This is a genomic window from Hydrogenophaga sp., assembly GCF_025699295.1.
Classification (GTDB): Bacteria; Pseudomonadota; Gammaproteobacteria; order Burkholderiales; family Burkholderiaceae_C; genus Hydrogenophaga.
The window spans coordinates 1-56,518 of sequence record NZ_JAILWB010000020.1; the positions used below are offsets into that span (position 1 = coordinate 1).

Below are 56,518 nucleotides of genomic sequence, written 5' to 3' on the forward strand. Positions count from 1 at the left end.
TCCCGCGCTGTCGTCGGGTTTTCGGGCTCCTCTGTTAGGGTGGTTGCCGGCATGGGCCTGCAACGACGGGCGAATTCGGCGGGTGTCGCCCAGTCTAGCGCGGAGTGGGGACGACTCTCGTTGTAGTACTGCCGCCATGCCTCGATCTTGCCCCGAGCGTCGTCGAGGGACATGAACCAGGTGGCATTGAGGCACTCCTGACGCAGCCGTCCGTTGAAGCTCTCCACATTGGCGTTGTCGGTCGGTTTGCCCGGGCGGCTGAAGTCAAGCTCCACCCCGCGCTCGTACGCCCACTTGTCCATCACCTTGGAGATGAACTCGCTGCCATTATCAGACTTGATCGTGCGCGGCAGCCCTCGCTCTTGTGTGATCGCCGTGAGCACACGAACGACGTCCTCGCCTTTGAGGCTTTGACCAACGTCGATGGCCAGCCTCTCTCGCGTGAACAAATCGACCACCGTGAGCATGCGCAGCTTTCGACCGTCGAAGAGTGCATCGGCCACGAAATCCATGCTCCAGATCTCGTTGATCGCGTGGGCAAGCTGCTTCGGTTGCCTGAGCTTGGCGGCCTTGTTGCGCCGAGGGCGCTTCAGGCGCAGCGACAGTCCTTCCTCACGGTAGAGGCGATATACCCGTTTGACATTGTCCATGTGGCCCTCCCTGCGCAGCATCACATGCACCCGACGATAGCCGTAGTGCACTCGCGTGTCGGTGATTTCCTTGATGCGCGCCTTGAGCAATCCCTCGTCCTTGCATTGCGAGACGTAAAGGTAGGTCGAGGCTGACATCTTCACCACGCGCAAAGCATTGCGTTGGCTGCAGCCAACGCGTTGCATCAACTCAGGTACCAACTCCCGGCGCTGGGAGGGCCTCAAAGCTTTTTTGCGACCACCGCCTGCAACATTGCCTTGTCCAGGCTCAGGTCGGCGACGATCTGCTTGAGCTTGCGATTCTCTTCTTCGAGCTGGCGCAATCGACGCAGCTCGGACGGGCCGACACCGCCGTAGCGCTTCTTCCATACGTAAAAGGTCGCATCGCTGATACCCATCTTGCGACAGACCTCTTCAACACGCGTACCCAGCTCGGCTTGCTTGAGGGCAAATGCGATTTGCTCCTCGGTGAACTCGCTCTTCTTCACGACATGCTCCTGCCCACTTGGGGCCTTCATCATGCCGGCTCTCTCTGTAACCGAACGGTTCGAAATCCGGGTACAGGGTCAGTCATTAAGCCCACGATATCTGCTCGACATCGTGAAAAAAGGCCGCGCCTCGCTTCTAACAGTATTCATCGCGCCCACGCTCTCGTACTCCACTCCCGTAAAGTACGTGAGAGCCCTAGCAGCTCAGGTCGTCCACACAATCGGCAGCAGCAACCCCATGGGAGACTGGTCGCAGACTGGAAACTCTCTTTCAGAGATCCACCGATGCGAGGCAGCTGGGGTCGAGCGACTCTCACCGCGGTGCTATGCTGTTTTTGGCCCGTTCGACGCTGCAGGAATATAAACCTTAGTTCAGGTGCTGATGATGCGAGATTTAAAGTTGTGTGCAACAGGGCTGATTCGGCGAAATTCTCTTTCCTACGTCGAACATTTTTTTTCGCTCAATGAGGAACGACGACTCTTGGTCAGTTTTTCTGACGAGGAGGCCGCCAAAGAGCCGCTCGGCATAACTATTGATACTTGCATCGTGCCTGACGAGGGCGGTGGCTGGTTCAATGACCATCACGCGCTGATTCGCGATGATCTCCCTGCACAGGTGTCGTTTACTTCAGGGACAGAAGGTAAGCCGAAGGGAATTATCCTCAGTCACACGAATCTTTCCGATGCCGCAGAACGCATCATCGCCGAGATGGCTCTGACATCGGATGTGCGCGAATACATCGGCGTCCCGGTTACGCACAGCTTCGGAATGGCACGCATTCGAGCAATTAGTGCGGTGGGTGGGCGCTCGTACTTGCCCCCACGTGGCTTTGACCCACTTGAGTTCTCACGAATGCTCGGAGCTGGCGACGTCAACTCGCTTTCTGCGGTGCCTACACTCCTGCGAATCTTGTTGCAGAGGCCGGAAGCAATCAGAGAGACAGGGGGGAAGTTGATCTGGATGGAAATCGGCTCGCAGTACATGACGGCCGCCGAGAAACGAGCGATCCGCGACCTGTTTCCCAATGCGCGAATCGTGCAGCATTACGGCCTGACAGAAGCCTCCCGCAGCACATTCCTGCAGATTTCCAGCGCCCCGGACGAACTGCTGGAGTCAGTGGGTCAAGCCGTAGGCAAAACCGAGGTGGGAATCTCGCCAGATGGGTGCATCCGGATCAGAGGCCCGCACGTTGCCCAGCATCGTCTTGAGGGCGGCCATCTGCAGGGTTTGCCGGGACCTGATGGCTGGTTGCTCACCAACGACTTGGGCCATCTGAAGGATGGCTATCTATATTTTGATGGCAGGGCCGACGATCTAATCAACACCGGTGGCGTGAAGATCAATCCAGACACGTTGCAGGCGCAGATCAGCAAGCTTCTGCATCAAAGCGGGGGAGTGGTCGTGACCAAGGTGCCTGACGCTCTTCGCGGCGAAGGCATTTTGGTGGTGGCGGAGGCCATGGATGAAGCTCGACTCAGGCAGGCTTCCGCTGAAGCGCTGAAGCTGCTTGGTCTCGACGTGGGGGACGCCTTGCACATCAAGGTCGTGTCGGCGATTCCGCAAACGGCGACTGGTAAGCCACTGCGCCGGCTCTTGACGGAGGAATTCGTTCTTGCTGAGAAAGCTGTTCGTGTTGCTACCGAGGGCATAGGCAAGTCAGCTGAACCGAGAACTGGGAACGTGATGGAGTTCTTCCAGGACTTCTTTCCCGGGCGCAAGATCGATGCAGATGCCAGCTTTGAAGCCTTGGGAGGCGACTCGCTTGGCTATATTCAGTTCTCGATGGAATTCGAGAGCCGTTTTGGGGCGTTGCCGAGCAGATGGGAGTCATTGACCGTCGCACAATTGCAGAGCCATGTCGCAGTTGCCCGTGCGAAATCCTTCCCTCGCCTGGAGTCTGCAACCCTGACGCGGGCCTTTTTTATGGTCTGTATCGTAGCTCTGCATCTCGATACATTCGTGTATAGCAACAACTGGGGCGCCGCGTACTTTTTGTTCATGCTGGCCGGCTACAGTCTCATGCGCTTCCAGTGGCCAGAGATCAGTCGTACCGGCAAAGTGGGGACGATCTTCGGAACCATTTCAAAAATTGCCATCCCGACGATGTTGGTTATTTCAGCAGTGCAGCTATGGGCTCATAAATTTGAATTAAAGCCGTTGCTGCTTATTTCGAATCTGTTCGATCCACGCGAATACGAAGTTGTATACTTCTATTTTGCTGAAATCTACATGCAATTGCTGCTTTTGGTGGCAGGATTGTTCTCTTTCCGTGCAATGAGGGACGCATTCCGAGACAGTCCATTGATCAGCGGGGCGGTATTCATAGTCTTTTCAATCGTGCTAAGTTATTTGGTCGAGCTGGTATGGGATACGAACTATATATTCCATCGCACGCCGACTTGGTACTTGTGGACGGTGGCATGTGGAATGCTTATCGCCAGCGCAGCCACACGTGATTTGCCGAGTCGCTTGATGGCGATGGCGATTGTGGCAATCGCGGTGTTTGTGCACCACGGATTTACATCCGCCACCTACTATATATGTGGCGGGTGCGCGCTATTGCTGTTCTGGTCAGAGATCTCTGTTCCGACGCCGGTGAAAAGGGTTGTTGGCGAGATCGCCGGGGCGTCGATGTTCATGTATCTCAGTCACTATCATGTCAAGGCGCTCGTAACCCGGCTATTCCATGCGCCGATGCCGTGGGTCGCCCTGATCGCCGCTATGGTGGTGGGCATAGTTTTCGCGCGGACCTATCACTGGGGTGAAAGCCAAGCGTTGGCCTTTGGCAGAAGGCATGCGTGGTGGGGCCAGAAGTAGCGCCATTTTTCAGTTGCAACTCGTCGGTGCAGCAAGCCTGGCGCTTAGGCACCGCTGAAGGTGGTGCAAACCGCCTTGTCCCTGTGCACCCCTTGAGAGCCCAGCGCCTCATCGAGCGCTCTACCGCAAGGCGAGCAATGGCGTTGCCCTGACGTAGAACTGCTCCCAAGCCTGCTCGTTGTCTTTGTGCAGTCCCTTGCTCCCACGTTCGAATTCCTGCAGCCGCTGCAGGTCGGTCGTCGTGAGGCCAGTCCTTTCGCCGGTGCCAGCCCGATTTCATCGCGTTTGACCCATCCATTGAGGGCTGTGGGTGGCATGCGTGTGGCCAATCTCGGGTGCGGTGGCATCAATGGCACTCCACTACGAGGGTGCTCGAAGCGCTCTTGTGAATGGCGCGCTCGCGAGCTTGCTTGACTTCAGGCCATGACTCCATCCTTGGAGCGAGAGAAGCCTTCTCCAAGTTCGGGGCGGTTCATCGCCAGCCGCCGTTGTGAAAACCACCGGCGCGTTAGCGGTCCAGTGCGTACGAACGGGTTGACCCGGCCACATGCAATGGAGAATATGTCACGGAATCTCCGTCGCCCTGCACAGCACCCAGTGAATGCGCTCTGTTTCAGGAAGGGCCGGACACCAGTGATGACGTAAGATGCCAAGTTGGAAGTAAGCATATGAAACTGGGCGAGCATCGACGTCGAAGCTGCCTCGCTGCAGGCTTGCCCCGGCTGCAAGATTGCCTGCAGGCTTGCGTCCACGCAGCAACTCCCATGACGTTTTCCTCTTTGTCTTCTCTTTATCTACTGGCTTACCCGGAGACAGATCATGCAACTTCTTGCTCGCTTCCTCATGTCGATCATGCTTGTCCTGGTTGGCGCAAGCGCCTTGGCGCAATCGAATGGCCCCTACAAGTTGAGGCATGGTGACGCCTTGATGGTGTCGGTGTGGCGGGACGAAGCTCTGCGCATGGAAGTCCGGGTGCTGCCAGACGGTAGTATCACGTTCCCGCTGGCCGGCCGCATAGAAGTGTTGGGGTTGAGCACCGCTGAGGCGGAAACACGAATAGCAGAGAGGCTTAAAAAGTTTATTCCGGAGGCTGTGGTCACCGTGGCCATCACCGCGGCTGAGGGAAATCGTGTATTTGTGATCGGCAAAGTCGTCAATCCGGGGGCGGTGGTCATCACATCGCCTGACACCACTGTGCTGCAGATGCTCAGCCAAGTGGGAGGCCTGGATCGCTTCGCGGATGGAAATGCGATCCGGGTGTTGCGCAACACTGCGCAAGGGCCTCAAGTCCTGCCGGTGCGCTACAACGATCTCGTCAAAGGTTCCCAACTCGAAACCAATGTGGTTCTGATGCCGGGTGACACCATCCTTGTTCCATAGGACTGGTCACCATGAGTTTTCGTATCGTTTCCCATCTGCTGCCGATCTGCCTTGGTTGTGCTTCGCTGCCCGTGTGGGCACAGAACACTTTGACGGTGCCCATGGAGGTCGTGCACGTCAGCAATCCCAATCTGGTTCCGGATGGATTGGGAGATGACTCGCGGCGTGGCAGCGCGACACTTTATCGTCTTCACCCACAGTACACACTGCAGTTCGCAGACGAGGCAACGCGCACGGAGTTGTCGCTGGGCGGTCTGATCGAGCGCTCCAGCAATACGGCGCTGAGCGCACACCGCAGTCTTCCCAGTCTGGGTGTGCTGTGGGAAAGTCGCAGGCCCACCAGCCTTATCGGATTGCGCGCTTCGTTGGCGGAGGCGTCAACCCGCGAAACCGAGTTTGCTGAGTTCGGACGTGTCGCGACTGACAGTACACAGCGTACTGGTTCGATCGGGGCAACCTGGGCAACGGAGCTGACATCGAACACCGGTGTGGAACTTGCAGCGTTTCACTCCAGAGTGAATTACGACACATCTGCGGCGCGCGACTACCAAGAGACCGGGGGCAGCGCGAGCTACCGCAGGCAGATTGACGAAAACAACCGGTATTCACTGACCGTAAGCACAGCGCGCCAGCAGCAGGAAAGCGATCGTAGTGGAGGAGTAGCACGCAATCGCGTGTCACGCACCGGACTCATTTTCGGTTTTGAATCGAATTTGAGTGAAAGACAGACCCTTGTCGCGAACGTCGGGGTCGTGCGCGCCGGATCGTTCGACAAGGAAACACATTCGATTGGAGGGGTCAGGCTGGCAGGAGAAGGCGAGCGGCTGACGTACTCTTTGGAATGGTCAGTGGATGTCAGTGCGGACGGGACCTCGCGAGGCTATACGCGAGCCAGCACGGTCGGTCTGTCGCTTGGCTATTCACTCACCGCGCAAACATCATTCACGGCGGGGGGAAGCCGCGCTCGCGCGTTGAGTGGTGAACGGAGCGAAGGCTTCCTGTTGTATGCACAGATCCGTTCAGAATTGTCGCCGTTCTGGGCGGTCACGGCGGGCTTGGAGCATCGGCGTGCCCGAACGGCCGACGCCCCCTTTGCCCGGGGTCACACCGTGACGCTGGGGTTGGTGTACACGCACCCGGATTTCTAGTTTTTTCATCACGATGTCGACCGAATACCAATTGAGTTTCCAGGACTACCTGGCCATCGCGCGGCGCTGGGCGGTGGCCGGCATACTTGTTTTTGGCGTGGTCCTCGCGGGTTCTGTGGTGGTGGCGCTTCTACTCCCCAGGATATATGAATCCACCGGGACGCTGTTGACGGAAGCGCCACAGGTGTCCGGTGAGATCGTCCGATCAACCATCCCGTCGGGCAACGCAGAGCAGCGCATACAGGCCATCAGCCAGCGCATCATGACGCGTGAGAACTTGTTGCGCATCGCGGCCGACCATCAAGTGTTCGAGTCGAAAGATGGTACTGCCATAAAGGACACGGATATTGTGAACGCCATGCGCAGCAGCATCGCCGTTAAGGTGCGCACGGCCGTCAACCAGCCGCCGTGGGAACGCACCGGAAGCAACTTTGTTTTCGACGTTTCGTTCCAGCACGGCAAGCCAGAAAAGGCGCTAGAGATCACAAATGCGCTCGTGCAATTGTTCCTGGAGGCAAGTACCCAGGATCGCGTCAAGCGGGCATCTCAAACGAACGAGTTCCTCACGCAGGAGGCCGAGCGGGTCCGGGCGAATTTGGAAGACCTCGAACGCCGTATCGCCGCCTACAAGCGAACTCATGGGGGCGGCGCGGCCGATCAGGCCGTGGCTCTGGCGAACATCCAGACTCTGGAAAGTGATTTGAGGGCTGTTGAGCGCGAGCACCGCGTGGCTCTCGACGAGCTGCGGGCCGTCGAAGTGGAGTTGGCCGGTGCGCGCTCCGGCGTCATGTTGCCCGGAACAGTCGCCTCACCGGGCGCGACGGCCGCCGAGCAGGAACTGGACCGTGCGCATTCGGAACTAGCACGCTTGCGTGGTCTCTATACCGACGACCATCCGGACGTGCGAGCACAACGGCGCCAGATCGAGATGCTGCAGCGGGCCACGCGTTCGGATGCCGGTGCCAGCACTCCGGCGCGTGAGGCGGCAGTGGCACAGATGCAGTTGGTGATCTCCCGCCTGGAGGCCAGGGTTGCCACCGCTCGTGCGCGCGTCGACCTGCTCGCCGATCAGCAGCGCAACCTGCGAGGCACCATCGGTCAGCTACGCACCCAAGTGAGCCGAGCTCCGCAAGTTGAGCGCGATCTGGCCGTGCTAGAGCGCGACCACGATGCTGCACGGATTCAGTACCAAGACTTGCGTTCCAAGCAACTGTCCGCGCAAGTGGTAGAAAACCTGGAGGACGGGCAGCAGGGGGAGCGATTCTCCCTGCTTGAACCGGCCTTGATGCCGGAGTATCCAGTCAAGCCAATTCGCAAGAAGATTGTTGCACAAGGCTTCATTGCAGCTTTGGCCGCTGGTGCCGGCGTGATGGCGCTGTTGGAGTTTCTGTTCGCCCGTGTGCGTGGCATCAATGCGGTGACGGCCCTCACGGGCCAACGGCCGATGGTGGTGATTCCATACATTGAGACCCGCAGCGAGGTAGCCCAGGCATGGACACCGCGCAAGCGCGCCTTCATTGCAGCCGTGACGTTGGTGGGTGTATTGGTTCTCGCCGCTGTGCATGTTCTGGTCACGCCGCTACACACACTGCTTGTCTCATTAGTTTCGCACTCGGGTTGAAAGTAGCTGCTACATGGAACGCATCAAGCTTGCGATTGAAAAGGCCAAAACGGGGGGGGGCCGGGAAGCCGGAGCTTTGGCGCCACCTTCGCAGAACGCCCGATGGGCGCCTCCGCCGGTCGCTCTGGCTGCAGTCGCCCCCGATCGACCAGTTTCCGCGTCTGCGCAGTACAGTCATACGACTGTGGTGGATCTCGATCCGGCGCACCTGGAGCGCAACCGAGTGATTGCCCACCAAAAGACGCATCTGGCCAGTTGGGCATTCGATGTTTTGCGCACCCAGGTACTGCAGAAAATGGACGAAAATGGGTGGCGCACCATCGCCATCACGTCTCCCAGCCTGGAGTCCGGCAAGACGCTGGTGTCGATCAACCTCGCGATGAGCATTGCTCAGCAGTCCCAACGCACCGCACTGCTTGTTGATTTTGATCTGCGTCGTCCCTCCGTCGCCGGCGTGCTCAGGCTTGTTCAGCCTGTGTCGTTGAATGAAGTGCTGACCGGCGATGTTGATGTGGGCATGGCGATGGTCAACCCGGGCATTGAGCACCTTGTGGTGCTGCCGACCAATCGTGGCATGTCTCGTGCTGCCGAGCTCTTGTCTTCGCCCAAGGTGTCCAATCTGATCGGCGAATTGCGCCAGCGCTACGACGACCGTATTGTGTTGTTTGACCTTCCCCCCGTTCTGGTGGCGGACGACGTCATGGCCGTTCTGCCGCACATCGACTGTGTCCTGATGGTCGTGGGCAATGGCGTATCCAGCAAGGCCGAGGTGGAAGAGGCCATGAACAGGGTGGGCAAGGCGAATCTGATTGGAGTCGTGCTGAACAAGGACGTGGCACCAGCTCAACAGGACTACTACTGATGTCGCGGGCCTGACGCGTGCGCAGCAATCATGCCTGAGCATATCCGTGCACTGGTGGTGGTGCTCGTTTTCAGTATTGGCGTCTTCACCATTGCGCGACGTGCCGTGGTTCAGCAGTTGGTGCCAGAGGCCACATATAGGCGGTGGCGCAATCTCTGGCTGCTGGCGACGCTTGTGCTATTCCTTTCGCACAACATCTGGCTTTGCTTGTTGCTGCTTGCAGCAATGCTGATGATCAATCGTCGCCAGGAAGCCCATGTTATGGGTTTGTATTTTGTCATGCTGTTTGTGGCGCCGCCCATTTCAGTGACGATTCCCGGCTTTGGCATCATCGACCATTTCTGGGTGTTGAATCACTATCGCCTGCTGGCGTTGACCTTGCTCTTGCCGACAGCACTGTCGCTGGCCCGGCTGAACACCACCTTGCGCCTGGGTAGCACGAGGGTGGATTGGATGGTCCTGGGGTATCTTTTCCTGGTGTCGCTTCTGTCATTTCGTGATACCAGCTTCACGAGTGGCTTGCGCGCGGTGTTTTCACTCTGGATCGACGTTTTTTTGCTCTACTACGTGGCCAGTCGAAGCATCCGCGACATGAATGGGTTGCGTCATGCGATGACGGGGTACGTTTTGGGTGCCATGGTGTTGTCTCTTGTGGCAGTTTTTGAAGCAGTACGTGGTTGGCAGCTGTACCTGGCGGTCAAGGATGCGCTGGGTCTGGAGGGAAATTTGTTTGGGCTTTACTTGTTTCGGTCTGGGCTTTTGCGCCCTGCCGGAACGGCCGGCCAGTCAATCATCCTGGGGTACGCCGTGCTGGTTGCGCTCGGATTCTTTCTGTATCTCAAAGAGTCGTTGCACCGACCACTGCATCGATGGCTTGGACTGTTCTTGCTCGGGGCGGGTATCCTCGCGTCGCTGTCGCGTGGGCCGTGGCTGGCCGCGGCATTTCTCATGCTCGTGTACGTGATGTTGGGCCCCCGGCCGGTGGGAAGCCTGATGAAGCTGACGTACGTCAGCTTGTTTGCCGTGCTAATTGTTGGGCAACTGCCCTATGGGCAGAAACTGATTGATCTGCTCCCCGTGATTGGCAGTCAGGAACAATTCAATGTGGAGTACCGGGCCGATCTTCTGACGAATGCCTTGCCTGTTATCGGGCGCAATCTGTGGTTCGGCTCCACGGATTATCTGCAAGCCCCGGAATTGCAAGTCATGATCCAAGGTGAAGGGATCATCGATATCGTCAACAGCTATGTCGGTGTAGCCCTGAGTTTTGGCGTAATCGGCTTGTTTCTGTTTGTAGGCGCATTTGTAAGTGCGTTTGCCCAATTGTTGCGGGGCAGACGTTTGGCTCGTAGGGTTGATCCAGATGCCTTTATGCTGGGACGCGCCCTTGGCGCCACGCTGGCCGCGATCATGCTGATCATCTATACCCTCAGCAGCATATTTGCCATACCCTTTGTGTATTGGGCCTTCATTGGTCTTTGTGTCGCCTACGCGAGCGTCATGAAAACCGGGGGAAGCAAGCTCAAGGTGAGCGCATCATGACCGCTACAGCCCTCGCGGAGGCTGAGCAGGAAAAGACCACCTTGAACGCCAAAGCGCGATCTGGATCGATCTGGATCGTGGGGGCGTTCGGCGCCTCCCAGGTTTTGCGTCTCGGTTTGAACATTGCGCTCGCCGCGCTGTTGTTCGAGGAGGCGTTTGCCCTGATGGCGATCGTCACAGCCGTCATGATCGGCTTGAGCATGTTCTCCGACATCGGGCTGCAGCAAAACGTCGTCCAGAGTCCACGAGGCGATGATCCTGCCTTCCTGAATACCGCGTGGACCATGCAGGTCATTCGAGGAATAGGTCTGACATTTGTCGCCGCGGTATTGGCCTGGCCCCTGGCCACGTTTTATGGGGCAAACGATCCGTCTGCGCTGGAGTTGCGATGGCTAGTACCGTTGGTGGCACTGACGGCTGCCATTGATGGACTGCGGTCTCCAGGTGCGTTGTCGGCAGCGCGTCACATGCAAGTGGCTCGGTTGACACACATCGAGGTCATCGTGCAGATCTGCAATGCCGGGATCACGTTGGTGCTGGTCTGGTTTACGCGCTCGGTCTATGGAATCGCGTTGGCTGGCGTGCTGTCCTCCATGCTGTATATGGCGCTGACATATTGGGTGCTGCCCGGCCCACGCCCGCGCTTCATGCTGGAAAGCGATGCCATGCGGGCGATCATCTCTTTCGGAAAATGGATTTTTCTCGCCACATTGCTGTCCTTCATGGCGATGCAGATTGACCGGCTGGCGTTTGCAGCAATGTACCCGTTGGCTGAGGTGGGTGTGTACTCGATTGCCATGAGCTTGGCCATGGTCGTGACGGCGCTCATTGGTCGGCTCCAGATCGCCATCATGTTTCCCTGGTATGCACGAATGCTTGAAAGCGGAATGGCTCTTGAGCAGGCCTACTACAAAGCAAAGATGCCGATGCTCATCATGTCCACCTACTTCGTCACGCTCCTGATTGTGGGCGCCGGAAGCTTCTTCGAGTTGGCCTATGACGAACGGTATGCACAGGCGGCCGTGTTTCTTCCGATCCTCTCGATCGGCATCTGGTTCAGCAGCATTGGCGGGATGTACGGTGCCGCATTTCTCGCTGCGGGGCATTCGAAATGGATCGCCTTGGTCAGTGCGGTGAAAGTTGGATCGTTCGCGCTGTTGCTGGTGGTGCTGTCCAGCACGGACGGCACCCTGGCCATGGCGACAGGCGCCGTGCTGGTCAGCGAACTGGCCACCTTTGCAATGAGTCGTTACCTGGGATGGCGTCTCGGGTTGAGGAGCCTGCGCCCGGAGACGACCATGTTGATCATGCTTGCGGTCTGTTCGGCTGCGGGGGTCTCGCTGGTCCAACGCTTCGGACCGGTAGCAGGGCTGCACCCCGCCACTCAGTTGCTCGTGTTGGGCGCACTGACGACCCTGGCTTTTGCTCCGTTCTTTTTTAAACTGGTCTATCCGTTGCTGCGGCAGCGTGACATTTGACATGGTGCTGGGACGATGCAACGCTGGGTGATCAAACTTCGGTCCTATCTGGCATGGCAGACAGGTCGGATGGTCCGAGCACCTGCAGTGTTGATGAATGTGTTGTTCGGAACGCTGTGGTACGACCTCGTCGTGGCGCGGGGGAAGCGGATACACCGAGGTAAAACGGGTGATACGACGCGAGTGGTTGTCTACCTGATTTTTCCGAAGGATGGCCTGTCCGAATCCCACTTCCGGGCGCTGGAGCATTTTCTCGAGCACGGTTACGCGCCGGTAGTGGTTTCCAATGTGTCGCTGAGTCCGGAGGATCGCAGGCGCTTGCTGGTCTACGCGAACCATCTGATTGAGCGTCCCAACTACGGTTACGACTTCGGTGGTTATCGCGACGGCATCCTGTTTCTGCGCGACCGCCTGGATTCGCTGGATCGCTTGTCGCTGATGAACGACTCAGTTTGGTTTCCCTTGGCGACGATGCAAGACTGGCTGCCGGCTGCTGAATCTCAGGGGAAAGATGTAGTGGGAGCTGCGTCCAACTACTTCGTCGACCCCGAAGAGGTAAGCAGAGGTGACGGTGTGCCGGGATCCTGGCAATACGACACCCACCATCCGAGCTTTCACTATTGCTCCTTTGCACTGTCCTTTGGTCCAGCCGTGCTGCGCGACGTGAGGTTTCTGAAGTTTTGGGAGCGGTTCAAGCTCAGCAATGACAAGATCGATACGGTTCACCGTGGTGAGGTGGGGCTCGGGCAGTGGGTGGTTCATAGTGGACACAGCCACGGTTGTACGCTGGACCTGTCTCGCTTCGACATCGATCTGGACCAGCTGGACGATGCGCGGTTGAGGGAAGTTGCTGGAAATCTCATCATTCCCGAGAACCCTGCCTTGCGTGCGAAAAAGGCGCTTGTATTGGTGCAGACTGTTGGTGCGCCCGACGAGAGACGTCGCCTGAAGGACTTCATTCTTCAAGCGACGGCTTGTACAGGGCCAGCTTACGCATTGTTGGACTTTGCCTTGCGGGAAAAGAAGCATGGATTTGTGAAGAAGTCGCCTCTGTGGTTGGACCCGGAAAGCGCAGGCATCACGCTGAGAGTGCTGTCAGAGCAGGGTGAACACGTGTTCTACGAGGAAGCGCTTCAGTTGCTCCGGCAGCGAGGTCTGGCTGACGCGACGACACCGCACTGAAAGGCACCAGATTGCGAGCTCTGGGCCTGGATGCTCCCTCCTGCTCAGATGTGCGATGCCACTTTTCCCCACGCAGCCGTTTCACACCAGCGTGTGCAAGGGAATGTCCCTGTCCGAGGCGAGCCGGTCGAGCTCCCGACGTGTCTGCCCGCTCAGGAAGGCCGCGATCGCGGCGTGCGTTTGAGGCTCGAACAGAGTGCGCGGCCCGGTCACCGGTACCCCGGCTGCCGCGCACAGCGCCGCCGCGAAGTGCGGCTCCAGTGCCGCCACCGCCACGCGACCGTCCTTGCAGGGGTAGACGCGGTAACCAGCGTGCGCACCACCCACGGCACCGCCGGACTGGGTCAGGCCCCAGCCGCGCGGCAGGGCGAGCCAGGCGGCTGCGTCCGACAGTGCCACTTCCTGAAACGAGCCCTTACCTGCGGCCTTCTGTGCCAGCACCGCCTTGAGCACCGCTTCACTCGCCATGAGGGCGCCACCCATGTCGGCGAACAGTGTCGCGGGCAGGTCGAGGCCCGTGACCAGCCCCGCGTCCGCGAGGTAGGTCAGGTCGTGCCCGGGTTCCTCGGCGCGTTGGCCGGGCGCGCCCACGATCGCCACCACCGACAGGGCCGGGTGGCGCTTGTGCAGTGCCTTCCAGCCCAACTGCAGCTTTGCCAGCGCGGACGGGCGGAACGAGGTCAGCAGCACGTCGGTGCGATCGAGTGCCTTGTGCAGCGCGGTCTGGCCCTTGTCGGACTTCAGATCGAGCGTGATCACCTTGATGCCCTGGTGCAGCGTGGCGTACGCGGTGGCGTTGTACTGGCCCATGGGGTCGCCCGATGTGCCGGCAGGCGAGCCTCTGGGTCCCGGAGGTTCGGCCTTGATGCAGGTGGCCCCCATGGCTTTGAGGCGCATGAAGGCGGCGGGCCCCGGCAGATTGAGTGCGAGGCTGAGCACGCGCACCCCGCGCAGGGGCTTGAGGGCGGGGGCAGGGCGGGGGGCTGGTGTCATGTCGTGTGCGGCGCTTGTGAATGTCGCCGCAATGTACCCGCAAGACGCGCCGCGGCAACGCCAACGGGCGACAGTGTCGCCCATTGCGTTGCCCATGGAGGGATTCAGCGTTCGCCGAAATTGAGCGGCAGTCCCACGTAGTTTTCGGCCAGCGAGCGCGACAGCGACTCGGAGTTCACCAGGTAGTCGAGCTCGGCTTCCTGGATCTTCTGGCCGAAGCCGGCGGTGTCGGGGAAGCGGTGCATCAGCGAAGTGAGCCACCAGGAGAATCGCTCGGCCTTCCAGACGCGGCGCAGGCAGCGCTCGGAATAGCTGTCGATGCCGGCGGGCGACTTCTCCTTGTAGTACTCGATGAACGCGCCCGAGAGGTACTTGACGTCGCTCGCGGCCAGGTTCAGGCCCTTGGCACCCGTGGGGGGCACGATGTGCGCGGCGTCACCGGCGAGGAACATGCGGCCGAAGCGCATCGGCTCGGCCACGAAGCTGCGCAGGGGCGCAATGCTTTTCTCGATGCTGGACCCGGTGACCACACGCGAGGCCATTTCCGGATCCAGGCGCAGGCGCAGTTCGTCCCAGAAGCGCTGATCGCTCCAGTCCTCGACCTTGTCGTCCAGCGGGCATTGCACGTAGTAGCGGCTGCGCGTGAGGCTGCGCATGGAGCACAGGGCAAAGCCGCGTTCGCTGTTGGCGTAGACGATGGCGTGGGGCGAGACCGGTGGCACGTCGGCCAGCACGCCCAGCCAGCCGAAGGGATAGACCTTCTCGAACTCGGTGATGGCGCCCTTGGGGACGCTGGCGCGGCACACGCCGTGAAAGCCGTCGCAACCGGCGATGAAGTCGCACTCGATCTCGTGCGTCTGGCCGTCTTTCTGGTAGCGCACCCGGGGGTGTTCGCCGTCGTAGTCGAGCACTTCCACGTCCCTGGCTTCGTACACCGTGGGCAGGCTGACCTCACTGCGCGCTTCCATCAGGTCGCGCGTCATCTCGGTCTGGCCATAGGCGGTGACCACCTTGCCACCGGTGAGGCCATGCACATCGATCGCATGGCGCGTGCCGGAAAACACCAGCTCGATGCTGTGGTGAACGGTGCCTTCTGCGTCGAGTCTCTGACCCACGCCGACCTCGCGCAGCAGGTCGGTAGTGACCTGTTCCAGGATGCCCGCGCGGATGCGGCCCAGAACGTACTCGCCGCTCTGGCGTTCGACGATGATGTTGTCAATGCCGGCCTTGTGCAGCAATTGACCAAGCAGCAGGCCGGAAGGGCCGGCGCCGATGATGGCGACCTGGGTTCGCATGGGGTGTCTCCTGGGTTCTGGCGATCTCCGAGCATAGGAACCGGCTCCGCCCCTCGCAACTGCCGCTACCGTCGCTTGCGCGATCATCGGATGCGTTGTGCGATCATCGCGCATAATCGGCGCATGGCCACGACCACACTCGCCATCGCCAGGGCAGATTTCATCGAGGGCATGGCCAAGGGAATGGCCGTGCTGGAGAGTTTCGACACCGAGCGCCAGCGACTCAACGCCACGCAGGCGGCCGAGCGGGCGGGCCTCACGCGCGCTGCGGCCCGGCGACATCTGTTGACCCTGGCTCATCTGGGCTACCTGGAGTCCGATGGCAGTCACTACTGGCTCTCGCCAAAGGTGTTGCGGTTCTCGGGCAGCTACCTGGCCACGGCCCGTCTGCCGCGCCTGTTGCAGCCCACACTCAATCGCCTCGCAGCACTGACCCGGGAGTCGTTTTCTGCTGCGGTGCTCGATGGCGATCAGGTGGTGATCGTTGCGCGAAACGTCTCCCTGGGTGGTCAGCGTCTCATGGCCTACGGGCTGCACCTGGGTGCTCGCCTGCCCGCGCACGCCACCTCAACCGGCCGGGTGTTGCTCGCGGCTTTGCCGCGCGCAGTGTTCAGTGCATGGCTCAAGGGGCGGGAACTACCCCGGCTGACGCCGCGCACCACGGTGGACCACAAGGCGTTCAGGGCACTGATCGCGAACGTGCGCAGCGAGGACATGGCGATCGCGCGCGAAGAGCATGAGTTGGGGGTGTTCGCGCTGGCAGTGCCACTGCGCAACATGCAGGGCCGCACCGTGGCGGCCCTCAACGTGGTGGCCGCACCCGACCGTTTCGATGCGCCGGATTTCCAGAAGGACCTGCTGCCGCTGCTGCTGGACGCGGCGCGCGAACTGCGGCCGCTGCTTTAGGCCGCTTCAGACTCCGAGGTACTGTTCCAGCAGCTCGGGCTGCGCGTGCAACTGTGCCGAGCTGCCTTCGAATACCACCTCGCCCTTGACCAGAATCACATTGCGGTCGGTGATCTGGGTGACGTGTTTCCAGTTCTTGTCGACGATGATGCTGCTGATGCCGGATTCGCGGATCAGGCCGCAGATGCGCCAGATCTCGCGCGCGATCAGGGGTGCCAGGCCTTCGGTGGCCTCGTCGAGGATCAGCAGGTCGGGGTTGGTCATGAGCGCGCGGCCGATGGTGAGCATCTGCTGCTCGCCGCCACTGAGTTGCTGGCCGCCATGGTTCAGGCGTTCGGCCAGCCGTGGGAAGGTGTCGAGCACGCGCTCGTAGGTCCAGTCGCGCTGACCTTGCGTGCCGGCGCGCGCGGACATCTGCAGGTTCTCTCGCACACTCAGGTTGCCGAAGATGCCGCGCCCTTCGGGCACGTAGGCCAGCCCCTGGCGGGCGATCTCGAAGGTGGGGGCACCCGTCATGTCGTGGCCCTTCACGCGCACCTTGCCGCCGCTGGGTTTGACAATGCCCATGAGGGACTTGAGCAGCGTGCTCTTGCCCATGCCGTTGCGGCCCATGAGACCGATGGTCTGACCCTTGCCGACGGTGAAGTCGATGCCTCGCAGGATGTGGCTGGCACCGTAGTGGGTGTGCAGCGCGCTTGCTTCGATCAAGGACGTCGTTTTCACGTGTGCTCCTCGCCAAGATACGCCGCCTGCACGGCCGCGTCCGCGCGCACTTCGGCGGGTGTGCCGCTGGCAATGACCTGGCCGTTGACCATCACCGTAAGCCGGTCGGCCAGGCTGAACACCGCGTCCATGTCATGCTCAACGAGCATCATGGCGTGGTCTTGCTTGAGCCGCTGCAGCAAGGCCACCATGCTCTCGGCCTCGGCCTGACCCATGCCGGCCAGCGGCTCGTCGAGCAGCAACACGGTGGGCTCGGTGGCCAGTGTCATGGCGATTTCGAGCTGGCGCTGTTCGCCATGGCTGGTCGCTCCGGCCACGGTATGCGCGCGCGCCGTCAGGCCTGCCAGTTCCATGGCGCGTTCGCAGCGCAGGTTGACGGCAGTGAGTGCGCTGGCTGTCGAGAGCCAGCGCAACGGGTTCCACGGCGCATGCCGCTCGCGCGACTGCGCGGCCAGGCGCACGTTGTCCCACACAGTGAAAGGCAGAAAGATGTTGGTCTTCTGGTAGCTGCGGCCCAGGCCCAGGCGCGAGATGCGTTCCGGGCTCTTGCCGGCGGTCTCGGTTCCATTGAGGGTGATGCGGCCCGCCGTGGGTGGCAGGTCGCCCGAGAGCAGGTTGGTCAGCGTGGACTTGCCCGCGCCGTTGGGGCCGATGACCGCGTGGATGCGGTCGCGGTGCAGGTCCAACGACACGTCGTTGACGGCCGCCAGACCACCAAAGCGTTTGGTGAGGTTCTTCGCCGACAGCAACGGCTCGCTCATGGCGCCTCCCGCTTCTTCGTCAGCTGCCCCACCAGGCCCAGCAGGCCACGGGGTGCGAGCACCACCACCAGCACGATGAACCCCCCCATGAGCAGTTGCCAGTGTTTGGTGAGGTCCTTGCAGAAGTGCATCACGTATTCGAACGCGAAGGCCCCGACGATGGCGCCGGCGAAGTTGCCCATGCCGCCCAGGATGACCATCATGATCGCGTGCGCGCTCATGTGAAAGCCCATGAGCTCGGGGTTCACATAGCCGGTCTGCGCGGCCCACAGGAAGCCCGCCACACCGGCCAGGGTGCCCGCCAGCGTGAAGGCCGCGAGCTTGTAGCCGAAGGTGCCGTAGCCCACCGCACGCATGCGGTGCTCGTTCACGCGAATGCCCGCGAGCACGCGACCGAAGGGCGAGAACAGCAGGCGGCGCAGAAATGCATACACCAGCACCAGCAGCAGCAGGGTGAAGTAATAGAACGTGGTCTTGTTCTCGAGATCGATGCCGGTCCAGCCGAACACGGATGCATCGGGTCGGAAGTTGACATACAGCCCGTCCGATCCGCCCAGCGCCTTGTTGTCGAAGAACAGGAAGAACACCATCTGCGCAAAGGCCATGGTGACCATGATGAAGTAGATGCCGTGGGTGCGCACCACGAAGAAGCCGATGACCAAGGCCGCCAGGCCCGCGCCCAGGGCCGAGACGGGCAGGGCCCACCACAGGCTGATGGGCATGTCCGCGGGCGTGATGAAGGCAAGTGCGTAGCCCGCCAGACCGAAGTACGCGGCGTGGCCGAGCGAGACCAGCCCTGTGACGCCTTGCAGCAGGTCCAGGCTCATGGCGAAAATCGCCAGGATCATCATCTGCGAGACCATCTGCAGGTAAAAGTCGGCGCCGGCGATCGGCACGAGCGGAAAGGCCGCCAGCGCGATGGCGCCCAGCAGCAGGATGACCTGCATGCTGCGTGGCAGTTTTTCCAGTTGGGCTTTGGGTGAACTCATTGTTTGAACAGCCCTTCAGGCTTGTAGAGCAACACGGCTGCCATAAGCATGTAGACCGCCATGCCCGCGATCTGCGGCACCAGCACCTTGCCGAACGTGTCGACCAGGCCGACGAGCAAGGCAGCCACCAGGGCACCGCGCACCGAGCCGATGCCGCCGATGACCACGACCACGAAGCACATGATCAGCACCGAGCTGCCCATGCCGGGGTACACGCTGGAGATCGGCGCGGCGATCATGCCGGCGATGGCGGCCAGCGCCACGCCTAGTGCGAACACCACGCCATGGATGAGGCGGATGTTGATACCGAGCGACTCGGTCATCTCGCGGTTGAAGGCGCCGGCACGGATCTTCATGCCCAGGCGCGTCTTCGATATCAGCAGGTAGAGGCCCAGGGCGAGCGCGATGCACACCCCGGACATCACCAGCCGGTAGATCGGGTAAGAGAGGTTCTCCGTCAGGGGGATCGACCAGTTCAGCATCTCGGGCACCTGCACCGCGTGCACGTCGTCGCCCCAGAGAATGGAGCGCACTTCTTCGAAGATGTAGATCAGGCCGAAGGTCAGCAACACCTGGTCGAGGTGGTCGCGGTGGTAGAAGTGACGGAACAGCAACCACTCCAGCAGCCAGCCCAGCGCCACCGCGAGCACCGTGCCCAGCATGATGGCCAGCACCAGGCTGTCGAACTGCGACACCAGGAACCAGGCCATGTAGGCGCCCAGCATGTAGAAACTGCCATGCGCGAGGTTGACCACGCCCATGATGCCGAATATCAGCGTCAGCCCGGCGGCCAGCATGAACAGCAACAGGCCATATTGCAGGCTGTTGAGCAACTGGATCAGGAAGTTGGCGAAATCCATGGCGCGTCAGGTAGGGGGAAGAGCGGATGGGCGAGCAAAAAGCAGACCAGCGCCTGATCGGCGCCGGTCTGTCGCGGTGAACGCGCGGGGCGTGTGGGGCCGGGAGGCGCCGGGCACTCAGGCCATGCGGCAGCCGGTGGCGGGATCGGCCACTGCCTTGGCGGCAATCCCGATCACCTTGTTTTCCTTGTTCTCGACCTTGCGCAGGTACATGTCCTGGATCGGGTTGTGTGCCTTGCTCATGGTCCATTTGCCGCGCGGGCTGTCGATCACGGCGCCTTCCATGGCGGCATACAGCGCCTTTTTGTTGCTGATGTCGCCCTTGACGGCGTTGGCGCCCTTGATCAGCAACAGGCCGGTGTCGTAGCCCTGTACGGCGTACACGTCTGGCTGGGCACGGAAGGTCTTGGCGTAATCCAGGCGGAACTGCTTGTTGCGCGGCGTGTCCAGCGAATCGCTGTAGTGCATGGTGGTGAGCACGCCGTTGGCGGCGTCGCCCGCGGCATCGAGCACACCTTCGGTGAGAAAGCCGGAGCCATAGAGTTGGATGTTCTTGTTCAGGCCGGCCGCGGCAAAGTCGCGCAGGAATTTCGCGGCACCACCGCCAGCGAAGAAGCAGGCCACCGCGTCCGGGTTGAGGGACGCGATCTCCGTCAGCAGCGCCTGGAACTCGACGTTGGGGAAGGGCAGGCCGAGCTTCTTGACGATGGTGCCGCCCGCGGCGGTGTAGCTTTTCTCGAAGCCCTCGTAGGCCTCTTCACCTGCGGCGTAGTTCCAGGTGATCCACACGGCCTTCTTGTGGCCACGGTCGACCATGGCCTTGCCCAGCGCCAGCGTGGGCTGCGAATTGGTGAAGGAAGTGCGGAATACGTTGGGTGCGCACTGCGCGCGCGTGGCGATGTGCACGCCTGCGTTGGGAATGAGGTTGAGCACGCCGGTGTCGCGCGCGACTTTGTGGATGCCCATCTGCACGCCAGAGTGCACCGTGCCCACGAGCACGTCGACGTTGTCGCGCTGGACCAGCCGCGTGGCGTTTTCGATGCCCTTGGCTGGGTTCGACTCGTCGTCCACCTTGAAGAACTCGATCTCGCGGCCGCCGAGCTTGCCACCCTGCTCGTTGAGCGCCATGCGGAAGCCGTTCTCGATCGCCACGCCGAGCTGGGCGAAGGTGCCGGTGTACGGCAGCATGAAGCCCACGCGCACCTTGTCCGACTGGGCGCGAACGATCTGGGGCAACAGCAGGCCCGTGGAGGCGGCGCCGATCACGGCGGCGCTGCGGGTCAGGACGAGTCGGCGGGATGTCATGGAGGTCTCCTGTGGGTGGGTTGCCGGAATGCGGTTCACTGTAGACGCGGGGCAGGGGCTTGGCGATCCAGAATTACCCGTACTTGAGGTCTAAAACATTTATGCATGAATTTAAAGCGTCCGCGTCAGGCGGTGGCGCGCGGCGCCAGGGCTGTGCTCAGCCATTTGCGGCACCAGACGGCGCCTTCCACGTCGGCTTCGGTGCCCGCACATGCATCGTGGCGGAACACATCGCCGATGCGGACGGCACCCAGGTCGGCGAGGCGTTCATCGAAGCGCAGCCCACCGTTGCAGAAAGTCTCGCCGTAGGAACTGTCGCCCAATGCCATCACGCCATAGTGCACGTGCCCCAGGAACCGGGGCTCGTTGCCCAGCGACTCGTAGAGAGCACGGGCGTTCTCCGGCACGTCGCCTGAACCGTGGGTGGACGAGCATATGAGATATAGTGCATCCCCTTCGAACATCCGGATGTCCAGCCCGTCCATCGGGCGAACCTGGATGCCGTCTACCAGATCGGTGCAGCTCAGTTCGATGGCGTGCGCCATGTGCATGGCCGTCTGCGTCACGCTGCCGACGAGGATGATGAGTGAAGTGGGCGTGTTCATGGATCGGAAGCTGCAATATACTTCATGAACTTGATGCCATGCACCGGGTAAACCCGATGCCTTCGCCGCCGCAGTCGCTCGCAAAGGGGGGACGGTGGGTGGCCTGCCCGGAGGGACTCGAACCCCCGACCTGCTGCTTAGAAGGCAGCTGCTCTATCCGGTTGAGCTACGGGCAGACAGGGTGATTGACGATACAAAAAAGGCCCACACTGTGGGCCTTCTTGTTTTCAACGAATGGTCGGAGCGGCGGGATTCGAACTCGCGACCCTCTGCTCCCAAAGCAGATGCGCTACCAGGCTGCGCTACGCTCCGACTAAGCGGCGAATTGTACCCGCTGGAAGAGATGGTTCCGGGCGCCTCAGCGCTTTTGATACTGCGTCTTGCCAAACAGGGCCTCGCGTGCCTTGTCATCGGTCAGTGGTTTGCGCGCGTCCGCGAGCACGGCCACGCCGCGCTGCACGGCCGGGCGCGCAGCGATGGTGTCGAACCAGATCTTCAGGCGTGGGTGGTCCGCCCAGTCGATGCCCTGGTTCTGCCAGCTGCGCAGCCAGGGGAAGATGGCGATGTCCGCAATGCTGTACTGGTTGCCCGCGATGAACTTCTGCTCGGCCAGTTGCCTGTCCATCACGCCATAGAGGCGCCTGGCTTCATTGGAATAGCGGTTGATCGCATATTCGATCTTCTCGGGCGCATACAGCCGGAAGTGGTGTGCCTGGCCGAGCATTGGTCCCACACCACCCATCTGGAACATCAGCCATTCCAGCACCTTGAATTTCGCGCGGTCGGTCTTCGGCAGGAACTTGCCCGTCTTGGCCGCAAGGTACAGCAGGATCGCGCCCGACTCGAAAAGGTGGATGGGCTTGCCATCGGGCCCATGCGGGTCCACCAGCGCCGGGATCTTGTTGTTCGGGCTGATCTTGAGGAAGGCCGGGCCGAACTGATCACCTTTGCCGATGTTGATCGGATGCACCTGCCAGTCGCGACCGAGCCGCAACCCGCACTCCTCCAGCATGATGTGGACTTTGTGGCCGTTGGGTGTGGGCCACGAATAAGCGTCGATCATGGGTCTGCCTTCCTTCTCTGAGTGTGCTGGGTACGCGTGGGGCGATTCACTCTACGGGAAAATGCATGCCCATGTTCGAGCGCCTGAAAAAAGCCTGGCTCCGCCTGCATTGGTCGTCCGCGCAGCGTGAGCCCCTGACGCGATGGGCACAGGCACGTGGCCTTGTGTTCACGCCCCAGGTACATGGGGCCTATGTCTTTTCGGGCAACTGGTCGGGGCAGCCGGTGCGCATTGAATGCACAGCCTCGTCCCGACCCTTCATCAAGGGCATGGAACTGATGGCGCGCGCCGATCTGGGCCTGCAGGGAACGGGCGGCGTGGTGCTGATGAACCGCGCTCTCAAGCTCCATCTGGAGCAGTGGGCGAGCGAGCTCTATTCGCGGTACACCGACACCCTGCAGACCACGGCGCATGCTCTGCCTGACGAGGTGCGCTGGCTGGCGATGTACCGCGACGCCGGCTGGACGGGGCCAGACCGGCGCTTCTGGGCGCGCTATGCCGTGCTTACCGACACGCCGGACATTGCTCGGCAGTGGATCGACAGCGACGGCCTGCAGCGCCTGATGGACTGGCCCGCCAACGCGGTGGCGGCGGAGACCCCGCTGATGTTGATGGTCATGCGCGGCAAGGCCTACATGCGGCTGCAGATCGACGCCCCGCGCGACACGGCCACCGCGCTGCATGCGCTCGATCTGTTCCATCACTTCAGCGAGCAGGCCCGCAAGATGCTGGCCCCGCGCTGACCTCTGGTCGCGTGTGTTCAGCTGCCGCGAGTGATCGGCATTTCAACATCTGTCTTGATCGCCATGTGCCTGGCCAGCTCCAGCTTGGCGATGGATTGGCGATGCACTTCATCCGGGCCATCGGCCAGCCGCAGCGTGCGTTGACCGGCATAGGCGTAGGCCAGCGGGAAGTCGTCGCTCACGCCACCACCGCCATGGGCCTGGATGGCCATGTCGATGATGTCGCAGGCCATGTTGGGTGCCACTACCTTGATCATCGCGATCTCGGCCTTGGCCACCTTGTTGCCCACCGTGTCCATCATGTAGGCCGCCTTGAGCGTGAGCAGGCGCGCCATCTCGATGCGGCAGCGCGCGTCGGCGATGCGCTCGTGCCAGACCGACTGCGCCGAGACCGGTTTGCCGAAGGCGACGCGACTGTTCAGGCGCTTGCACATGAGTTCGAGCGCGCGCTCGGCCGCGCCGATGGAGCGCATGCAGTGGTGGATGCGACCCGGGCCGAGGCGGCCTTGCGCGATCTCGAAGCCACGGCCTTCGCCCAGCAGGATGTTGCCCACCGGCACACGCACGTTCTTGAGCACCACTTCCATGTGACCGTGCGGCGCGTCGTCGTAGCCGAACACCGAAAGCGGGCGCACCACGGTAATGCCTGGCGCGTTGGCGGGCACCACGATCATGCTCTGCTGCGAATGGCGCGCTGCGTCGGGGTTGGTCTTGCCCATGACGATGTAGACGGCGCAACGTGGATCGCCCGCGCCGGACGACCACCACTTGCGGCCGTTGATGACGTAGTGGTCGCCATCGCGCTCGATGCGGCACTGGATGTTGGTCGCATCCGACGACGCCACCTCGGGCTCGGTCATCAGGAAGGCCGAGCGAATCTCGCCGCGCAGCAGCGGTTCGAGCCACTGGTCCTTCAGCTCTTCACTGGCGTAGCGCTCCAGGGTCTCCATGTTGCCGGTGTCGGGTGCCGAGCAGTTGAAGACTTCGGCCGCGAACGGCACGCGGCCCATGATCTCGCACAGGGGTGCGTACTCCAGGTTGGACAGGCCCTGAGGGGCGCGCGGGCTGCGCGGCAGGAACAGATTCCACAGGCCGGCCTTGAGCGCCTTGGGCTTGAGCTCCTCGATGATTGTCGTGGGAATCCAGGGGTTTCCCTTGGCGCGATTGGCCGCGATCTCGGCATAGAAGCGCGCCTCGTTCGGGTAGATGTGTTCGTCCATGAACGCCAGCAGTTGCTCGCGCATGTCCTTGACCTTGTCGGTGTAGTCGAAGTTCATCGTGTCTCCAGTGGGGTGATGCGGTGGGAATGCGTTTCAGCCGGCGCTGGCGAAACGCCAGGCCATTTCGGCCATGGGCCGGGCGCCGGCGGCGGACTTCACGGCCTGATCGCTCGATGCGGTGCCAGCTTCCACCCGCTTGGCAATGCCTTGCAGGATGGCGGCGAGGCGGAACATGTTGTAGGCGAGGTAGAAGTTCCAGTCGGCCTTGAGCTGTGCGGGCTCGGCCAGGCCGGTGCGCTGGCAGTACAGCGCGATGTACTCGTCTTCCGTGGGGATGCCCAGCGCCTTGACGTCGAGCCCGCCGATACCGCGGAACATGCCTGGCGGGATGTGCCAGGACATGCAGTGGTAGCTGAAGTCGGCCAGGGGGTGGCCCAGCGTCGAAAGCTCCCAGTCCAGCACGGCCAGCACGCGCGACTCGACCGGATGGAACATCAGGTTGTCGAGGCGGAAGTCGCCGTGCACCACGGAGAGCATGGATTCGTCGCGCGCCATGGCCGGGATGTTCCGTGGCAGCCATTCCATGAGCTGGTCCATCTCGGCAATGGGCTGGGTGATGGACGCCTGGTACTGCTTGCTCCAGCGGCCGATCTGGCGCTCGAAGTAGTTGCCGGGCTTGCCGTAGCCGTCCAGGCCGATGGCCAGTGGCTTGACGGTGTGCAGCGCGGCCATGACGCGGTTCATTTCGTCGTAGATGGCCCCGCGCTGCGCGCGGTCCATGCCGGGAAGCGACTGGTCCCACAGCACGCGGCCATCCACGCATTCCATCACGTAGAAGGCTCGGCCGATCACCGATTCGTCCTCGCACAGCACATGCATCTGCGCCACCGGCACGCCGCTGCCTTGCAGCGCACTCATCACGCGGAACTCGCGCTCGATGGCGTGCGCTGACGGCAGCAGCCTGGCCACTGGTCCGGGTTTGGCGCGCATTACATAGGCGCGTTGTGGCGTGATCAGCTTGTAGGTCGGATTGGATTGTCCGCCCTTGAACATCTCCACCGTGAGCGGGCCGGCAAAGCCCGGCAGGCGGGGCGCAAGCCAGCGTTCGAGCGCAGGAATGTCGAAAGCGTGTTGCTCGGCGACGGGGCGGGTGCCGACAAAGGTCTGTGTATCGCTCATGCAGAAGGGCTCGAGGCCTTTTGGGGTTGATGGGCCGGCACCTTCTGCAGTGATCGGGTGGACGTCAGGACTCGGATTCGGCGATGCGCATGAGCATCTCGCGGTTGCGCACGACCAGACCACCCTGTTCGATGCGGATCGCGTTCTCGCGCTCCATCGACTTGAGTTCCTGGTTCACGCGCTGCCGGGATGCCCCGAGCAGTTGCGCCAGCTCTTCCTGTGCCAGCTGCAGGCCGATGCGCATCTCGCTGCCATCCGACAGGCAGGGCACGCCATAGCTGCGCACCAGGTGAAGCAACTGTTTGGCCAGGCGCGCGCGCAGCGGCAGGGTGTTGAGATCCTCCACCAGGCCGAACAGCGTGCGGATGCGCCGGGCCTGCAGGCGCATCAGCGCTTCGTACAGCTCGACGTGCGAGGCCAGAATCTTCTGGAAGTCGCTGCGCGCCACGCACAGCAGCGTGGTCGGTCCATGCGCATAGGCGTCGTGCGTGCGCTGGTCGCCGTCGAACATTGCCACGTCGCCGAACCACACACCCGGTTCCACGTAGGTCAGCGTGATCTGCTTGCCCGAGAGCGATGTGGAGCTCACGCGCACCGCGCCCCGGGCCACGGCCGACCATTCGTTGGGCGGATCGCCGCGCGCGACGATCAGGTCGCCGTCCTTGAATCGCTTGACGTGGGCGCATCGGAGTATGTCGTGACGCAGGGAGGGTGAAAGGCTGTTGAACCAGCGACCACTGTTGATCGCCTCGCGTTCTTCCATTGTCAGAATCGGTTCGTCCATGGGCTGTCTTTTGAGTGACTGGAAAGTGATTCATTGTCGCCACTGGGACGTGGCGGGCGGCTCAGGGTATGCGCGCAGGCACGTTGCCGTTGTGCGCCGGCATGCCGACTCAGCGGTAGCTGGCAGGCCGCTTTTCCAGGAAGGCGGTGATGCCTTCACCCGCGTTGGGGTGGTGCAGGTTGCGCACGAAGTGATCGCGTTCGGCGCCGAGCTGAGCATGCAACGGAACGACGGGCGCGTCGTTGGCGAGTTCCTTGATGCTGGCGAGCGCGTTGGGCGCGCGTGCATTGAGGCGGTCGCACAACGCCTGCGCATCGGCGAGTGCGTCACCCGGCGCACACACCTGGCTGACCACGCCGAGCTGCCACAGACGCTCGGCGCTCGCGCGGTCACCACACAGCAGCAACTGGAGTGCCGTGGCACGTGGCATGGCGCGCATCAGGCTCCAGGTGGCACCGCCGTCGGGCGACAGTCCCACGCTGCTGTAGGACATGGCGAACACGCTGTTCTGGGCGGCCAGGATCAGGTCGCAGGCCAGCGCGAGCGAGAAGCCGGCACCGGCGCAGGCGCCTTCCACCGCTGCCACCACCGGTTTGGGGAAGGCGCGAATGGTCTCGATCCAGTTGTGCAGGCCCTCGATGCTCTGGGCCTGCACCTCGGGTGGCTGTTGCCGGTTGGCCATCAGTCGTTGCAGATTGCCACCGGCGCAGAAATGCGCACCTTCGCCCGTGACGATCACACTGCGCACCTCGGGATTGTTCTCGGCCACGTTGAGTGCCTCCACCCCTGCGGCATACATGTCGGGGCCGAGCGCGTTGCGGTGCTCGGGGTTGCTGATGGTCAGCACCATGGTCTGCCCATGGCTGTGGCTCTTGAGGCTGGCGGTCATTCGGGATGCGTCCGGAGGGGGAGGGGTCAGGCTTCTTCGTGCGTCAGGCTCAGGCCCAGCGCGCCTCGGCGGCGCAGCCAGGGGGAGGGGCGGTAGCGCGGATCGCCGTACACCGTCTGCAGATTGAACAGGATCTCCAGCACATTGGTGGGCCCGATGCGGTCGCCCATGGCCAGCGGGCCCATGGGATAGCCCAGGCCGAGCGTGACCGCGACGTCGAGGTCGGCCGGCGAGCAGATGCCCTGCTGGCACATGTCGGTGGCGATGTTGACGATGGTGGCCACGACACGCTGCGTGACGAAACCGCCGCTGTCCCGCACCACGCTGACTGCCTTGCCGTCGCTGGCGAAGAGCGCGTGTGCGGCGTCGCGCATGTCGGAACGGGTCGCGGGGTTGGTCGCCAGCACACGGCGTTTCGTCGAAGCGTCTTCCAGCATCATGTCGATGCCCACCGTACGCGAAGCGTCCAGCCGCTCGACCGCAGCCAGGGTGGTCACGTCCAGGCCCAGAGGCGCCACCAGGATCAGCGCGTCGGCCGATGGTGCTGCGGCGGTGTCGATGCGCGCGCCCAGGTCCTTGAGCAACTGGTAGAGCTCGGCACGGCGCGCAGCCTTGGGCGAGACCCATACGGGCGGGGGCTCCGCCACCGTGGGCACGACCGGTTCGGCGGGCACCTGTGCGGCTCCCTTGTCATAGGCGTAGAAGCCTTCACCGACCTTCTTGCCCACCACGCCGCCAGCCAGGCGCTGCGCGGTGATCACGCTCGGGCGGTAGCGCGGTTCCTCGAAGTACTGGTGGTAGATCGACTCCATCACCGGGTGCGATACATCCAGCGCGGTCAGGTCCATCAGCTCGAAGGGGCCGAGCTTGAAACCCATCTGGTCCTTGAGGATGCGGTCGATGGTGGCAAAGTCGGCCACGCGCTCGCCGACCACGCGCAGTGCTTCGGTGCCGTAGCCGCGGCCCGCATGGTTCACGATGAAGCCGGGCGTGTCCTGCGCAGAGACCGGCGTGTGGCCGAACTGGCGCGTGTAGTCGGTCAGGCGCTGGCACACCTCGGCGCGGGTCTTGAGGCCGGCGATGACCTCCACCACCTTCATCAGGGGCACCGGGTTGAAGAAATGGTAGCCGGCGAGTTGGCCCGGGCGCTTGAGGGCCGCACCGATGGACGTGACCGACAGCGACGAGGTGTTGGTGGCGAGCACGGCTTCGGGCTGGACGATGCCCTCCAGGTCGGCGAACAGGCGTTGCTTGACGTCGAGTCGTTCCACCACGGCCTCGACCACCAGGTCGCACGGCGCCAGATCGGTCAATGCCGTGGCCAGATGCAGGCGTGCGAGGCAGTCGTCCATGCGGCTCGCTTCCATGCGGTTCTTGCCCACCAGCGTCTGCCAGGTGGACTGGAGGGCGGCACGCGCCGCTTCGGCGGCACCGGGCTGCACATCGAACAGCCAGACCTCGCTGCCGGCCTGGGCTGCCATCTGGGCAATGCCGCGGCCCATGGCACCAGTTCCGACAATGCCTGCACGGAGGAATATGGGTTGCATAAGTGTGTTGTATTTGGAATGAGGGCGTCTGGAGCTATGACAAAATGATCGGACGAAAGAACGAAGGACATCCAAAGTGCGCCAGACATGGACAGGCTGTATTTTGCTATCAACTGCGCTGAGCAGTTCGGCGGCCACCTTGGGGAGGCACAGTGGAGCGGCCATCATTGGCCAACCGCTCGATGTCCGCGTACAGGTCCTGCTCGCACCGGGTGAGGACCTGGCGAACCAGTGTCTCAATGCAGACGTCTACTACGGCGACGCGCAGGTCTCACGCGCCGTGGTGCGCAGCACACCCCAGAAGACCGCGCCGGATGCCGAAGCCTCGGTGCGCATCCAGGCCGCGTTGCCTGTCAACGAGCCCATTGTCACGCTCTACGTGCGTGCGGGCTGCGACACCGCGTTCACCCGGCGGTTCGTCCTGCTCGCTGATCCGCTGAACGAGCCTCTGTCGTCGCCTGGCGGCCGTGCGCCTGCTCCCCCAATGGCGGTAGCGCCCTTGCTGCCGGTGGTGCCTGTGCCATCCCCCCCCGCAGTCGGCGATGGCTCATCCGGTCGTGCCCGCGCAGGTGCTGCGGCCACGACAGAGGCTGCAGCAGCAGGCGGCAAGGCCGTGACACCAGCGGCAGGCAGTCCGTCCCCCCGTGTTGATCGGCCGGTCCGTGATCGCGGCGCGGCGCCGGCACAAGCGAGTGAATCCCGACCGGCTGCCATCGTGCGCCGCGCGCCGGCGCCGAGACCGGCGCCCGTTGCGACCCCACGCCTCCAGTTGGACCCACTGGACCTGAGCCCTGGCGTCGAACGCGATCCGGTGCTCAGGCTGTCGCCGTCGCTGCTGAGCGAGCCCGGCACGTCGGAGGATGCGCGAGCCGCTGCGGGAAGGCTCTGGAGGGCGGTGAATGCATCGCCCGAGGACATTCTGCGCGACGCAGGCAAGGTCGCCGAACTGGAGGCCGAGACCACCCGCTTGCGCGAAGCACAGGCCCAGGCCCTGGCACGGATCACCGAGCTCGATGTCCAGGTGAATCAGGCGCGGGATCAGCGCTACCGCAACTGGCTCGTCTACCTGCTTGGTGGGCTGTTCCTGCTCGCGCTCCTGGCGCTGCTTCTGCTGTGGCGCCGCCGCCCGCTGGTTCAGGGTTCGCCGGCCTGGTGGTCATCCGAACCCGGCGACCGGAGTTCTCTCGATGCCCCTGCCGTGGCGGACGCCCGCAAGGGTCCCGGCAGCGGCGTTGCTCCGCTGGGCAACAGCGTGCGCAGCATGGATGTCGACCTGAGCCTCGATCTCGATCAGGACTCGTCTCTGGACAGCATGCCAGCCCAGATCGACGAGGAAGCGCGATCGAGCCGCAAGTCCCCGGAGACGGCTGCCCCGCTGCAGGCGCGCGACCGGCGGGATTTCTCTCCCAGCGCCCTGGGGGTGTCGCGCTCGGTTGCGGCCGAGGAACTGTTCGACGTGCAGCAGCAGGCCGACTTTTTCGTGTCCCTGGGCGAGGACGAGCAAGCCATTCAGGTCCTGCGCAGCCACCTCGCAGAGAGCCATGAACCCAGTCCGCTGGCCTATCTGGACCTGTTCAAGCTGTACCACCGGTTGGATCGCCGCGAAGACTACGACGCCTTGCGCGATGAGTTCAATCACGTCTTCAACGCCGGTGCGCCGCCGTTCAATCAGTATGCGGATGCAGGGCGCGGTCTTGATGCCTACGAGACCGCGTTCAGCCGCATCCAGTCTCTGTGGCCGCAGCCAAAGGTGCTGGACCTGATTGAAGAATCGATCTTCCGCGACGCCAACGACGATCAGGTCGAGGTCTTCGATCTGGAGGCCTACCGCGAACTGCTGCTGCTGCACGCCATTGCCAAGGAACTGATTCACCGCGACGAGGCGCCCGGTGCCTCGCATTCCGAATTCCGGCAGACGAGCATGCAGCCCCTCAAGGCCGATGGTCGGGTGAGGGGCCGCGCAGCCATGGCGGCTGGTGGCGTCGATGCAGCAGTGCGCAACACAGAGCCCATGGCGCTCGATGGCCTTGCTACTCCCTCCGCACACATGGGGTTGGACATCAACCTGAACGATCTCTCGGAGTTTTCCGCCTTCGAGGCCTCGTTGCCCGAAACCACGCCGCCGGTTGAACCCGCGGTTCGGCCACAAACGCAGGCCGGTGAGGCGGCGAGCAACCTGATCGATTTCGAGGTGCTGGATTTCATGCCGCCAGACGATGACCCTCCGGCCAAACCCGGCGGCCGCGGTTGATGGCAATCAGGTTTTGGCGGTTTCAGCGCCGGACTTGCAGGGCTCCGGGATTGACGATATGGGTGGGCGTGCCCTTGATGAAATTGACCACGTTGTCAAAGGCCGACGAGAAATACATCTCGTAGCTGTCTTGTTCGACGTAGCCAATATGGGGTGTGCAGATGCAGTTTTCCAGCCGCAGCAGTGCGTGGCCCTGCAGGATGGGCTCCGACTCGAACACGTCGATCGCCGCCATGCCCGGTCGACCGCGGTTCAGGGCGGTGATCAGGGCCTCCGGCTGGATGAGTTCGGCGCGCGAGGTGTTCACCAGCAAGGCGGTGGTCTTCATGCAGGCCAGATCTTCCGGCGTTACACATCCCGCGCTGCGCTCGCTCAGGCGCAGGTGAAGGGAGAGTACGTCGGCGGATTCGAACAGGGCAGCCTTGCTGGGCGCAACATCGAATCCATCGGCCGCGGCCCGTGATCGGCTTTCTTCGCCGCCCCAGACCATGACCCGCATGCCGAATGCGCGCCCATAGCCGGCGACCATCTGGCCGATGCGGCCGTAGCTCCAGACCCCCAGGGTCTTGCCACTCAGCACCATGCCCAGTCCGAAGTTGGCGGGCATGGCGGCCGCTTTCAATCCGGCCTGTTGCCATGCACCGTGTTTGAGGTTGGAGACGTATTGCGGGATGCGCCGCATCGCTGCAAGGATCAAACCCCAGGTGAGTTCAGCGGTGGACACCGGCGAACCCATGCCCTCCGCGACCGCGATGCCACGTTCGGTGCAAGCAGCCACATCCAGATGGCTGCCTACGCGCCCGGTCTGGGCGATCAGTTTGAGCCGGGGCAACTTCTCGATGAGCTGGCGAGTCACGACAGTGCGTTCCCGGATTAGCACAAGCACGTCGGCATCGCGCAGGCGCACGGACAACTGGCCCACGCCCTTGACTGTATTGGTGAAGACCTTGGCCGGATAGGGTTCCAGTTTTTCGGCACAGCGCAGCTTGCGCACGGCGTCCTGATAGTCATCAAGGATCACGATATTCATGAGCCCTATTGTGCCTTCACGCGGTGTCGCCACGCCCCGGGGGTGCGTGAAAGGGTTGCCTGTGCAGACGCTCCGATCACGGCATGGGCGCCGATCGGTGCGTCAGTTCATGTCGGTGACCAGGCGGGCATCAGGCTGCGCGCGAGGCCAGCTGATGTTCCTGGTCGGCCAGGCGGTCGAGTTCTGCGCACACGTCGTTGATGCGGCCCGAAATCACCAGCCTGACACCGCCCTGCTGCGCGACCGCTCGCCCCGTCTGGCGCAACACGCGCACGCGGCACGAAGGGTTTGTGGGGGAGGGCATTGTCAATCGCTCTTGCGGCGCTTGCGCCGGAGCTCGGCGTCCGAGCCAGCCAGCGCGCGCAAAGCGTTGCACGACCGCCCGAGTACCCAGGGATCCATTGGCGGCTGGGGTCTTGCGCAAGGCGGGCGCGGGCAGCCAGCAATCGATCAGTTGCAAGGGGGAACGCCAGGTGTTGGTGTTGAAAAGTATTCCCATGTGAAACTCCGGAAATGGGGTTGGACACAGGCAGGATTTCAGACAATCGCCTTCGCAGGGATGTGTCCACGGGTGCGACGTGCCCACCCGCAGACCAAACGCCCGCCACCTGCTGAGGCGACAACGACCGGATCGGTCAGAGCTGGAAACTGTTGCGGATCAGGCCCACGGCGAGGCCTTCGATTTCGAATGGCTCGCCCGGTTCGACCACGATGGTCTTGTAGTCGGGGTTTTCGGCGTGCAATTCGATCAGATGCTGGCGTCGCATGAAGCGCTTGACGGTGACGTCATCGCCCAGGCGGGCCACCACGATCTGGCCGTTCTTCGCCTCCTTGGTGGCCTGCACTGCAAGCAGGTCGCCGTCCATGATGCCGATGTCGCGCATCGACATGCCCCGCACCTTGAGCAGGTAGTCGGGCGTGCGCTGGAACAGGCTGCGCTCGACCTGGTAGGTCTGGTCCACGTGTTCCTGCGCGAGGATGGGCGAGCCTGCCGCCACGCGGCCGATCAGGGGCAGCACCAACTGGGACAGGCTGGCGAGCGGGAGTGTAAGCTGGCGCCCGCGTGAATCGTTGATGGATTGCAGGTCTTCACTGCGCAGGCGGATGCCGCGCGATGTGCCGCTGACGAGCTCGATGACACCCTTGCGCGCGAGCGCCTGCAGGTGCTCTTCGGCGGCATTGGCCGACTTGAAGCCCAGTTCGCTGGCGATCTCCGCCCGTGTCGGGGGCGCGCCGGTGCGGGCAATGGCGGTCTGGATGAGTTCCAGTATCTGCTGTTGCCGGGCGGTCAGCTTCGGTGCGGTGTGGGGCATGTCGAGCATGGAGACCTCATTGAAGACGGGAGTGCCGGGGGTGAAGCGCCGTGTGGATGAGCAACAAATGCCTGTTTGCCCATCCAGTGGCTGTATTTTTAACCAGTTTTCAAGGATTGGCAAGTGGTGGACACAAACCAGGCCCGGCGGCTCGTGATCATGGGCACCGGGGGGACGATCGCGGGGCGCGCGGCCCAGGTGGCTGACAACGTCGGCTACGTGGCGGCCCAGGTGGGGGTGGCCGATCTGGTGGCAGCGATACCCGCGCTGGCCGGACCGGGCCTCGAGGTGGAACAAGTGGCGCAGGTCGACAGCAAGGACATGGGCCTGGCGGTGTGGCAGGCACTCACGCGGCGACTGGTGTTTCATCTGGAGCGGCCTGAGGTGGCTGCCGTCGTTGTGACCCATGGCACCGACACGCTGGAGGAAACTGCCTTTGTCTTGCAGCGGGTGCTGCAGCCCGCCAAGCCGGTGGTGCTGACCTGCGCCATGCGACCCGCTTCGGCACTGGTTCCCGATGGCCCCCAGAACCTGAGTGATGCGGTGGCGGTCGCCCGCCAGACACGCGAAGGCGGGGTGTTTGTTGTCTGCGCGGGGCAGGTGCATGGCGCGCTGGAGGTGGCCAAGGTGCATACGTACCGGCTCGATGCCTTTGATTCGGGTGAAGCGGGTCCGATCGCTTGCGTGGAGGAGGGTTGGGTGCGACGCTTTCGGGTTGAAACCCCGGCGTCTGGCGGAGTGGCCCGGGACGAACCGATGCTGTCGCGCTTTCTCGCCGCGCCGGATCTGCCCCGGGTGGAGCTGGTGACCAGCCATGCCGACGCAGGTGGCGATCTGGTGCGTGCACTTGTCGCGCAGGAGGATTCGGGGGCCTCGCGTCCGCTGCGTGGCATCGTTGTGGCGGGCACGGGCAATGGATCGGTGCATGAGGCTTTGATTGCGGCGTTGAACGAGGCGCAGGCGCGGGGCGTGCAGGTGGTGCTGTCCAGCCGCTGCGCGCAGGGGCGCGTGGTGCCACACGAGGGCTTGGCGTTCGATCATTCGGCCGGGCTCGCACCCGTCAAGGCCCGACTGGCGCTGGCGCTGGAACTGCTGGGGCGCTGACGCACATGTTCGCCGCGCTCGGCGCGCACCCCTGGGCCTATCCGATGCTGGAGGTGGTCCATCTGTTCGGGGTGGCCTTGTTGCTGGGCAATCTCACGCTGCTGGAGTTGCGGGTGTTCGGCTGGGGCAAGGCTTTGCCGCTGGTACCCCTGGCCAGGTTGAGCCTGGGGCTCGTCGCGGTGGGTTTCGGGCTGGCGGTGGCATCGGGCCTGTTGATGTTCGGCACCCAGGCCGGGGAACTGCTGGCCAATCGCGTATTCACAGCCAAGGTGGCGTTGATCATGCTGGCCGGGTGCAACGCCGGCTGGTTTCACGCCCGCCGTTCGCTGCAGCGGCAGGACAGCACGGCGCGCGTCCTGATGCTGCTGTCGTCGGTGCTGTGGCTGCTGGTGCTGACCTGCGGCCGGTGGATTGGCTACGTGTGAAGGAGATGACCATGCAGCGACGCGATTTGATCCAGGCGGGAGCGGGGCTCGGTCTGGTGGGGTGGATTCCTGTGACGAGGGCCCACCACGGCTGGAGCAGCTTCGACCAGGACCGGCCGATCTACCTGGAGGGCCGCGCGGTGGAAGTGAAATGGCGCAATCCCCACGTGGAGCTGGTACTGGAGTTGCCCGAGACCTTGCAGTTGCCAGCCGATCTGGCTCGGCGCCCCCTGCCGGCGCAGACAGCCGCTGTCGATGGCCCGGCCCTGCTGGCGAAGGCCGTGTTGCCATCACGCCGTGATCGCCGCTGGGAAATCGAACTCGCACCCCTCTTTCGCCTGGGTCAGTGGCAGATGCCGGAGATCCGCGCTGGCGCGGCGCTGTCCGTGGTGGGATTCACCTTCAAGGATGAAAAGGGCGATGCCATCCTGCGAGCCGAGTACGTATTTCTCGATGGCAAGACCTACGGCCTGCGCTCCGGCCCGGCCTGAGGCTGGCGAGGGACAAAAAAACCCGGCACTTGGCCGGGTGGTTCGCGAGCGCCGGGCGGCTTATCTCGACAATGCCTCGAAGGCCCGCGTGGTGATGTCCTCGACCGAACCCATGCCGCTGATGGCTCGGTACTTCGGGGCTGCTGCCGGCTCGTTGCGCGCCCAGCTGCTGTAGTAGTCCACCAGAGGTCGGGTCTGCGCACTGTAGACCTCAAGCCGCTTGGCCACGGTCTCTTCCTTGTCGTCCTCGCGCTGGATGAGTGGTTCACCGGTCACGTCGTCCTTGCCGGCCACCTTGGGCGGGTTGAACTTGACGTGATACGTGCGGCCCGAGGCAGGGTGCGAGCGGCGACCGCTCATGCGCTCGATGATGGCGTCGAACGGCACGTCGATCTCCAGCACGTAGTCCAGTTTCACGCCAGCGGTCTTCATCGCATCGGCCTGCGGGATGGTGCGCGGGAAGCCGTCGAACAGAAAACCGTTGGCGCAATCGGCTTGCGCGATGCGTTCCTTGACCAGGTTGATGATGAGATCGTCACTGACCAGACCACCAGACTCCATCACCGATTTCGCCTGCAGACCCAGGGGTGTGCCCGCTTTCACCGCGGCGCGCAGCATGTCGCCGGTGGAAATCTGCGGGATGCCGTATTTCTGGCAAATGAACGTGGCTTGCGTTCCTTTGCCGGCACCCGGGGCGCCCAACAGAATCAGTCTCATCACTATCCTTCAATCAGAGTTTCAATGGCGTGGCCGCGTGTCTCGCGCGGCGGCCCCTGGGCGTGGGAACCGGGGCGATCGGGCGAGGATAGCACGGGCACCCAGCGCCCCGACTTACACCGATGACCTTCCGCCGAAGGCCTGGCGCAGAGGGAAATCAGCCCCGGGTGAACAGGTCACGCACGCGTTGCAGGTCTTGCGGTGTGTCGACACCAGGCCCCGGCGCGTGGGCGCTCAGATGCACCGCGATGCGCTGCCCATGCCACAGTACGCGCAGCTGTTCGAGCGATTCCGTGCGCTCCAGTGGCGCCACGTCGAGGCCAGGGAACCGGCGCAGGAAGCCGGCCCGGTAGGCATAGATGCCCACGTGGCGCAAGGGCGCGGGCGAGGGCAGGGTCATGTCGCGCACGTTGTCCATGCCGTCGCGCCACCAGGCAATCGGGGCGCGGCTGAAGTACAGCGCCGTACCGGCGCGGTCAAGCACCACCTTGACCACATTGGGGTTGAGGAAGTCGGCCACGCTGTCGATGGCGTGGGCGGCAGTGCTCATCATGCAGTCACTTCGACGGTGGAGCTCGCCCGCCACTGCGTCGATCAGCGCTGGTTCGATCAAGGGTTCGTCGCCTTGCACGTTCACCACCACCGCGTCATCGGGGAGGTCGAGCAGGGAGCTGGCCTCGGCCAGTCGGTCGCTGCCGGAGGCATGGTCGGTGCGGGTGAGAAGAGCCTGCACGCTGTGTGCGCGGCAGGCTTCCACGATGCGCGGGTCGTCGGCCGCCACCACGCATTGGCTTGCGCTGCTTTGCATTGCGCGCTGCGCCACGCGCACGACCATGGGCAGGCCGGCAATGTCCGCCAGGGGCTTGTCGGGCAGGCGGGACGACGCGAGCCGCGCCGGAATGAGAACGGTGAAGCCGGAGGACGGGCGAAGTGTGCTCATGCCAGCGGCGTAGGAGCCGAAGGCCGCGCCGCTTCCTCGTCGCTCAGGGTGCGGGCCTCGTGTTCGAGCAGGATGGGAATGCCATCTCTCACCGGATAGGCCAGCCGCGCGCTGCGGGAGAGCAGTTCCTGCTTCTCGCGATCGAAGATCAGGGGGCCCTTGGTGACCGGGCAGACCAGCAATTCCAGCAGTTTGGTGTCCATGGCGCGATGATAGTCGTGGCTCGCGTCAGCCCACTGGCCTGAATGGCGCGAGATGCGCGTCGACTGCGCTCAGGAAGGCGGGGTCGGGCGTCAGCTCCAGTGGCACCGCCCAGGCTCTGGGTGGCGCATCTGGAGGACCTGGCGGCAGCAGTGCAAAGAGTTTGACGGCGTCCTTCTCGGTGCAGATCACGGGGTGTTGCGCATGACGCAACAGTTCAGCGTAGACCGCCGGGTCTGCGTGGTCCTGCAACGCCAGTTCCTGCGCAGGCACCACACCACAACTGCGCAGCATGTCGAAGAACACCCGGGGCCGGGCGATGCCCGCGAGCGCAATCAGCGATTGGTCCCGGAGTTGCGTGAGCGGGATGCGCTGACCCTGGGGCCCGATGGCGTGGGTCGCGAGCCGTCTCTCGGCGCCAAACACCTGCAGGCCCGGCGCATCAACCGGCTGCCCGACGCCGCCGCCCATGCGGCCCTGTCGCAGCAGCATGTGCGGTCGGAATGGCGACCTGGGCAATGGCGGCCAGGGCTCTCTCAGCAGCCCCGCAGGCAACATCCAGCCGTTGCCGCTGCCGCGGTCGTCGAACACCACGATGGCGAGGTCGCGGCCCAGCGCGAGGTGCTGCAGGCCGTCGTCGCACACCAGCACATCTACTTGCGGATGCAACGCGCGCAGCGCATGGGCGGCGTCAACCCGGCGCGCGGCGACGCACACGGGCGCACCCGTGTGGCGATGAATCAGCAAAGGCTCGTCGCCCACGTCGCTGGCGCTGGAATCCGCCCGCACGTGGCTCACGGTGCCGGCCTGGCGCCCGTGGCCGCGCGAGACCACGCCGGGGCGCCATCCCTGCGATGCCAGGTGGTTCACCAGTGCGATGGTGCATGGCGTCTTGCCCGCACCGCCCACCACCACATTGCCCACCACGACGACGGGCACATCCAGACGGTGCACGCGCAACACGCCGGCTGCATACAGGCAACGGCGAATGGCGACGAGAGAGCGGTAAAGCAGGGACGCCGGCCAGAGCAGGGTGTTGAGCACACCGCGGTGCTGCGCGAAATGCACCCAGGCGGCCTGCCATTGTGTCGGTCCGGTGCGCTGGCTCATGGCTCGCACCCGGGGCACGCGACGCGCGTCAGGGTTTGCCGCGGGCCGCGTTGCCCGACTGCTGAGTGGCAAACGTGATCTGCACCAGCCCGGCGCGGCGCGCGGCGTCCATCACGTTGATGACGGATTGGTGAGAGGCTGCGGCATCGGCACTGATGACGACGATGGTGTCGCTGTTGCCTTGCGTGGTCAGCGAGAGTACGCGCGTGAGCGCCTCGACTCCCACGCCTTCGAGCACCTGCCGGTTGATCGAGTAGCGGCCATCGCTGCCTACCGCCACCACGACCTCGCTGGGATTCTGCTTGGGTGCCTGCGCATCGGCCACGGGCAGGTTCACCTTGAGTTCGGTGAACTTGCTGTAGGTGGTGGTGAGCATCAGGAAGATCAACACCACGAGCAGGATGTCGATGAACGGGATCAGGTTGATCTCCGGTTCGTCGCGCTCGCCGGGCCGGAAATTCATAGCGTCGGCTTCCGCAGGCTGAGCAGGTGGCGGGCGAAGCGCTCGGCCGCCAGTTCCATGGCGAGCAGGTAGCTGTCGACCCGACCACGAAAGTAGCGCCAGAAGATCAGCGCCGGAATCGCGATCATCAGGCCAAACGCGGTGTTGTACAGAGCGATGGAGATGCCATGGGCCAACTGGCCGGGGTTGCCCACGCCGGGCACCACCCCGGCGCCTTCGGAAGCCTGCGAACCGAAGATCTCGATCATGCCGATCACCGTGCCCAGCAGCCCGAGCAGGGGGGCGGCCGAGGCCACTGTCGCCAGCGCGCCCAGGTAGCGCTGCAGCTTCGCGGCGGCCTCGCGCCCGGCGCCCTCCAGGCTCGCACGCAGGTCGTCCTCGCTGGCGCGCGGGTTGCTGTTGTAGGTGCGAAAGCCCGTGGCCAGCACAGCACCCAGCAAGGAGTTCTGTTCCAGCTGCTTGACCACGTCGGGTCCCGGGATGCCGTTGCGGGAGACCATGATCGCTTCGTCCAGCAATTTGGGCGGGAAGATCTTGCGCGACTTGAGACTGATGAAGCGTTCGATGATCAGTGCCATGCCCAGCACGGAGCAGGCGATCAGGGGCCAGATGGGCCATCCAGCGGCTTGTATGATGGAAAACAAATCAGGGCTCCGGGCTTGTGCCGCCTGACGCGGGCGGCCATTGTGCGTTCGCAGGATTATGTCTCAGGCGATTTCTGCAACCTTCAAGACCCCATGGGGGCTGGCCCTGCGGCATGGCCTCCCTCGCCAGTCAGCGAAACGATGCTCATGCACAGATTCTGTGGATAACTTTGTGAAGAACCCTCCCGCTTTCCGGGCGAATGTGCGGCGGCCGTGGGCTCAGGGCAGTTCGATGAACAAACAGGCACTGCAAAACTCTTTGAAATCAAGGCACTTCCTCTCCCGGGGCGTGGATGGTGCTTCGGGGTCTCCGGGATCGAGAAAAGACGCGGCATGTGGACACATTTCGACTGGAGAGGCCTGTGCCTGATGCATTTGCCGGCGTGGATGCGCCATTGACGCCGCGTATATGGGCGGTTGGCCCTCTGATGCGAGCAGTGGCGGATACGCTGTCGGCCCGATTCAATCCGGTCGCGGTCCGGGGTGAGCTTTCCGGCTTCTCACGCGCGGCCAGCGGGCATTGCTACTTCTCGCTCAAGGACGACAGCGGACAGGTGCGTTGTGCGTTGTTTCGCCGCTCGGCCCAGCAATTGAGCTTTGCACCTCGCGATGGCCAGATGGTGGAGGCACACGGCAAGCTTGACGTGTACGGTCCGCGCGGCGACTTGCAATTGATCGTCGAGAGCTTGCAGCCGGCAGGACAGGGCGCACTGTTCGAGAAGTTCCTCCAGCTCAAGGCGCAATTGCAGTCCGAGGGGCTCTTCGAAGAAGCGCGCAAGCGGCCGCTGCCGGCCCAGCCGCGCAGCATAGGTGTGGTGACATCGCTGGGAGCCGCTGCGTTGCGCGACGTGGTCACGGCGTTGAAGCGGCGAGTGCCACACATCCCGGTGGTGATTCACCCAGCGGCCGTGCAGGGTATGCAGGCGCCAGCCGAGTTGTGCACAGCCCTGAGCAGTGCCTACGGTCGCCACGCTGAAACCGGCGAGAGCGAGGTCCTGCTGCTTGTGCGTGGCGGCGGATCACTTGAAGACCTGTGGGCTTTCAACGATCCGGCTTTGGTGCGCATGATCGCGCAGGCGCCCATGCCGGTGGTGTGCGGCGTGGGACACGAGACCGACTTCACACTGGCTGACTTCGTGGCCGACCTGCGGGCGCCCACGCCCACCGCGGCGGCCGAGTTGTGCGCGCCGGCGCGTGAGCAGCGACTGGGCGAGCTGGCCTACCTGCGCGAGCGCCTGGGCGATGCCGTGCACAGCGCCCTGGACCTGCGGGGCCAGCGGCTGGACCGACTGACACAGCGCCTGGGACGGCCCTCGGGCCGCCTGAACGACGGCCAGCAGCAACTCACCCGGCTGCAGCATCGCCTGCAAAGCGGCTTGAAGTTGGCCTCGCAGCGCCACCACAACCGTTTGCAGACGCTGCACACCGCGTTGCCGCAGGCCTTGCGGCGGTCGATGGATGCGCAGCGGCTGCGCCTGCAGCGTGGGCAGGCCGCCCTGGACCTGCTCGACCCGCAACTCGTGCTGCAGCGCGGCTACGCTTTCCTGACCGACGCGCAGGGGCGCGCCGTGACCCGCACCGCTCAGACACGGCCGGGCCAGGCACTGCAGGCCACGCTGGCAGATGGCCGCGTCGGCCTGCATGTGGACGCCGACTGAAGGCTCCGCCACGCGCGAGAAACCCTGATCATGGTGCCTTCAATGGCCTTGCCTACAATGCGGTGTTCTGGCGGTCTCGAGGTCTTGAAACCCTTGGCCGATGCGCATTTTCACAACACCAACGCAAGAGGAACCCCATGGAACACACACTGCCCAAACTGCCCTATGACCTGGACGCCCTGGCTCCGCACTACAGCCGCGAAACGCTGGAGTTTCACCATGGCAAGCACCACAACGCCTACGTGGTCAACCTCAACAACCTGCAAAAGGGCACCGAGTTCGAGAACATGGACCTCGAGTCCATTGTCAAGAAGGCCAGCGGCGGCATCTACAACAATGCGGCGCAGATCTGGAACCACACCTTCTTCTGGAACTGCATGAAGCCCAACGGCGGCGGTGAGCCCTCCGGCGCGCTGGCCGCAGCCATCACCGCCAAGTGGGGCAGCTACGCGGCGTTCAAGGAAGCGTTCGTGAAGTCGGCCGTTGGCAACTTCGGCTCGGGCTGGACGTGGCTGGTGAAGAAGGCCGATGGCTCGGTCGACATTGTCAACATGGGTGCCGCCGGCACCCCGCTGACGACGGGCGACAAGGCCCTGTTGACCGTGGACGTGTGGGAACACGCCTACTACATCGACTACCGCAACCTGCGTCCCAAGTTTGTCGAAACCTACCTCGACAAACTGGTGAACTGGTCATTCGCCGAAGCCAACTTCGCCTGAGGCCAGGCGTCTTGGCTGCCAGGGCTCGAAGGGTGACCTTCGGGCCATTTTTTCGCTTCCGTTCCGGGTGTGCGGCACGAGATCAAAGGCGATTTTCGTATTGCGGAAGAGGTATTCATAAAATGGGCGATGGTTCCGGTCTTTGAACGCAAAATCAAGCACGATCCGATCATCCCGACCTGGCAGCCTGTGCCAGGCGCAGCAGCGGCATACCCCAACAATTTCTGGAGATAAGCAATGAGCAGCCCGCAACCCACCATCATCTACACCCTGACGGACGAAGCGCCGCTGCTGGCGACCAGCGCCTTCCTGCCCATCATCCGCACCTTCGCGGCGCCGGCGGGCATCAACGTGGCCACCAGCGACATCTCCGTTGCGGGGCGCATTCTGGCAGCTTTTCCCGAGTGCCTGAGCGAAGAGCAGCGCGTCTCCGACGACCTCGCAGCATTGGGCAAGCTGACCCTCAAGCCCGAAGCCAACATCATCAAGCTGCCCAACATCAGCGCTTCGGTGGCACAGCTCAAGGCGGCCATCAAGGAGCTGCAGGACAAGGGCTACAAGATTCCCGATTTCCCGGAGAACCCCAAGACGGACGAGGAGAAGGACATTCGCGCCCGGTACAACAAGTGCACCGGCAGCGCCGTCAACCCCGTCCTGCGCGAAGGCAACTCCGATCGCCGTGCGCCACGCGCGGTCAAGGAGTACGCGCGCAAGAATCCGCACAGCATGGGCGAATGGAGCCAGGCCTCGCGCTCGCACGTCTCGCACATGCACCACGGCGACTTCTACCACGGAGAGAAGTCCATGACGCTGGACCGCGCGCGCGACGTGAAGATGGAACTCATCACCAAGAGTGGCAAGACGCTGGTGCTCAAGCCCAAGGTATCGCTGCTGGACCGTGAGGTCGTTGACAGCATGTTCATGAGCAAGAAGGCCTTGCTGGACTTCTACGAGAAGGAGATCGAGGACGCGCACAAGACCGGCGTGATGTTCTCGCTGCACGTGAAGGCGACCATGATGAAGGTCTCGCACCCGATCGTGTTCGGCCACTGCGTGAAGATCTTCTACAAGGACGCCTTCGAGAAACACGGCAAGCTGTTCGACGAACTGGGTGTCAACGTCAACAACGGCATGGTGGATCTCTATACCAAGATCGCCACGCTGCCGCAGTCCAAGCAGGACGAAATCAAGCGCGACCTGCACGCCTGCCATGAGGGTCGGCCTGAACTGGCGATGGTGGATTCGGCCAAGGGCATCACCAACTTCCACTCGCCCAACGACGTCATCGTCGATGCCTCCATGCCGGCCATGATCCGCAACAGCGGCAAGATGTGGGGTGCGGACGGCCGCTTGAAGGACGTGAAAGCCGTGATGCCCGAGTCGACCTTCGCCCGCATCTACCAGGAGATGATCAACTTCTGCAAGTGGCATGGCGCCTTCGACCCCAAGACCATGGGCACAGTGCCCAACGTGGGCCTGATGGCCCAGCAGGCCGAGGAGTACGGCTCGCACGACAAGACTTTCGAGGTGCCCGAGGACGGCGTGGCCAACATCACCGACCTCGCCACCGGCGAGGTGCTGATGAGCCAGGACGTCGAGGCCGGCGACATCTGGCGCATGTGCCAGGTCAAGGACGCCGCGATCCGCGACTGGGTCAAGCTGGCGGTCACGCGCGCACGCAACTCGGGCATGCCCGTGGTGTTCTGGCTCGACCAGTACCGTCCGCACGAGGCGCAGCTGATCACCAAGGTCAAGATGTACCTGCACGAGCACAATACGGCCGGGCTGGACATCCAGATCATGAGCCAGGTGCGCGCCATGCGCTACACGCTGGAGCGCGTGATCCGCGGCCTGGACACCATCAGCGCTACCGGCAACATCCTGCGCGATTACCTGACCGACCTGTTCCCCATCATGGAACTGGGCACCAGCGCGAAGATGTTGTCCATCGTGCCGCTCATGGCGGGCGGCGGCATGTACGAGACCGGTGCCGGTGGTTCCGCGCCCAAGCACGTGCAGCAGCTGGTGGAGGAAAACCACCTGCGCTGGGACTCTCTGGGTGAGTTCCTCGCTCTGGCCGTGTCGTTCGAGGACCTCGGTATCAAGACCGGCAACAACCAGGCCAAGATCCTGGCGAAGACGCTGGACGCGGCCACCGGCCAACTGCTGGACAACAACAAGAACCCGTCGCCGAAAACAGGTCAGCTCGACAACCGGGGCAGCCAGTTCTACCTGGCCTTGTACTGGGCGCAGGCGCTGGCCGCGCAGACGGAAGACGCTGGGCTGGCCGCGAAATTCGCGCCGCTGGCCAAACAACTGGCGGACAACGAGAAAACCATCGTGGCCGAACTGGCCGCCGTGCAGGGCAAGCCGGTGGACATTGGTGGCTACTACAAGCCCGACTTCAGCAAGCTCGAAGCCATCATGCGCCCGAGCCAGACGTTCAACGCCGCGCTGGCCTCCATCAAGGCCTGAGCCCGTCTCACCGGTTACCCGGCCCCATGTTCAGGCGCATCATCAGCGCGTGAACATGGGGCCGGCCAGTCTGGCGCCGGCCTTTATGCCACGCTTGTCGAACCAGCCCTGGTGCATTTCCAGCACGTAGCGCACCGGCCCAGCCGAGCAGTGCGAATCCAGGCTTCCGGCCTGCATGTCCGCCAGGTTGACGATGGTGCCGTCATCCGCGACGAATGCTGCGGTGAGCGGCAGGAGCGTGTTCTTCATCCAGAAGCACTGTTCCGCTGGCTGTTCGAAGACGAACAGCATGCCTTCGTTCGGGGCCATCTCCCGGCGAAACATCAGGCCGATTGCGCGTTGCTGCGGCGTGGCTGCCACCTGGGCGTCGATCAGGCGCATGCCGGCTGACAGTTGTGCGCGCGGCAACTGAAGCTGTGGCGCTTCCTGGGACCAGGCGTTGCCGACGAAGACCAGGCAGGTCAGGAGAAGGAACAGGCGTTTCATGCAACTGGAATGATGGAGGGTGGCGGGTGTGCCCGATTGTCGGACGTCATGCCGGTGGGCGTTGCAGCACGGAGTCTAGAATGCCCCCGCTTGTTCCCGTCCCCCGATGTCACGGAGTTTGTCTTACATGTACCAGCACATCAACGTGCCCGCCCAAGGCGAGAAAATCACCGTCAACGCCGACATGTCGCTCAACGTGCCCGATCAGCCCATCGTGCCCTACATCGAAGGCGACGGCATCGGGGTGGACATCACGCCCGTGATGCTCAAGGTCGTCGACGCGGCGGTTGCCAGGGCCTATGGCGGCCAGCGGCAAATTCGCTGGATGGAAGTGTACGCAGGTGAGAAGGCGAACAGGGTCTATGGCCCGGATGTCTGGCTGCCACCCGAAACCCTTGCCGCACTGCGCGAGTACGTGGTGTCCATCAAGGGCCCTCTGACCACGCCGGTGGGCGGCGGCATTCGCTCGCTCAATGTGACCCTGCGCCAAGAGCTTGACCTGTACGTCTGTCAACGTCCGGTGCGCTATTTCCAGGGCGTTCCGTCGCCGCTGAAGTCGCCTGAAAAAACCAACATGGTGATCTTCCGCGAGAACTCGGAAGACATCTACGCCGGCATCGAGTACGAAGCGGGATCCGCCAATGCGAAGAAGCTCATCCGCTTCCTGACCGAAGAGATGGGCGTGACGCGCATCCGCTTTCCCGAGAGTTCAGGCATCGGCGTCAAGCCGGTTTCGCGCGAGGGCACCGAGCGCCTGATGCGAAAGGCCATCCAGTACGCGATCGACCATGACAAACCCAACGTGACCATCGTGCACAAGGGCAACATCATGAAGTACACCGAAGGCAGCTTTCGCGACTGGGCCTATGCCCTGGCGCGCAAGGAGTTCGGTGCCGCGCTGGTGGACGATGGTCCTTGGTGTCAGTTCAGGAACCCGAAGAGCGGAAAGGACATCCTCGTCAAGGACAGCATCGCCGACGCCTTCCTGCAGCAGATCCTGCTGCGCCCCGCGGAGTACTCGGTGGTTGCGACGCTCAACCTCAACGGCGACTACCTTTCCGATGCACTGGCCGCGCAGGTAGGGGGCGTTGGCATCGCCCCAGGAGCCAACATGTCGGACACGGTGGCCTGCTTCGAGGCAACGCATGGCACGTCGCCCAAATACGCCGGCAAGGACTACGTGAACCCGGGCTCCGAGATCCTGTCGGCCGAAATGATGTTGCGCCACATGGGCTGGAAAGAGGCGGCAGACCTCATCATCAGCGCGCTGGAGAAGTCGATTGCCAGCAAGAAGGTCACCTACGACTTTGCGCGCCTCATGCAGGGAGCCACGCAGGTGAGCTGCTCAGGCTTTGGTGAGGTGATGATCGACAACATGCAGGAATAGGGACGGCTGCTTGGGCACCTCCGGCCGGTGTTGACCCCGGCTCCTGCGACTTTGCAGTCTGGATGGTTCATGTCATTTTCATGACAGTCATCTTAAATTCATCTTCTGGCGTGTTGAAGGCATCTTTTGCGCCCTGATCTGGTGCAGGTGTTGAGTAAGCATCGCAAACCGGCGCTTTTCCCTGGTTGAATGGTCTCAAGCCAGAGCGTGTCGAGGTCGAAATCGAGAAGGGCAGGTCGACTTTCAGACCTGTCTTTCTTTTTTGCGAGACCTCAGATGAAGATTCGACACAAACTCCCGCTCGCCATCGGCGTGGCCTTGCTCATGGTGGCCGCGGCCGGCCTGTTCGGCATCCATCAGCTGCGGCAATCGCTGACCACCTACGCCACCCTGGTGAATGTGGACGTTGCACAGGAGCGGCAGGCTGCACGGATGCTCTCCGAGTTCAAGACACAGGTGCAGGAGTGGAAGAACACGCTGTTGCGCGGCAAGGACGACCAGCAGCGCGAGCGTTACTGGACGGCCTTCCAGAAAAAGGAGGCGGAGATCGCGGAGATTGCCAGCGAGCTGCGCACCGCGCTGCCCACGGGAGAGGCGAAGGCACTCGTGGGGCAGTTCATCGAAGCCCATGCCGCCATGGGAAAAGGCTATCGCAAGGGGTTCGATGCATTCGTGGCTGCGGGCTTTGAGTCATCGGCGGGGGACAGCGCCGTCAAAGGCATGGACCGTGCACCCTCAGAACTGATCGACAAGGCTGTGGTCGAGATCGCCGCGCGGGCGTCGGCATCGGCGGTTGCGGCAGCGAGCGCCAGCCAGCGCGCCAGCGTCATGAGCCTCGTGCTCATGCTGGTGGCGACTGTGGCGGGCGTCGGTGCGGCAGTTCTCATCGGGCGCAGCATCACGCGTCCCATCAACCAGGCGCTGCAGGTGGCGCAGACTGTGGCGGCGGGCGACCTCAGCTCGCAGATCCGGGTTGTCGGCACCGACGAAACCGCAGAATTGCTGCAGGCGCTCAAGCTCATGAACGAGAGCCTGGCCGGCGTGGTCACCCAGGTGCGCCAGGGCAGTGAGAACGTGGCCACGGCGAGCGCGCAGATTTCGACCGGCAATCACGACCTGAGCCAGCGCACGGAGGAGCAGGCCAGCGCCTTGCAGCAGACCGCTGCTTCCATGGAGCAACTGGGAAGCGCCGTCACGCAGAATGCGGACAACGCGCGCCAGGCCAATCAGTTGGCGGTGCAGGCGCGAGAGATCGCAACCGAGGGCGGCCAGGCCGTGAGCAATGTGGTGCAGACCATGAAGGCCATCAACGACAGCAGCCGGCGCATCGCCGACATCATCGGCACCATTGATGGCATCGCCTTTCAGACCAATATTCTGGCGCTGAACGCGGCGGTGGAGGCAGCGCGCGCGGGTGAGCAGGGCCGGGGTTTCGCGGTGGTGGCGGGCGAGGTGCGCAACCTGGCCCAGCGCAGCGCCGAGGCCGCCCGCGAGATCAAGACGCTCATCACCGCCAGCGTGCAGCAGGTGGAGCAAGGCAGCGCGCTGGTCGATCAGGCCGGTGCGACCATGCTGCGGACGGTGGAGTCCATCGGGCGCGTGACCGACATCGTAGGCGAAATCAGTGCCGCCAGCGGCGAACAGAGCTCCGGCGTGGCGCAGGTGGGTCAGGCGGTGAGCCAGATTGACGAGACGACGCAGCAAAACGCCGCCCTGGTGGAGGAGTCCGCTGCTGCCGCCGCCAGTCTGAAGCACCAGGCGCAACAGCTTGTGCAGGCCGTTGCGGTGTTCAAGCTGGGCGTGGGAACGCCGCTGAACCGGGCGGTCGCAGTCGCATAAGACGCGGTTTGCAGCGCGTGCGGCCCGGCGCATCCGGAAACCGCACAAATGCCGGCTACAAGCGGGACAGCTTCACGGTTTGCTCGTCGGCTTTCGGCTCACAATGGGGCATGTCCAAGCTGCGCGGGCCACGACCACTTTCGGGTGACATTCGCTCCGGAGCGGGTTCGTTTGTCCTCGGTGCAATCCCGTACGGCGCAAGAGCGCAATGGGCGCCGCTAGAATCTTTTTCATGGCCACCCAGAACCCGAAGAAACCACCTGAACCTGTCGTCCCGCCCACGAGACCGGGTAACGACGACGCCGTGGTGCTGGAGCGCCGCACGCAGCGCACAGAACCGCCCCAGATGTTCCAGGTCGTGCTGCTCAACGACGACTTCACGCCCATGGAGTTCGTGGTTCACGTCATCCAGGAGTTCTTCAGCAAGGACCGCGAAACCGCGACCCAGATCATGCTCAAGATCCACCTGGAAGGTAAAGGCATCTGTGGCGTTTACTCGCGCGATGTCGCCGGCACCAAGGTGGATCAGGTTCTGCAGGCAGCGCGCGCGGCTGGGCATCCTTTGCAATGCCTGAGTGAACCGGTTGAATAAATCCGAATCCACCTCATCTGATCCCCATAACCCGCATTTCGAACCCAGACGATTGCCTCTCCGATCACCCCATCCCAAAGGACGTGCCCAATGATTGCCCAGGAACTTGAAGTCAGCTTGCATATGGCCTTTGTCGAGGCCCGGCAGCAGCGGCACGAATTCATCACGGTCGAGCACCTGCTGCTGGCGCTGCTGGACAACCCCAGCGCCGCGGAAGTGCTGCGCGCCTGCTCCGCCAACATCGACGACCTGCGCAAGTCGCTGACGAACTTCATCAAGGACAACACGCCGCAGGTGGCGGGCACCGACGAAGTGGATACCCAGCCCACGTTGGGCTTCCAGCGAGTCATCCAGCGCGCCATCATGCACGTGCAGTCCACCGGCAACGGCAAGAAGGAAGTGACCGGGGCCAACGTGCTCGTGGCCATCTTCGGCGAAAAAGACTCGCATGCCGTGTACTACCTGCACCAGCAGGGCGTGACACGCCTGGACGTGGTCAACTTCATCGCCCACGGCATCCGCAAGAGCGATCCACCCGAGCCCACCAAGTCGGGCGAAAGCGCCGCCGAGAACGAGGAGGCCGGCGAAGCCAAGGGCAACGAAAAGGCCTCACCGCTGGAGCAGTTCACCCAGAACCTCAACCAGATGGCCAAGGACGGCAAGATCGACCCGTTGATCGGCCGCGAGTACGAGGTCGAGCGCGTGATCCAGATCCTGTGCCGCCGCCGCAAGAACAACCCGCTGCTGGTGGGAGAAGCCGGCGTGGGCAAGACCGCGATCGCCGAAGGCCTGGCCTGGCGCATCACCCAGGGCGACGTGCCCGAGATCCTGGCCGAGTCCAGCGTGTACTCGCTCGACATGGGCGCACTGCTGGCCGGAACCAAATACCGAGGTGATTTCGAGCAACGCTTGAAGGGTGTGCTCAAGTCGCTCAAGGACAAGCCCAATGCCATCCTGTTCATCGACGAAATCCACACCCTGATCGGGGCAGGCGCGGCTTCGGGCGGCACACTGGACGCATCCAACCTGCTCAAGCCGGCACTCTCCAGCGGGCAGCTCAAGTGCATCGGCGCGACCACTTTCACCGAGTACCGCGGCATCTTCGAGAAGGACGCCGCGCTCAGCCGCCGCTTCCAGAAGGTGGACGTGGTCGAGCCGACCGTGCAGGAAACCGTCGACATCCTCAAGGGCCTGAAGTCGCGCTTCGAGGAACACCACGGCGTGAAGTACGCCGTGGCCGCCCTGCAGGCCGCGGCCGAACTGAGCGCCAAGTACATCAACGATCGCCACCTGCCGGACAAGGCCATCGACGTGATCGACGAGGCGGGCGCGGCCCAGCGCATCCTGCCGGTGTCCAAGCGCAAGAAGACCATCAGCAAGGCCGAGGTCGAGGAGATCGTGGCCAAGATCGCCCGCATTCCGCCGGCCAACGTGTCCAACGACGACCGCAGCAAACTGCAGACGCTGGAACGCGACCTCAAGAGCGTGGTGTTCGGCCAGGACAAGGCGCTCGAGGTGCTGGCATCTTCCGTGAAGATGGCGCGCTCGGGCCTGGGCAAGGCCGACAAGCCCATCGGCGCCTTTCTGTTCAGCGGCCCCACTGGCGTCGGCAAGACCGAAGCAGCCAAGCAACTGGCCTACATCATGGGCATCGACCTGATCCGCTTCGACATGTCGGAGTACATGGAGCGCCACGCCGTGAGCCGCCTGATCGGTGCGCCTCCGGGCTATGTGGGCTTCGACCAGGGAGGCCTGCTGACCGAGGCCGTCACCAAGAAGCCGCACTGCGTGCTGCTGCTCGACGAAATCGAGAAGGCGCACCCGGACATCTTCAACGTGCTGCTGCAGGTGATGGACCATGGCACCCTGACGGACAACAACGGGCGCAAGGCCGACTTCCGCAACGTCATCATCATCATGACGACCAACGCGGGGGCCGAGACGATGAACAAGGCCAGCATCGGCTTCACCAATGCGCGCGAGGCGGGTGACGAGATGGCCGACATCAAGCGCCTGTTCACGCCCGAGTTCCGCAACCGTCTGGACGCAACCGTCAGCTTCAAAGCGCTGGACGAGAACATCATCATGCGCGTGGTCGACAAGTTCCTGCTCCAGCTGGAAACGCAACTGGCCGAGAAGAAGGTCGAGGTCACCTTCACCGACGCCCTGCGCAAGCACCTGGCCAAGAAGGGCTTCGATCCGTTGATGGGCGCGCGTCCGATGCAGCGCCTGATCCAGGACACGATCCGCCGTGCGCTGGCCGACGAGCTGCTGTTCGGCCGCCTCACCGAGGGCGGACGCCTGACGGTGGACATCGAGATGAAGAAGGACGAGGCCGGCAAGGAAACGCAGGAGGTGCTGCTCGACATCCAGCCGCTGCCGAAGAAGGAAGGCAAGGCCAAACCCGAGGAAGCCACCGCCGGTTGAGGTCGCGGTCGTCTCCGCCCAGAAAAAGGCCCGGTCTGACCGGGCCTTTTTCATGTCTGTCGGTAGCACGTGCTCAAGGCATGGCCAGGTAGGCGGTGCGTATCGCCTCGATGCGCTGCCGGTTGACCCCGAAGTCCTCGCGCCCGAGCCGGCTGGCACTGCGCAGCTCGACCGTGCCACTGGCCGGGTTGGCCCAGAACTCCAGATCGTCCACGAACTTGAGCCAGCGAGTTTGCGCCTGGGCGTAAACGTAATCGGAGCGCTGCTCCACCACGGCGATTCCGGGGATGTCGCGCAGTACCGCGTCCAGCGCGCGCATGGACTCGGCGGCCCCGCCGCCCTTGAAGGGCAGCGGGGCGATGGTGGCGTATCCGCGCTGCGGGTGGTCGGGGTGCAGCGTGGCCTGGCTACTCACGCTGTTTCGCGTGCGAGAGGGTGGCTTGAGGCGGCCATCCTTCACGCCGAGGTCCGCCGGTGGTCGGCCGTTCAACAGACCGGCCTGCGTGGCCACGAGCGCCAGCACGATTGCGGCCAGGACGAAATAAAAAGCGAACTTCATGATCTGCCCTCGGTCAGCGCTTGCCGCCCAGCAAGCCCCCCAGCACCCCACGCAGGATCTGCCTGCCCAGCCCACTGGCCACGGTGCGCGCGGCGGTTTTCGCCATGGTCTGCACCAGGCCGTCGTACTGGCCGCCGCGCGGTCCGGTGCGGCCGAAAAGTACTTCGTTCAGCGCGCTTTTTTCGGCGGGCGCCTCCTTGGCGGATCCGGGGATGCGCGGGGTCTTGGGGGAGGACTTCTCGTTGACCTCCTCAGCCGGCGTTTCGCCGCGCGCGACTGCGTGCGAGCGGAACATCTCGTAGGCGCTCTCGCGGTCCAGGACTTTCTCGTACACGCCGGCCACCAGTGAATCGCTGCGCAGTTGCTGGCGCTGGACGTCGGTGATGGGGCCCAACTGGCTGCCCGGCGGCACCACGAACACCCGTTCCGTTTCACTGGGGCGGCCCTTGGCATCCAGCAGGCTCACCAGCGCCTCGCCCACCGCCAGTTCGGTGATGGCCGCCTCGATGTCCAGGCCCGCCTTGGGGCGCATGGTCTGCGCGGTGGACTTCACCGCCTTCTGGTCGCGTGGCGTGAAGGCACGCAGTGCATGCTGCACGCGGTTGCCCAGCTGGCCGAGCACGCTGTCGGGGATGTCCAGCGGGTTCTGCGTCACGAAATACACGCCCACGCCTTTGGAGCGCACCAACCGGACCACCAGCTCGATGCGCTCGATCAGCACCTTGGGCGCTTCGTTGAACAGCAGGTGGGCCTCGTCGAAGAAGAACACCAGCCTGGGCTTGTCCGGGTCGCCGATCTCGGGCAGGGTCTCGAACAGTTCCGAGAGCATCCACAGCAGGAAGGTGGCATACAGGCGCGGTGCGTTCATCAGCTTGTCGGCGGCCAGGATGTTGATCACGCCCTTGCCGTCCACGGTCTGCATGAAGTCGCTGATGTCGAGCATGGGCTCGCCAAAGAACCGGTCGCCGCCTTGCTGCTCGACCTGCATCAGGCCGCGCTGGATGGCGCCGATGCTCGCGGCGCTGATGTTGCCGTACTCCGTGGTGAACTGCTTCGCGTTGTCGCCGATGTGCTGCAGCATGGCCCGCAGGTCCTTCATGTCGAGCAGCAGCAGGCCATTGTCGTCGGCGATCTTGAAGACGAGGTTGAGCACGCCCGCCTGGGTGTCGTTCAGGTTCAGCATGCGCGCGAGCAGCAGGGGCCCCATGTCGCTGACGGTGGCTCGCACCGGGTGACCCAGTTCGCCGAACACGTCCCACAGTGTGGTCGGGCAGGACTGCGAGGCGGGCAGGGCGATGCCGCGTTCCTGCAGCACCTTGCTGATCTTTTCGCCGAAACTGCCCCGCTGGCTGATGCCGCTCAAGTCCCCTTTCACGTCGGCCATGAATACAGGCACGCCGATGTTGGAGAACTGTTCGGCCAGTGTTTGCAGCGTCACGGTCTTGCCGGTGCCGGTGGCACCAGTGATCAGGCCATGGCGATTCGCCAGTCCGGGCAGCAACTGGCAGGTGGTGGTGGCGTTCTGGGCGATCAGCATCGGTTCGGCCATGGTGGGTGGTCCTTTGGGTGCAGGTTCTGGGCGGTGCGGGTGAAAACGTAAAATCGCAGTCTTATTAGATCAAAGCCAGAACGGGCAAAAGGACAATTTCGTGGCCGGACACAGCAAATGGGCGAACATTCAGCACCGCAAGGGCCGCCAGGACGAGAAGCGCGGGAAGATCTGGACGCGTGTCATCCGTGAAATCACCGTGGCGGCGCGCCAGGGCGGCGGCGACCCGGCCATGAACCCGCGCCTGCGGCTGGCGATCGAGAAGGCCAAGGCCGCCAACATGCCGGCCGACCGCATCAAGTACAACGTCGACAAGGCCTCCGGCGCGCTCGAGGGCGTGGCGCTGGAGGAGATCCGCTACGAGGGTTACGGCATTGGCGGTGCTGCCGTCATTGTCGACACCATGACCGACAACCGCGTGCGCACCGTGGCCGAGGTGCGCCACGCCTTCAGCAAATACGGAGGCAACCTGGGCACCGACGGCTCGGTGGCCTTCCAGTTCAAACACTGTGGTCAGCTGGTGTTTGCTCCGGGCACATCCGAGGACAAGGTGATGGAGGTTGCGCTGGAAGCCGGCGCCGAGGATGTGATCAGCGACGACGAGGGTGCCATCGAGGTGCTGACCTCCCCCGCAGATTTCGAAGCGGTGAAGGATGCACTCGAGGCGGCGGGCCTGAAGCCCGAGGTGGCGGAAGTCACCATGCGCGCCGAGAACACCATCGAACTCGCGGGCGACGACGCCACGCGCATGCAGAAGCTGCTGGACGTGCTGGAAGACCTGGACGACGTGCAGGAAGTCTTCCACAACGCACATCTTTCTGAATAAGGCGATCCCGATGAAAGTTCTCGTGATCGGCGGTGGCGGCCGCGAACATGCGCTGGCCTGGAGGCTCAGGCAGACCGAAGGCGTGAGCCAGGTTTTCGTGGCCCCCGGCAATGCCGGCACCGCGCGCGACCCGCAACTCACCAATCTGGACATCACCGACAAGAGCGCGCTGCGCACCTGGGCGCAGACCAATGGCATCGCGCTCACCGTTGTCGGCCCCGAGGCACCGCTCGCCGCGGGGGTGGTGGACGAATTCCGGGCGCACGGCCTGGCGATCTTCGGGCCGACGAAAGCGGCGGCGCAGCTGGAGAGCTCCAAGGCGTTCTCCAAGGCCTTCATGGAGCGGCACGGCATCCCGACGGCGAGCTACCAGACCTTTACCGACGCAGCGAAAGCCCACGCCTACGTGGACGCGCAGGGTGCGCCCATCGTGGTCAAGGCCGACGGCCTGGCCGCCGGCAAGGGTGTGGTGGTGGCCATGACGCTGGACGAGGCGCATGCGGCGATCGACTTCATGCTGCTGGACAACGCGCTGGGCGTGGCGCACAACGAAGGCGGCGCGCGCGTCGTCATTGAAGAGTTCCTGCAGGGCGAAGAGGCGAGCTTCATCGTGCTGTGCGACGGCGAGCACGCCCTGGCCCTGGCCACCAGCCAGGACCACAAGCGTCTGCTGGACGCCGACCAGGGCCCCAATACCGGCGGCATGGGCGCGTACTCGCCCGCCCCGGTGGTCACCCCCGCCGTGCACCAGCGTGCCATGGACGAGGTGATCCTGCCGACCCTGCGCGGAATGAAGGCAGATGGCATCCCCTACACCGGCTTTCTCTATGCCGGACTGATGATCACCCCCGACGGGCAGGTGAAGACGCTGGAGTTCAACTGCCGCATGGGGGACCCCGAGACGCAGCCCATCATGATGCGACTGCGCAGCAACCTGGCCCAGGTGCTGCTGGCCGCCACGCGCGGTGAACTGGACCGTGCGACCGTGGAATGGGATCCTCGCGTCGCGCTGGGCGTGGTGCTGGCCGCGGCCGGCTACCCGCTGAACCCGCGCAAGGGCGACGCCATCACCGGTCTGCCGGCCGACGAGGCAGACCGGATGGTTTTTCACGCCGGCACCACGGCGGCCGGGGAGGGCGCGATCCAGGTCTCGGGCGGGCGTGTTTTGTGCGTCACCGCGCTGGCCGATTCCGTGGCCGACGCCCGGCGGCGCGCCTATGAAGTGGTGGATGCGATTCACTTCGACGGCGTGCAGTGCCGGCGCGACATCGGATACCGCGCGCTTTGAACCCCGCCATTGACTACCCCGGCCCGCACCCGGTCCGGTTTCGCGGATCCCCGCTGTCGCGCTGGCTGCTCGCCCGCATGGGCTGGCAGGTGCACTTTGACGGATTTCCACGCCTGCAGGGCGTGGCCATCGTCTACCCGCACACCAGCAACTGGGATTTCCTCGTGATGCTGCTGGCCAAGTGGGCCATCGGGGTGCCGGCGCGCTTCTGGGGCAAGGACACACTGTTTCGCGTGCCGTTGCTGGGTGCCTGGATGCGTTGGCTTGGCGGCATACCCCTGGACCGCCATTCGCCCCGCGGCGCCGTGGGCGACATGGTGGCGCGGATGGCAGACCACCGGCGGGAAGGTCGCCTGCTGTGGCTGGGCCTCTCGCCCGAAGGCACGCGCAGATTCACGCCCGGCTGGCGCAGCGGCTTCTACCAGGTGGCACTGGGCGCCGACGTGCCGCTGGCGCTGATCCTGCTCGACTACAGTCGCAAGCGGGTGGACGCCACCCGCTTCCTGCGGCTCAGCGGGGACGCGCTCGCCGACTATGCCCGCCTGGCCGCTGCCTGCGAGGGCGTGCATGGCCTGCATCCCGAACTCGCCAGCCCCGTGCAACCCTTGTCCAGGACGCCTTCCGCCGATACGGTATGAGCATGCAACAGACTCCGACGTCCCTCGTGCGCGAATACCTGCGCGATTTGCAGGACCGCATCGTGTCCACGGTCGCGCTGGTCGATGGCGGATCGTTCGTGGTGGACCGCTGGACCAAGCCGCGAGGCGAGCTTCTGCAAGGCAACGGCGTGACGCAGATACTGGAAGATGGCGCGGTGTTCGAGCGCGCGGGCTGCGGCTTCTCGCACGTTACCGGTCCGCAACTGCCACCCTCGGCGACCCAGCACCGGCCCGAACTCGCAGGCGCTCCGTTCGAGGCCATGGGTGTGTCCCTGGTGTTCCACCCGCGCAACCCCTATGTACCCACGGTGCACATGAACGTGCGCATGATCGC

52 protein-coding genes and 2 tRNA genes (1 of these 54 cut by a window edge) are annotated in these 56,518 nt (G+C 63.5%); 25 read left to right on the forward strand and 29 right to left on the reverse strand.

Features of this window, described 5'->3' with window-relative positions; translation table 11 throughout:
• Positions 1 to 1,138 (reverse strand): IS3 family transposase gene (locus tag K5880_RS18925; protein ID WP_297655995.1). Its coding sequence is split into 2 segments (ribosomal slippage), with 1,139 coding nucleotides annotated over them: positions 1 to 889 and positions 889 to 1,138; the frame shifts between segments, so codons are not numbered across the junction. This gene is flagged as partial in the annotation.
• 382 nt (positions 1,139 to 1,520) lie between these two features.
• Here K5880_RS18925 and K5880_RS18930 point away from each other — a divergent pair.
• The 8 genes from K5880_RS18930 to K5880_RS18965 all read left to right on the forward strand — a co-directional run bounded on the left by K5880_RS18930 (position 1,521) and on the right by K5880_RS18965 (position 13,169).
• The gene (locus tag K5880_RS18930) at positions 1,521 to 3,956 is read left to right on the forward strand and encodes an AMP-binding protein (RefSeq protein ID WP_297656221.1); all 2,436 of its coding nucleotides are present in this window, start codon (positions 1,521 to 1,523) and stop codon (positions 3,954 to 3,956) included.
• Between the two features lie 819 nt (positions 3,957 to 4,775).
• On the forward strand, positions 4,776 to 5,336 hold the full coding sequence (locus K5880_RS18935; RefSeq protein ID WP_297655998.1) for a polysaccharide biosynthesis/export family protein: 561 nt from the start codon (positions 4,776 to 4,778) through the stop codon (positions 5,334 to 5,336).
• A gap of 11 nt (positions 5,337 to 5,347) precedes the next feature.
• On the forward strand, positions 5,348 to 6,484 hold the full coding sequence (locus K5880_RS18940; protein ID WP_297656001.1) for a hypothetical protein: 1,137 nt from the start codon (positions 5,348 to 5,350) through the stop codon (positions 6,482 to 6,484).
• Positions 6,485 to 6,497: 13 nt separating this feature from the next.
• On the forward strand, positions 6,498 to 8,105 hold the full coding sequence (locus tag K5880_RS18945; protein WP_297656004.1) for a hypothetical protein: 1,608 nt from the start codon (positions 6,498 to 6,500) through the stop codon (positions 8,103 to 8,105).
• A gap of 13 nt (positions 8,106 to 8,118) precedes the next feature.
• On the forward strand, positions 8,119 to 8,967 hold the full coding sequence (locus tag K5880_RS18950; RefSeq protein WP_297656007.1) for a CpsD/CapB family tyrosine-protein kinase: 849 nt from the start codon (positions 8,119 to 8,121) through the stop codon (positions 8,965 to 8,967).
• A 30-nt stretch (positions 8,968 to 8,997) separates the two neighbouring features.
• Positions 8,998 to 10,509 (forward strand): O-antigen ligase family protein, encoded by a 1,512-nt coding sequence (locus tag K5880_RS18955; RefSeq protein ID WP_297656010.1) that lies wholly within the window; start codon positions 8,998 to 9,000, stop codon positions 10,507 to 10,509.
• The gene (locus K5880_RS18960) at positions 10,506 to 11,987 is read left to right on the forward strand and encodes an oligosaccharide flippase family protein (protein ID WP_297656012.1); all 1,482 of its coding nucleotides are present in this window, start codon (positions 10,506 to 10,508) and stop codon (positions 11,985 to 11,987) included. The genes K5880_RS18955 and K5880_RS18960 overlap by 4 nt, the downstream gene beginning before the upstream one ends.
• Positions 11,988 to 12,002: 15 nt before the next feature.
• Positions 12,003 to 13,169 (forward strand): rhamnan synthesis F family protein, encoded by a 1,167-nt coding sequence (locus K5880_RS18965; protein ID WP_297656015.1) that lies wholly within the window; start codon positions 12,003 to 12,005, stop codon positions 13,167 to 13,169.
• 81 nt (positions 13,170 to 13,250) lie between these two features.
• Here the strand turns inward: K5880_RS18965 and K5880_RS18970 are convergent, their stop codons facing one another.
• Positions 13,251 to 14,162 carry a CoA transferase gene (locus tag K5880_RS18970; RefSeq protein WP_297656018.1) on the reverse strand — a complete coding sequence of 304 codons (912 nt, stop codon included), beginning with the start codon at positions 14,160 to 14,162 and terminating at the stop codon, positions 13,251 to 13,253.
• A gap of 104 nt (positions 14,163 to 14,266) precedes the next feature.
• Positions 14,267 to 15,457: a 4-hydroxybenzoate 3-monooxygenase gene (gene pobA, locus K5880_RS18975; RefSeq protein WP_297656021.1), complete on the reverse strand. Its 1,191-nt coding sequence runs from the start codon at positions 15,455 to 15,457 to the stop codon at positions 14,267 to 14,269.
• 123 nt (positions 15,458 to 15,580) lie between these two features.
• On the opposite strand from pobA, the gene K5880_RS18980 reads away from it, so the two are divergent.
• Positions 15,581 to 16,363 carry an IclR family transcriptional regulator C-terminal domain-containing protein gene (locus tag K5880_RS18980; RefSeq protein ID WP_297656024.1) on the forward strand — a complete coding sequence of 261 codons (783 nt, stop codon included), beginning with the start codon at positions 15,581 to 15,583 and terminating at the stop codon, positions 16,361 to 16,363.
• 6 nt (positions 16,364 to 16,369) lie between these two features.
• Here K5880_RS18980 and K5880_RS18985 read toward each other — a convergent pair whose 3' ends face one another.
• The 9 genes from K5880_RS18985 to K5880_RS19025 form a co-directional block, all read right to left on the reverse strand.
• On the reverse strand, positions 16,370 to 17,086 hold the full coding sequence (locus K5880_RS18985) for an ABC transporter ATP-binding protein (protein ID WP_297656026.1): 717 nt from the start codon (positions 17,084 to 17,086) through the stop codon (positions 16,370 to 16,372).
• Positions 17,083 to 17,847 carry an ABC transporter ATP-binding protein gene (locus tag K5880_RS18990; protein ID WP_297656028.1) on the reverse strand — a complete coding sequence of 255 codons (765 nt, stop codon included), beginning with the start codon at positions 17,845 to 17,847 and terminating at the stop codon, positions 17,083 to 17,085. Before K5880_RS18990 ends, K5880_RS18985 begins: the two co-directional genes overlap by 4 nt.
• Complete coding sequence (locus tag K5880_RS18995) at positions 17,844 to 18,836, reverse strand: branched-chain amino acid ABC transporter permease (RefSeq protein WP_297656031.1); 993 nt, start codon at positions 18,834 to 18,836, stop codon at positions 17,844 to 17,846. The genes K5880_RS18990 and K5880_RS18995 overlap by 4 nt, the downstream gene beginning before the upstream one ends.
• Positions 18,833 to 19,696: a branched-chain amino acid ABC transporter permease gene (locus K5880_RS19000; RefSeq protein WP_297656034.1), complete on the reverse strand. Its 864-nt coding sequence runs from the start codon at positions 19,694 to 19,696 to the stop codon at positions 18,833 to 18,835. The genes K5880_RS18995 and K5880_RS19000 overlap by 4 nt, the downstream gene beginning before the upstream one ends.
• A gap of 117 nt (positions 19,697 to 19,813) precedes the next feature.
• Positions 19,814 to 21,001: an ABC transporter substrate-binding protein gene (locus K5880_RS19005; RefSeq protein WP_297656038.1), complete on the reverse strand. Its 1,188-nt coding sequence runs from the start codon at positions 20,999 to 21,001 to the stop codon at positions 19,814 to 19,816.
• 125 nt (positions 21,002 to 21,126) lie between these two features.
• Complete coding sequence (locus K5880_RS19010) at positions 21,127 to 21,606, reverse strand: flavodoxin domain-containing protein (protein ID WP_297656041.1); 480 nt, start codon at positions 21,604 to 21,606, stop codon at positions 21,127 to 21,129.
• 99 nt (positions 21,607 to 21,705) lie between these two features.
• Positions 21,706 to 21,782 (reverse strand) — tRNA-Arg (locus K5880_RS19015).
• Between the two features lie 59 nt (positions 21,783 to 21,841).
• Positions 21,842 to 21,918, reverse strand: a tRNA-Pro gene (locus K5880_RS19020).
• Positions 21,919 to 21,964: 46 nt separating this feature from the next.
• Entirely contained in the window at positions 21,965 to 22,669 is a 705-nt protein-coding gene (locus K5880_RS19025; RefSeq protein WP_297656044.1) for a glutathione binding-like protein, read from the reverse strand.
• Between the two features lie 65 nt (positions 22,670 to 22,734).
• Between K5880_RS19025 and K5880_RS19030 the strand changes: the two genes are divergently transcribed.
• Positions 22,735 to 23,412, forward strand: coding sequence for a hypothetical protein (locus tag K5880_RS19030; protein WP_297656047.1), 678 nt, complete (start codon positions 22,735 to 22,737; stop codon positions 23,410 to 23,412).
• 17 nt (positions 23,413 to 23,429) lie between these two features.
• Here the strand turns inward: K5880_RS19030 and K5880_RS19035 are convergent, their stop codons facing one another.
• From K5880_RS19035 to K5880_RS19055, 5 genes are all read right to left on the reverse strand, one after another.
• A complete protein-coding gene (locus K5880_RS19035) occupies positions 23,430 to 24,689 on the reverse strand; it encodes an acyl-CoA dehydrogenase family protein (RefSeq protein ID WP_297656050.1) in 1,260 nt (419 codons plus the stop codon).
• 36 nt (positions 24,690 to 24,725) lie between these two features.
• Entirely contained in the window at positions 24,726 to 25,811 is a 1,086-nt protein-coding gene (locus tag K5880_RS19040; RefSeq protein WP_297656053.1) for a phosphotransferase, read from the reverse strand.
• A gap of 64 nt (positions 25,812 to 25,875) precedes the next feature.
• Positions 25,876 to 26,595, reverse strand: coding sequence for a Crp/Fnr family transcriptional regulator (locus tag K5880_RS19045; protein WP_297656056.1), 720 nt, complete (start codon positions 26,593 to 26,595; stop codon positions 25,876 to 25,878).
• 109 nt (positions 26,596 to 26,704) lie between these two features.
• On the reverse strand, positions 26,705 to 27,484 hold the full coding sequence (locus K5880_RS19050) for an oxepin-CoA hydrolase, alternative type (protein WP_297656059.1): 780 nt from the start codon (positions 27,482 to 27,484) through the stop codon (positions 26,705 to 26,707).
• A gap of 26 nt (positions 27,485 to 27,510) precedes the next feature.
• Complete coding sequence (locus tag K5880_RS19055; protein ID WP_297656062.1) at positions 27,511 to 29,031, reverse strand: 3-hydroxyacyl-CoA dehydrogenase; 1,521 nt, start codon at positions 29,029 to 29,031, stop codon at positions 27,511 to 27,513.
• 76 nt (positions 29,032 to 29,107) lie between these two features.
• Between K5880_RS19055 and K5880_RS19060 the strand changes: the two genes are divergently transcribed.
• The gene (locus K5880_RS19060; RefSeq protein ID WP_297656064.1) at positions 29,108 to 31,282 is read left to right on the forward strand and encodes a hypothetical protein; all 2,175 of its coding nucleotides are present in this window, start codon (positions 29,108 to 29,110) and stop codon (positions 31,280 to 31,282) included.
• Between the two features lie 22 nt (positions 31,283 to 31,304).
• Here the strand turns inward: K5880_RS19060 and K5880_RS19065 are convergent, their stop codons facing one another.
• From K5880_RS19065 to lexA, 3 genes are all read right to left on the reverse strand, one after another.
• Positions 31,305 to 32,312: a D-2-hydroxyacid dehydrogenase family protein gene (locus K5880_RS19065; protein WP_297656223.1), complete on the reverse strand. Its 1,008-nt coding sequence runs from the start codon at positions 32,310 to 32,312 to the stop codon at positions 31,305 to 31,307.
• Between the two features lie 130 nt (positions 32,313 to 32,442).
• Entirely contained in the window at positions 32,443 to 32,616 is a 174-nt protein-coding gene (locus K5880_RS19070) for a hypothetical protein (RefSeq protein WP_297656067.1), read from the reverse strand.
• Between the two features lie 331 nt (positions 32,617 to 32,947).
• Positions 32,948 to 33,634: a transcriptional repressor LexA gene (gene lexA / locus K5880_RS19075; RefSeq protein ID WP_297656070.1), complete on the reverse strand. Its 687-nt coding sequence runs from the start codon at positions 33,632 to 33,634 to the stop codon at positions 32,948 to 32,950.
• A 117-nt stretch (positions 33,635 to 33,751) separates the two neighbouring features.
• On the opposite strand from lexA, the gene K5880_RS19080 reads away from it, so the two are divergent.
• Genes K5880_RS19080 through K5880_RS19090 form a run of 3 tightly spaced genes read left to right on the forward strand, consistent with a single transcriptional unit; the run spans position 33,752 to position 35,645 of the window.
• Positions 33,752 to 34,729: an asparaginase gene (locus K5880_RS19080; RefSeq protein WP_366883254.1), complete on the forward strand. Its 978-nt coding sequence runs from the start codon at positions 33,752 to 33,754 to the stop codon at positions 34,727 to 34,729.
• 5 nt (positions 34,730 to 34,734) lie between these two features.
• Positions 34,735 to 35,154 (forward strand): hypothetical protein, encoded by a 420-nt coding sequence (locus tag K5880_RS19085; RefSeq protein WP_297656076.1) that lies wholly within the window; start codon positions 34,735 to 34,737, stop codon positions 35,152 to 35,154.
• 5 nt (positions 35,155 to 35,159) lie between these two features.
• Complete coding sequence (locus tag K5880_RS19090; protein ID WP_297656079.1) at positions 35,160 to 35,645, forward strand: DUF6152 family protein; 486 nt, start codon at positions 35,160 to 35,162, stop codon at positions 35,643 to 35,645.
• A gap of 60 nt (positions 35,646 to 35,705) precedes the next feature.
• Here the strand turns inward: K5880_RS19090 and adk are convergent, their stop codons facing one another.
• From adk to K5880_RS19120, 6 genes are all read right to left on the reverse strand, one after another.
• On the reverse strand, positions 35,706 to 36,362 hold the full coding sequence (gene adk, locus K5880_RS19095; RefSeq protein ID WP_297656081.1) for an adenylate kinase: 657 nt from the start codon (positions 36,360 to 36,362) through the stop codon (positions 35,706 to 35,708).
• Positions 36,363 to 36,519: 157 nt separating this feature from the next.
• Positions 36,520 to 37,302, reverse strand: coding sequence for a 3-deoxy-manno-octulosonate cytidylyltransferase (gene kdsB / locus K5880_RS19100; protein WP_297656085.1), 783 nt, complete (start codon positions 37,300 to 37,302; stop codon positions 36,520 to 36,522).
• Complete coding sequence (locus K5880_RS19105; protein WP_297656088.1) at positions 37,299 to 37,505, reverse strand: Trm112 family protein; 207 nt, start codon at positions 37,503 to 37,505, stop codon at positions 37,299 to 37,301. The genes kdsB and K5880_RS19105 overlap by 4 nt, the downstream gene beginning before the upstream one ends.
• Positions 37,506 to 37,530: 25 nt before the next feature.
• The gene (gene lpxK / locus K5880_RS19110; protein ID WP_297656092.1) at positions 37,531 to 38,613 is read right to left on the reverse strand and encodes a tetraacyldisaccharide 4'-kinase; all 1,083 of its coding nucleotides are present in this window, start codon (positions 38,611 to 38,613) and stop codon (positions 37,531 to 37,533) included.
• A gap of 28 nt (positions 38,614 to 38,641) precedes the next feature.
• Positions 38,642 to 39,076, reverse strand: coding sequence for a biopolymer transporter ExbD (locus K5880_RS19115; RefSeq protein WP_297656094.1), 435 nt, complete (start codon positions 39,074 to 39,076; stop codon positions 38,642 to 38,644).
• Complete coding sequence (locus K5880_RS19120) at positions 39,073 to 39,720, reverse strand: MotA/TolQ/ExbB proton channel family protein (protein WP_297656097.1); 648 nt, start codon at positions 39,718 to 39,720, stop codon at positions 39,073 to 39,075. The genes K5880_RS19115 and K5880_RS19120 overlap by 4 nt, the downstream gene beginning before the upstream one ends.
• A 428-nt stretch (positions 39,721 to 40,148) precedes the next feature.
• Here K5880_RS19120 and xseA point away from each other — a divergent pair, with 428 nt between their 5' ends.
• The 3 genes from xseA (at position 40,149) to K5880_RS19135 (ending at position 44,572) form a co-directional block, all read left to right on the forward strand.
• Positions 40,149 to 41,378, forward strand: a complete 1,230-nt coding sequence (gene xseA / locus K5880_RS19125) for an exodeoxyribonuclease VII large subunit (RefSeq protein ID WP_366883271.1) — start codon at positions 40,149 to 40,151, stop codon at positions 41,376 to 41,378.
• A 137-nt stretch (positions 41,379 to 41,515) separates the two neighbouring features.
• On the forward strand, positions 41,516 to 42,097 hold the full coding sequence (locus K5880_RS19130) for a Fe-Mn family superoxide dismutase (RefSeq protein ID WP_297656099.1): 582 nt from the start codon (positions 41,516 to 41,518) through the stop codon (positions 42,095 to 42,097).
• A 237-nt stretch (positions 42,098 to 42,334) separates the two neighbouring features.
• Entirely contained in the window at positions 42,335 to 44,572 is a 2,238-nt protein-coding gene (locus K5880_RS19135; RefSeq protein ID WP_297656102.1) for an NADP-dependent isocitrate dehydrogenase, read from the forward strand.
• A 42-nt stretch (positions 44,573 to 44,614) separates the two neighbouring features.
• Here the strand turns inward: K5880_RS19135 and K5880_RS19140 are convergent, their stop codons facing one another.
• Positions 44,615 to 45,058, reverse strand: a complete 444-nt coding sequence (locus K5880_RS19140; RefSeq protein WP_297656105.1) for a DUF192 domain-containing protein — start codon at positions 45,056 to 45,058, stop codon at positions 44,615 to 44,617.
• Positions 45,059 to 45,185: 127 nt separating this feature from the next.
• Between K5880_RS19140 and icd the strand changes: the two genes are divergently transcribed.
• From icd to clpA, 4 genes are all read left to right on the forward strand, one after another.
• Positions 45,186 to 46,445 carry an NADP-dependent isocitrate dehydrogenase gene (icd, locus tag K5880_RS19145; RefSeq protein WP_297656108.1) on the forward strand — a complete coding sequence of 420 codons (1,260 nt, stop codon included), beginning with the start codon at positions 45,186 to 45,188 and terminating at the stop codon, positions 46,443 to 46,445.
• A 276-nt stretch (positions 46,446 to 46,721) separates the two neighbouring features.
• Positions 46,722 to 48,284, forward strand: a complete 1,563-nt coding sequence (locus K5880_RS19150) for a methyl-accepting chemotaxis protein (protein ID WP_297656111.1) — start codon at positions 46,722 to 46,724, stop codon at positions 48,282 to 48,284.
• 232 nt (positions 48,285 to 48,516) lie between these two features.
• Positions 48,517 to 48,876, forward strand: a complete 360-nt coding sequence (gene clpS, locus K5880_RS19155; protein ID WP_297656114.1) for an ATP-dependent Clp protease adapter ClpS — start codon at positions 48,517 to 48,519, stop codon at positions 48,874 to 48,876.
• 90 nt (positions 48,877 to 48,966) lie between these two features.
• Entirely contained in the window at positions 48,967 to 51,303 is a 2,337-nt protein-coding gene (gene clpA / locus K5880_RS19160) for an ATP-dependent Clp protease ATP-binding subunit ClpA (RefSeq protein ID WP_297656118.1), read from the forward strand.
• A gap of 73 nt (positions 51,304 to 51,376) precedes the next feature.
• Here the strand turns inward: clpA and K5880_RS19165 are convergent, their stop codons facing one another.
• Positions 51,377 to 51,862: a DUF1499 domain-containing protein gene (locus K5880_RS19165; RefSeq protein WP_297656121.1), complete on the reverse strand. Its 486-nt coding sequence runs from the start codon at positions 51,860 to 51,862 to the stop codon at positions 51,377 to 51,379.
• A gap of 13 nt (positions 51,863 to 51,875) precedes the next feature.
• Entirely contained in the window at positions 51,876 to 53,411 is a 1,536-nt protein-coding gene (locus K5880_RS19170) for a helicase HerA-like domain-containing protein (RefSeq protein WP_297656124.1), read from the reverse strand.
• Positions 53,412 to 53,511: 100 nt separating this feature from the next.
• Here K5880_RS19170 and K5880_RS19175 point away from each other — a divergent pair, with 100 nt between their 5' ends.
• The 4 genes in view from K5880_RS19175 to hemF are tightly spaced (at most 10 nt apart) and all read left to right on the forward strand, a layout consistent with a single transcriptional unit that may run on beyond the window.
• A complete protein-coding gene (locus K5880_RS19175; protein ID WP_297656127.1) occupies positions 53,512 to 54,237 on the forward strand; it encodes a YebC/PmpR family DNA-binding transcriptional regulator in 726 nt (241 codons plus the stop codon).
• A 10-nt stretch (positions 54,238 to 54,247) separates the two neighbouring features.
• Positions 54,248 to 55,525, forward strand: coding sequence for a phosphoribosylamine--glycine ligase (gene purD / locus K5880_RS19180; protein ID WP_297656130.1), 1,278 nt, complete (start codon positions 54,248 to 54,250; stop codon positions 55,523 to 55,525).
• Positions 55,522 to 56,163: a 1-acyl-sn-glycerol-3-phosphate acyltransferase gene (locus K5880_RS19185; RefSeq protein ID WP_297656133.1), complete on the forward strand. Its 642-nt coding sequence runs from the start codon at positions 55,522 to 55,524 to the stop codon at positions 56,161 to 56,163. Before purD ends, K5880_RS19185 begins: the two co-directional genes overlap by 4 nt.
• Before the next feature lie 2 nt (positions 56,164 to 56,165).
• Positions 56,166 to 56,518, forward strand: partial view of an oxygen-dependent coproporphyrinogen oxidase gene (gene hemF, locus K5880_RS19190; RefSeq protein WP_297656136.1) — the 5' portion only. Its footprint extends 565 nt past the window's final position; 353 of the gene's 918 nt are visible here — the first part of the coding sequence; it begins with the start codon at positions 56,166 to 56,168; its stop codon lies off the right edge, out of view.

Excerpts from the sequence above, each read along its gene's own strand:
- K5880_RS18930 (WP_297656221.1), top strand. The coding sequence starts at position 1,521 with ATGATGCGAGATTTAAAGTTGTGTGCAACAGGGCTGATTCGGCGAAAT.
- K5880_RS18935 (WP_297655998.1), top strand. The coding sequence starts at position 4,776 with ATGCAACTTCTTGCTCGCTTCCTCATGTCGATCATGCTTGTCCTGGTT.
- K5880_RS18940 (WP_297656001.1), top strand. The coding sequence starts at position 5,348 with ATGAGTTTTCGTATCGTTTCCCATCTGCTGCCGATCTGCCTTGGTTGT.
- K5880_RS18945 (WP_297656004.1), top strand. The coding sequence starts at position 6,498 with ATGTCGACCGAATACCAATTGAGTTTCCAGGACTACCTGGCCATCGCG.
- K5880_RS18950 (WP_297656007.1), top strand. The coding sequence starts at position 8,119 with ATGGAACGCATCAAGCTTGCGATTGAAAAGGCCAAAACGGGGGGGGGC.
- K5880_RS18955 (WP_297656010.1), top strand. The coding sequence starts at position 8,998 with ATGCCTGAGCATATCCGTGCACTGGTGGTGGTGCTCGTTTTCAGTATT.
- K5880_RS18960 (WP_297656012.1), top strand. The coding sequence starts at position 10,506 with ATGACCGCTACAGCCCTCGCGGAGGCTGAGCAGGAAAAGACCACCTTG.
- K5880_RS18965 (WP_297656015.1), top strand. The coding sequence starts at position 12,003 with ATGCAACGCTGGGTGATCAAACTTCGGTCCTATCTGGCATGGCAGACA.
- K5880_RS18970 (WP_297656018.1), bottom strand. The coding sequence starts at position 14,162 with ATGACACCAGCCCCCCGCCCTGCCCCCGCCCTCAAGCCCCTGCGCGGG.
- pobA (WP_297656021.1), bottom strand. The coding sequence starts at position 15,457 with ATGCGAACCCAGGTCGCCATCATCGGCGCCGGCCCTTCCGGCCTGCTG.
- K5880_RS18980 (WP_297656024.1), top strand. The coding sequence starts at position 15,581 with ATGGCCACGACCACACTCGCCATCGCCAGGGCAGATTTCATCGAGGGC.
- K5880_RS18990 (WP_297656028.1), bottom strand. The coding sequence starts at position 17,847 with ATGAGCGAGCCGTTGCTGTCGGCGAAGAACCTCACCAAACGCTTTGGT.
- K5880_RS18995 (WP_297656031.1), bottom strand. The coding sequence starts at position 18,836 with ATGAGTTCACCCAAAGCCCAACTGGAAAAACTGCCACGCAGCATGCAG.
- K5880_RS19000 (WP_297656034.1), bottom strand. The coding sequence starts at position 19,696 with ATGGATTTCGCCAACTTCCTGATCCAGTTGCTCAACAGCCTGCAATAT.
- K5880_RS19005 (WP_297656038.1), bottom strand. The coding sequence starts at position 21,001 with ATGACATCCCGCCGACTCGTCCTGACCCGCAGCGCCGCCGTGATCGGC.
- K5880_RS19010 (WP_297656041.1), bottom strand. The coding sequence starts at position 21,606 with ATGAACACGCCCACTTCACTCATCATCCTCGTCGGCAGCGTGACGCAG.
- K5880_RS19025 (WP_297656044.1), bottom strand. The coding sequence starts at position 22,669 with ATGATCGACGCTTATTCGTGGCCCACACCCAACGGCCACAAAGTCCAC.
- K5880_RS19030 (WP_297656047.1), top strand. The coding sequence starts at position 22,735 with ATGCCCATGTTCGAGCGCCTGAAAAAAGCCTGGCTCCGCCTGCATTGG.
- K5880_RS19035 (WP_297656050.1), bottom strand. The coding sequence starts at position 24,689 with ATGAACTTCGACTACACCGACAAGGTCAAGGACATGCGCGAGCAACTG.
- K5880_RS19040 (WP_297656053.1), bottom strand. The coding sequence starts at position 25,811 with ATGAGCGATACACAGACCTTTGTCGGCACCCGCCCCGTCGCCGAGCAA.
- K5880_RS19045 (WP_297656056.1), bottom strand. The coding sequence starts at position 26,595 with ATGGACGAACCGATTCTGACAATGGAAGAACGCGAGGCGATCAACAGT.
- K5880_RS19050 (WP_297656059.1), bottom strand. The coding sequence starts at position 27,484 with ATGACCGCCAGCCTCAAGAGCCACAGCCATGGGCAGACCATGGTGCTG.
- K5880_RS19055 (WP_297656062.1), bottom strand. The coding sequence starts at position 29,031 with ATGCAACCCATATTCCTCCGTGCAGGCATTGTCGGAACTGGTGCCATG.
- K5880_RS19065 (WP_297656223.1), bottom strand. The coding sequence starts at position 32,312 with ATGAATATCGTGATCCTTGATGACTATCAGGACGCCGTGCGCAAGCTG.
- K5880_RS19070 (WP_297656067.1), bottom strand. The coding sequence starts at position 32,616 with ATGCCCTCCCCCACAAACCCTTCGTGCCGCGTGCGCGTGTTGCGCCAG.
- lexA (WP_297656070.1), bottom strand. The coding sequence starts at position 33,634 with ATGCTCGACATGCCCCACACCGCACCGAAGCTGACCGCCCGGCAACAG.
- K5880_RS19085 (WP_297656076.1), top strand. The coding sequence starts at position 34,735 with ATGTTCGCCGCGCTCGGCGCGCACCCCTGGGCCTATCCGATGCTGGAG.
- K5880_RS19090 (WP_297656079.1), top strand. The coding sequence starts at position 35,160 with ATGACCATGCAGCGACGCGATTTGATCCAGGCGGGAGCGGGGCTCGGT.
- adk (WP_297656081.1), bottom strand. The coding sequence starts at position 36,362 with ATGAGACTGATTCTGTTGGGCGCCCCGGGTGCCGGCAAAGGAACGCAA.
- kdsB (WP_297656085.1), bottom strand. The coding sequence starts at position 37,302 with ATGAGCACACTTCGCCCGTCCTCCGGCTTCACCGTTCTCATTCCGGCG.
- K5880_RS19105 (WP_297656088.1), bottom strand. The coding sequence starts at position 37,505 with ATGGACACCAAACTGCTGGAATTGCTGGTCTGCCCGGTCACCAAGGGC.
- lpxK (WP_297656092.1), bottom strand. The coding sequence starts at position 38,613 with ATGAGCCAGCGCACCGGACCGACACAATGGCAGGCCGCCTGGGTGCAT.
- K5880_RS19115 (WP_297656094.1), bottom strand. The coding sequence starts at position 39,076 with ATGAATTTCCGGCCCGGCGAGCGCGACGAACCGGAGATCAACCTGATC.
- xseA (WP_366883271.1), top strand. The coding sequence starts at position 40,149 with ATGCGAGCAGTGGCGGATACGCTGTCGGCCCGATTCAATCCGGTCGCG.
- K5880_RS19130 (WP_297656099.1), top strand. The coding sequence starts at position 41,516 with ATGGAACACACACTGCCCAAACTGCCCTATGACCTGGACGCCCTGGCT.
- K5880_RS19135 (WP_297656102.1), top strand. The coding sequence starts at position 42,335 with ATGAGCAGCCCGCAACCCACCATCATCTACACCCTGACGGACGAAGCG.
- K5880_RS19140 (WP_297656105.1), bottom strand. The coding sequence starts at position 45,058 with ATGAAACGCCTGTTCCTTCTCCTGACCTGCCTGGTCTTCGTCGGCAAC.
- icd (WP_297656108.1), top strand. The coding sequence starts at position 45,186 with ATGTACCAGCACATCAACGTGCCCGCCCAAGGCGAGAAAATCACCGTC.
- K5880_RS19150 (WP_297656111.1), top strand. The coding sequence starts at position 46,722 with ATGAAGATTCGACACAAACTCCCGCTCGCCATCGGCGTGGCCTTGCTC.
- clpS (WP_297656114.1), top strand. The coding sequence starts at position 48,517 with ATGGCCACCCAGAACCCGAAGAAACCACCTGAACCTGTCGTCCCGCCC.
- clpA (WP_297656118.1), top strand. The coding sequence starts at position 48,967 with ATGATTGCCCAGGAACTTGAAGTCAGCTTGCATATGGCCTTTGTCGAG.
- K5880_RS19165 (WP_297656121.1), bottom strand. The coding sequence starts at position 51,862 with ATGAAGTTCGCTTTTTATTTCGTCCTGGCCGCAATCGTGCTGGCGCTC.
- K5880_RS19170 (WP_297656124.1), bottom strand. The coding sequence starts at position 53,411 with ATGGCCGAACCGATGCTGATCGCCCAGAACGCCACCACCACCTGCCAG.
- purD (WP_297656130.1), top strand. The coding sequence starts at position 54,248 with ATGAAAGTTCTCGTGATCGGCGGTGGCGGCCGCGAACATGCGCTGGCC.